This is a genomic window from Pseudomonas morbosilactucae (assembly GCF_023241715.1).
Classification (GTDB): domain Bacteria; phylum Pseudomonadota; class Gammaproteobacteria; order Pseudomonadales; family Pseudomonadaceae; genus Aquipseudomonas; species Aquipseudomonas morbosilactucae.
Genome location: NZ_JALQCW010000048.1, coordinates 1 through 56,656, shown reverse-complemented (window position 1 = coordinate 56,656; position 56,656 = coordinate 1). Strand labels below are relative to the sequence as shown.

54 protein-coding genes, 2 tRNA genes and 5 pseudogenes (1 of these 61 cut by a window edge) are annotated in these 56,656 nt (G+C 62.3%); 11 read left to right on the top strand and 50 right to left on the bottom strand.

Annotated elements, in window-relative coordinates; translation table 11 throughout:
* A protein-coding gene (locus tag M1B34_RS18765; RefSeq protein ID WP_123330407.1) for a GNAT family N-acetyltransferase crosses the window boundary here: on the bottom strand, positions 1-127 show its 5' end (the start). Its footprint begins 353 nt before the window's first position; 127 of the gene's 480 nt are visible here — the first part of the coding sequence; its start codon is at positions 125-127; its stop codon lies beyond the left edge, outside the window.
* 147 nt (positions 128-274) lie between these two features.
* Here M1B34_RS18765 and M1B34_RS18760 point away from each other — a divergent pair, with 147 nt between their 5' ends.
* From M1B34_RS18760 to M1B34_RS18745, 4 genes and pseudogenes are all read left to right on the top strand, one after another.
* Positions 275-925, top strand: coding sequence for an HD domain-containing protein (locus M1B34_RS18760; RefSeq protein WP_268265923.1), 651 nt, complete (start codon positions 275-277; stop codon positions 923-925).
* Between the two features lie 117 nt (positions 926-1,042).
* Positions 1,043-2,260 (top strand): MFS transporter, encoded by a 1,218-nt coding sequence (locus M1B34_RS18755; RefSeq protein WP_425273524.1) that lies wholly within the window; start codon positions 1,043-1,045, stop codon positions 2,258-2,260.
* An 86-nt stretch (positions 2,261-2,346) separates the two neighbouring features.
* Positions 2,347-2,673 carry a hypothetical protein gene (locus tag M1B34_RS18750; RefSeq protein ID WP_123330403.1) on the top strand — a complete coding sequence of 109 codons (327 nt, stop codon included), beginning with the start codon at positions 2,347-2,349 and terminating at the stop codon, positions 2,671-2,673.
* 38 nt (positions 2,674-2,711) lie between these two features.
* Positions 2,712-3,091: pseudogene (locus M1B34_RS18745) on the top strand (Rho termination factor N-terminal domain-containing protein).
* A 49-nt stretch (positions 3,092-3,140) separates the two neighbouring features.
* Here M1B34_RS18745 and M1B34_RS18740 read toward each other — a convergent pair.
* The 26 genes and pseudogenes from M1B34_RS18740 to M1B34_RS18615 form a co-directional block, all read right to left on the bottom strand.
* A complete protein-coding gene (locus tag M1B34_RS18740; RefSeq protein WP_268265922.1) occupies positions 3,141-4,067 on the bottom strand; it encodes a PfkB family carbohydrate kinase in 927 nt (308 codons plus the stop codon).
* Complete coding sequence (locus tag M1B34_RS18735; protein WP_123330397.1) at positions 4,060-5,526, bottom strand: purine-cytosine permease family protein; 1,467 nt, start codon at positions 5,524-5,526, stop codon at positions 4,060-4,062. Before M1B34_RS18735 ends, M1B34_RS18740 begins: the two co-directional genes overlap by 8 nt.
* A 148-nt stretch (positions 5,527-5,674) precedes the next feature.
* Complete coding sequence (locus M1B34_RS18730; protein ID WP_268265921.1) at positions 5,675-6,673, bottom strand: ADP-ribosylglycohydrolase family protein; 999 nt, start codon at positions 6,671-6,673, stop codon at positions 5,675-5,677.
* Positions 6,670-7,384, bottom strand: a pseudogene (locus M1B34_RS18725) (GntR family transcriptional regulator). The gene M1B34_RS18730 and the pseudogene M1B34_RS18725 overlap by 4 nt, the downstream one beginning before the upstream one ends.
* A 148-nt stretch (positions 7,385-7,532) precedes the next feature.
* Entirely contained in the window at positions 7,533-8,501 is a 969-nt protein-coding gene (araH, locus tag M1B34_RS18720; protein ID WP_123330393.1) for an L-arabinose ABC transporter permease AraH, read from the bottom strand.
* A 25-nt stretch (positions 8,502-8,526) separates the two neighbouring features.
* Entirely contained in the window at positions 8,527-10,059 is a 1,533-nt protein-coding gene (araG, locus tag M1B34_RS18715; RefSeq protein ID WP_268265920.1) for an L-arabinose ABC transporter ATP-binding protein AraG, read from the bottom strand.
* A gap of 75 nt (positions 10,060-10,134) precedes the next feature.
* Positions 10,135-11,139, bottom strand: coding sequence for a substrate-binding domain-containing protein (locus tag M1B34_RS18710; protein WP_123330388.1), 1,005 nt, complete (start codon positions 11,137-11,139; stop codon positions 10,135-10,137).
* A 154-nt stretch (positions 11,140-11,293) separates the two neighbouring features.
* A complete protein-coding gene (locus M1B34_RS18705) occupies positions 11,294-12,112 on the bottom strand; it encodes an SDR family oxidoreductase (protein WP_123330386.1) in 819 nt (272 codons plus the stop codon).
* Between the two features lie 267 nt (positions 12,113-12,379).
* The gene (locus M1B34_RS18700; RefSeq protein WP_268265919.1) at positions 12,380-13,255 is read right to left on the bottom strand and encodes an SMP-30/gluconolactonase/LRE family protein; all 876 of its coding nucleotides are present in this window, start codon (positions 13,253-13,255) and stop codon (positions 12,380-12,382) included.
* Between the two features lie 37 nt (positions 13,256-13,292).
* Positions 13,293-14,020, bottom strand: a pseudogene (locus M1B34_RS18695) (FadR/GntR family transcriptional regulator).
* A gap of 127 nt (positions 14,021-14,147) precedes the next feature.
* On the bottom strand, positions 14,148-14,711 hold the full coding sequence (locus M1B34_RS18690; RefSeq protein WP_268263749.1) for a DUF1285 domain-containing protein: 564 nt from the start codon (positions 14,709-14,711) through the stop codon (positions 14,148-14,150).
* 19 nt (positions 14,712-14,730) lie between these two features.
* Complete coding sequence (locus M1B34_RS18685) at positions 14,731-15,333, bottom strand: DUF4823 domain-containing protein (protein ID WP_123330378.1); 603 nt, start codon at positions 15,331-15,333, stop codon at positions 14,731-14,733.
* 172 nt (positions 15,334-15,505) lie between these two features.
* Entirely contained in the window at positions 15,506-16,474 is a 969-nt protein-coding gene (locus tag M1B34_RS18680; RefSeq protein ID WP_268265918.1) for a GTP 3',8-cyclase MoaA, read from the bottom strand.
* 138 nt (positions 16,475-16,612) lie between these two features.
* Complete coding sequence (locus M1B34_RS18675; protein ID WP_123330374.1) at positions 16,613-17,251, bottom strand: TetR/AcrR family transcriptional regulator; 639 nt, start codon at positions 17,249-17,251, stop codon at positions 16,613-16,615.
* Between the two features lie 786 nt (positions 17,252-18,037).
* The gene (locus M1B34_RS18670) at positions 18,038-18,829 is read right to left on the bottom strand and encodes a TatD family hydrolase (protein ID WP_123330372.1); all 792 of its coding nucleotides are present in this window, start codon (positions 18,827-18,829) and stop codon (positions 18,038-18,040) included.
* Between the two features lie 85 nt (positions 18,830-18,914).
* Entirely contained in the window at positions 18,915-19,901 is a 987-nt protein-coding gene (locus tag M1B34_RS18665; RefSeq protein WP_123330370.1) for a DNA polymerase III subunit delta', read from the bottom strand.
* The gene (gene tmk, locus M1B34_RS18660) at positions 19,894-20,526 is read right to left on the bottom strand and encodes a dTMP kinase (RefSeq protein ID WP_268263747.1); all 633 of its coding nucleotides are present in this window, start codon (positions 20,524-20,526) and stop codon (positions 19,894-19,896) included. The genes M1B34_RS18665 and tmk overlap by 8 nt, the downstream gene beginning before the upstream one ends.
* A gap of 19 nt (positions 20,527-20,545) precedes the next feature.
* On the bottom strand, positions 20,546-21,697 hold the full coding sequence (gene mltG, locus M1B34_RS18655) for an endolytic transglycosylase MltG (RefSeq protein ID WP_268265917.1): 1,152 nt from the start codon (positions 21,695-21,697) through the stop codon (positions 20,546-20,548).
* Positions 21,698-21,700: 3 nt separating this feature from the next.
* Positions 21,701-22,516, bottom strand: coding sequence for an aminodeoxychorismate lyase (pabC, locus tag M1B34_RS18650; protein WP_268265916.1), 816 nt, complete (start codon positions 22,514-22,516; stop codon positions 21,701-21,703).
* Positions 22,516-23,760 (bottom strand): beta-ketoacyl-ACP synthase II, encoded by a 1,245-nt coding sequence (gene fabF / locus M1B34_RS18645; protein ID WP_123330362.1) that lies wholly within the window; start codon positions 23,758-23,760, stop codon positions 22,516-22,518. Before fabF ends, pabC begins: the two co-directional genes overlap by 1 nt.
* Before the next feature lie 110 nt (positions 23,761-23,870).
* Entirely contained in the window at positions 23,871-24,107 is a 237-nt protein-coding gene (acpP, locus tag M1B34_RS18640) for an acyl carrier protein (RefSeq protein WP_003175607.1), read from the bottom strand.
* A gap of 196 nt (positions 24,108-24,303) precedes the next feature.
* Positions 24,304-25,044, bottom strand: a complete 741-nt coding sequence (gene fabG / locus M1B34_RS18635; RefSeq protein WP_268263745.1) for a 3-oxoacyl-ACP reductase FabG — start codon at positions 25,042-25,044, stop codon at positions 24,304-24,306.
* Positions 25,045-25,060: 16 nt separating this feature from the next.
* Positions 25,061-25,999: an ACP S-malonyltransferase gene (fabD, locus tag M1B34_RS18630; RefSeq protein WP_123330358.1), complete on the bottom strand. Its 939-nt coding sequence runs from the start codon at positions 25,997-25,999 to the stop codon at positions 25,061-25,063.
* A gap of 126 nt (positions 26,000-26,125) precedes the next feature.
* Positions 26,126-27,136 (bottom strand): phosphate acyltransferase PlsX, encoded by a 1,011-nt coding sequence (gene plsX, locus M1B34_RS18625; RefSeq protein WP_268265915.1) that lies wholly within the window; start codon positions 27,134-27,136, stop codon positions 26,126-26,128.
* A 4-nt stretch (positions 27,137-27,140) separates the two neighbouring features.
* Entirely contained in the window at positions 27,141-27,323 is a 183-nt protein-coding gene (gene rpmF / locus M1B34_RS18620) for a 50S ribosomal protein L32 (RefSeq protein WP_003179396.1), read from the bottom strand.
* Between the two features lie 13 nt (positions 27,324-27,336).
* Positions 27,337-27,867 (bottom strand): YceD family protein, encoded by a 531-nt coding sequence (locus tag M1B34_RS18615; protein WP_123330354.1) that lies wholly within the window; start codon positions 27,865-27,867, stop codon positions 27,337-27,339.
* A gap of 104 nt (positions 27,868-27,971) precedes the next feature.
* Here M1B34_RS18615 and M1B34_RS18610 point away from each other — a divergent pair, with 104 nt between their 5' ends.
* Positions 27,972-28,550 (top strand): Maf family protein, encoded by a 579-nt coding sequence (locus tag M1B34_RS18610; RefSeq protein WP_268265914.1) that lies wholly within the window; start codon positions 27,972-27,974, stop codon positions 28,548-28,550.
* A gap of 69 nt (positions 28,551-28,619) precedes the next feature.
* Here the strand turns inward: M1B34_RS18610 and sppA are convergent, their stop codons facing one another.
* Genes sppA through rluC form a run of 3 tightly spaced genes read right to left on the bottom strand, consistent with a single transcriptional unit; the run spans position 28,620 to position 31,239 of the window.
* Positions 28,620-29,609 carry a signal peptide peptidase SppA gene (gene sppA, locus M1B34_RS18605; RefSeq protein WP_268265913.1) on the bottom strand — a complete coding sequence of 330 codons (990 nt, stop codon included), beginning with the start codon at positions 29,607-29,609 and terminating at the stop codon, positions 28,620-28,622.
* A 21-nt stretch (positions 29,610-29,630) separates the two neighbouring features.
* On the bottom strand, positions 29,631-30,293 hold the full coding sequence (locus tag M1B34_RS18600; RefSeq protein ID WP_123330348.1) for an HAD-IA family hydrolase: 663 nt from the start codon (positions 30,291-30,293) through the stop codon (positions 29,631-29,633).
* Positions 30,283-31,239 carry a 23S rRNA pseudouridine(955/2504/2580) synthase RluC gene (gene rluC, locus M1B34_RS18595; RefSeq protein WP_123330346.1) on the bottom strand — a complete coding sequence of 319 codons (957 nt, stop codon included), beginning with the start codon at positions 31,237-31,239 and terminating at the stop codon, positions 30,283-30,285. Before rluC ends, M1B34_RS18600 begins: the two co-directional genes overlap by 11 nt.
* Before the next feature lie 715 nt (positions 31,240-31,954).
* Here rluC and rne point away from each other — a divergent pair.
* Positions 31,955-35,173, top strand: coding sequence for a ribonuclease E (rne, locus tag M1B34_RS18590; RefSeq protein WP_268265912.1), 3,219 nt, complete (start codon positions 31,955-31,957; stop codon positions 35,171-35,173).
* A gap of 93 nt (positions 35,174-35,266) precedes the next feature.
* Here the strand turns inward: rne and M1B34_RS18585 are convergent, their stop codons facing one another.
* The 13 genes and pseudogenes from M1B34_RS18585 to M1B34_RS18525 all read right to left on the bottom strand — a co-directional run bounded on the left by M1B34_RS18585 (position 35,267) and on the right by M1B34_RS18525 (position 46,720).
* Positions 35,267-35,851 (bottom strand): nucleotidyltransferase family protein, encoded by a 585-nt coding sequence (locus M1B34_RS18585; protein WP_268265911.1) that lies wholly within the window; start codon positions 35,849-35,851, stop codon positions 35,267-35,269.
* Positions 35,851-36,342 (bottom strand): XdhC family protein, encoded by a 492-nt coding sequence (locus tag M1B34_RS18580; protein ID WP_268265928.1) that lies wholly within the window; start codon positions 36,340-36,342, stop codon positions 35,851-35,853. Before M1B34_RS18580 ends, M1B34_RS18585 begins: the two co-directional genes overlap by 1 nt.
* Before the next feature lie 296 nt (positions 36,343-36,638).
* Positions 36,639-36,833: pseudogene (locus tag M1B34_RS18575) on the bottom strand (XdhC family protein); the annotation flags it as partial.
* Positions 36,833-39,151 (bottom strand): xanthine dehydrogenase family protein molybdopterin-binding subunit, encoded by a 2,319-nt coding sequence (locus M1B34_RS18570; RefSeq protein ID WP_268263738.1) that lies wholly within the window; start codon positions 39,149-39,151, stop codon positions 36,833-36,835. The pseudogene M1B34_RS18575 and the gene M1B34_RS18570, both read right to left, overlap by 1 nt.
* Positions 39,148-39,618 carry a (2Fe-2S)-binding protein gene (locus tag M1B34_RS18565; protein ID WP_123330336.1) on the bottom strand — a complete coding sequence of 157 codons (471 nt, stop codon included), beginning with the start codon at positions 39,616-39,618 and terminating at the stop codon, positions 39,148-39,150. The genes M1B34_RS18570 and M1B34_RS18565 overlap by 4 nt, the downstream gene beginning before the upstream one ends.
* A 246-nt stretch (positions 39,619-39,864) precedes the next feature.
* Complete coding sequence (murB, locus tag M1B34_RS18560) at positions 39,865-40,884, bottom strand: UDP-N-acetylmuramate dehydrogenase (protein WP_268263736.1); 1,020 nt, start codon at positions 40,882-40,884, stop codon at positions 39,865-39,867.
* Complete coding sequence (locus M1B34_RS18555) at positions 40,881-41,345, bottom strand: low molecular weight protein-tyrosine-phosphatase (protein ID WP_123330332.1); 465 nt, start codon at positions 41,343-41,345, stop codon at positions 40,881-40,883. Before M1B34_RS18555 ends, murB begins: the two co-directional genes overlap by 4 nt.
* Positions 41,345-42,109: a 3-deoxy-manno-octulosonate cytidylyltransferase gene (gene kdsB, locus M1B34_RS18550; protein WP_123330330.1), complete on the bottom strand. Its 765-nt coding sequence runs from the start codon at positions 42,107-42,109 to the stop codon at positions 41,345-41,347. Before kdsB ends, M1B34_RS18555 begins: the two co-directional genes overlap by 1 nt.
* Positions 42,106-42,291, bottom strand: coding sequence for a Trm112 family protein (locus M1B34_RS18545; RefSeq protein WP_003442540.1), 186 nt, complete (start codon positions 42,289-42,291; stop codon positions 42,106-42,108). The genes kdsB and M1B34_RS18545 overlap by 4 nt, the downstream gene beginning before the upstream one ends.
* Before the next feature lie 24 nt (positions 42,292-42,315).
* Positions 42,316-43,326 carry a tetraacyldisaccharide 4'-kinase gene (gene lpxK, locus M1B34_RS18540; RefSeq protein WP_123330328.1) on the bottom strand — a complete coding sequence of 337 codons (1,011 nt, stop codon included), beginning with the start codon at positions 43,324-43,326 and terminating at the stop codon, positions 42,316-42,318.
* Positions 43,326-43,754, bottom strand: coding sequence for an ExbD/TolR family protein (locus M1B34_RS18535; protein ID WP_268265910.1), 429 nt, complete (start codon positions 43,752-43,754; stop codon positions 43,326-43,328). The genes lpxK and M1B34_RS18535 overlap by 1 nt, the downstream gene beginning before the upstream one ends.
* Complete coding sequence (locus M1B34_RS18530) at positions 43,751-44,386, bottom strand: MotA/TolQ/ExbB proton channel family protein (protein WP_185039164.1); 636 nt, start codon at positions 44,384-44,386, stop codon at positions 43,751-43,753. The genes M1B34_RS18535 and M1B34_RS18530 overlap by 4 nt, the downstream gene beginning before the upstream one ends.
* Before the next feature lie 102 nt (positions 44,387-44,488).
* Positions 44,489-46,720, bottom strand: a complete 2,232-nt coding sequence (locus M1B34_RS18525) for a DNA internalization-related competence protein ComEC/Rec2 (RefSeq protein ID WP_268265909.1) — start codon at positions 46,718-46,720, stop codon at positions 44,489-44,491.
* 141 nt (positions 46,721-46,861) lie between these two features.
* Here M1B34_RS18525 and M1B34_RS18520 point away from each other — a divergent pair, with 141 nt between their 5' ends.
* On the top strand, positions 46,862-47,377 hold the full coding sequence (locus tag M1B34_RS18520; protein ID WP_123330320.1) for a DUF2062 domain-containing protein: 516 nt from the start codon (positions 46,862-46,864) through the stop codon (positions 47,375-47,377).
* A gap of 57 nt (positions 47,378-47,434) precedes the next feature.
* Here the strand turns inward: M1B34_RS18520 and M1B34_RS18515 are convergent, their stop codons facing one another.
* The 4 genes from M1B34_RS18515 to M1B34_RS18500 form a co-directional block, all read right to left on the bottom strand.
* A complete protein-coding gene (locus M1B34_RS18515; RefSeq protein WP_123330318.1) occupies positions 47,435-48,214 on the bottom strand; it encodes an ABC transporter permease in 780 nt (259 codons plus the stop codon).
* A complete protein-coding gene (locus M1B34_RS18510; RefSeq protein ID WP_268263732.1) occupies positions 48,211-49,143 on the bottom strand; it encodes an ABC transporter ATP-binding protein in 933 nt (310 codons plus the stop codon). Before M1B34_RS18510 ends, M1B34_RS18515 begins: the two co-directional genes overlap by 4 nt.
* Before the next feature lie 132 nt (positions 49,144-49,275).
* A complete protein-coding gene (locus tag M1B34_RS18505; protein ID WP_268265908.1) occupies positions 49,276-49,899 on the bottom strand; it encodes a glutathione S-transferase family protein in 624 nt (207 codons plus the stop codon).
* A 42-nt stretch (positions 49,900-49,941) separates the two neighbouring features.
* Positions 49,942-50,601 carry a transglutaminase-like domain-containing protein gene (locus M1B34_RS18500; RefSeq protein ID WP_268265927.1) on the bottom strand — a complete coding sequence of 220 codons (660 nt, stop codon included), beginning with the start codon at positions 50,599-50,601 and terminating at the stop codon, positions 49,942-49,944.
* A gap of 217 nt (positions 50,602-50,818) precedes the next feature.
* Here M1B34_RS18500 and M1B34_RS18495 point away from each other — a divergent pair.
* A pseudogene (locus M1B34_RS18495) lies at positions 50,819-53,265 on the top strand (acyl-CoA dehydrogenase).
* Between the two features lie 86 nt (positions 53,266-53,351).
* Positions 53,352-53,759 (top strand): PA2817 family protein, encoded by a 408-nt coding sequence (locus M1B34_RS18490; RefSeq protein WP_123330309.1) that lies wholly within the window; start codon positions 53,352-53,354, stop codon positions 53,757-53,759.
* An 87-nt stretch (positions 53,760-53,846) separates the two neighbouring features.
* Here M1B34_RS18490 and M1B34_RS18485 read toward each other — a convergent pair whose 3' ends face one another.
* Positions 53,847-54,812 (bottom strand): LysR family transcriptional regulator, encoded by a 966-nt coding sequence (locus tag M1B34_RS18485; RefSeq protein ID WP_268265907.1) that lies wholly within the window; start codon positions 54,810-54,812, stop codon positions 53,847-53,849.
* Between the two features lie 88 nt (positions 54,813-54,900).
* Here M1B34_RS18485 and M1B34_RS18480 point away from each other — a divergent pair, with 88 nt between their 5' ends.
* Complete coding sequence (locus M1B34_RS18480) at positions 54,901-55,527, top strand: alanyl-tRNA editing protein (RefSeq protein WP_268265906.1); 627 nt, start codon at positions 54,901-54,903, stop codon at positions 55,525-55,527.
* Between the two features lie 62 nt (positions 55,528-55,589).
* A complete protein-coding gene (locus tag M1B34_RS18475) occupies positions 55,590-56,225 on the top strand; it encodes a LysE family translocator (protein WP_268265905.1) in 636 nt (211 codons plus the stop codon).
* Between the two features lie 114 nt (positions 56,226-56,339).
* Here M1B34_RS18475 and M1B34_RS18470 read toward each other — a convergent pair.
* Both M1B34_RS18470 and M1B34_RS18465 read right to left on the bottom strand, forming a co-directional pair.
* Positions 56,340-56,415 (bottom strand) — tRNA-Gly (locus tag M1B34_RS18470).
* Between the two features lie 3 nt (positions 56,416-56,418).
* A tRNA-Glu gene (locus tag M1B34_RS18465) sits at positions 56,419-56,496 on the bottom strand.
* Between the last annotated feature and the right edge of the window lie 160 nt (positions 56,497-56,656).

Sequence of the window (56,656 nt, the reverse complement as noted above, 5' to 3'; positions counted from 1 at the left end):
TGCGCTCGATATCGGCAACCCCGGCGATCACCTCGTGACGGGCGCGCTCGTAATCGGCAAGTTCGGTGATGAACGCAAGAATCTGCGGCGCATCACTGGGCACGGCGGGACGGATCTGGACAGACATCGGTGCATCTCGTGGCGGAATCAGGCGGCCATATTAGATCGACAGGGCGAACACATGCACGGGCATTTACCGGCCTTTTGCAACTTGCGCAAAACCCCGGTGCAGCGGCTAAAGTGTCCGCCCCGTTCGGATTGCCCAGGCCCCCAGATGACCGCCCACGCCTTTGCCCCGCTGCCAGACCTCGCCCGTGTGCTGCTGCCCCACGCCCTGGAACCGGGTTCGGACGGCGCCCATGACCTGTCGCACCTGCAGCGGGTGTGGAACAACGTCCGGCGCATCGCCCACCAGGAAGGCGGCGACCTTGAGGTATTGCTGGCCGCCACCCTGTTGCATGACTGCGTGGCCGTGGAAAAGAACTCGCCGCTGCGCTCACAGGCGTCACGTTTGGCGGCGAACAGGGCCAGCGAGATCCTCGCCGAACGGGCCTGGCCGGCGGAGAAGATCGACGCCGCCGCCCATGCCATCGAAGCCCACAGTTTCTCCGCCGGGATCACGCCGCGCACCCTGGAAGCCAGGATCCTCCAGGACGCCGACCGCCTCGACGCACTCGGCGCCCTGGGTGTGGCCCGCACCTTCTACCTCTCTGGGCGCATGGGCAACGCCCTGTATGACCCTGGCGACCCACGCGCCCAGGCCCGGGATTACGACGACAGCCGCTTCACCCTGGACCACTTCAGCACCAAGCTGCTGCACCTGGCCCAGGGTTTCCAGACCCTCGCCGGCAGCCAGTTGGCGGAGGTGCGTCATCAGCGCCTGCAACGTTTCATGGACGAACTCCTGGAAGAGATCGGCGCCTGAGGCGGCCTTCCACTTACTCCGCCAGCGACTAATCCTGAGACCAGCAGGAACACAACAAACCGCCCGCGTGCCCATGGTAGAAATCCGCCCCTAACTCCATCAGGACAAGGCGGACTCATGCCCATGCAAGGCACTGCACAACCCAAGGTTTCAGGAACGCTGTTCGGGCTGTTCTGTCTGGCCAGCTTCCTGCTCTCACTGTCTTACGGCTCGACCTTTCTGCTGTCGTTGCTGATTGGCTCCCGTGGCGGCAATGAGCACGACGCCGGCAGCGTGATTTCCGCCGCCATGCTCAGCACCTTTGTCGCGGTGCTGTGCTCGGGCCACCTGTGTGACCGGCTGGGCGCGGCACGGGCCATTGCCTTGTTCGGCGGGCTGCTGGTGGTGGCCAGCCTGGGCTTTGCCCTGACCCCGGGATTCGGCCACAGCCTGCTGTTCTTCGGTCTGACCCTGGGGCTGGGCTGGGGCCTGTTCTACACCCTGGGGCCGATCCTGGTGGCGATGATGGTGAAGCCGGCCCAGCGCGCCCGGCACTTCGCCCTGCTGTCCGGCAGCATGATGACCGGCATTGGTTGCGGCCCGCTGCTGGGGCGCCTGGCCAATGCCCTGGGCTATCCACTGACTGCCGCGTTTTTCATTGCTGCGGCGGCCAGCCTGCTGGGCATGGTGATCTTCTGGTTCCTCGGCGAGCGCCTGCGCACCACCACCAATCACCTGGGTACGTCGGCAGCGAAAATCAGCTGGGCCAGCAGCACCCAAGTGCTGTCCTCCAAAGCACTGTTTCCCATCCTGATGGTGGGCCTGGGCGGCTGCGTGTTCGGTGGGCTGTCGAGTTTCCAGACCAGCTACGCAGCCTCTCGCGGCCTGGACTACTCGCTGTTCTTTCTCGGCTTTATCAGTGCGGCGATCACCAGCCGCCTGCTGATTGCCGGGATGGTGGTCAAGCGCGACCCCTACCGCGCCGCGTGCCTGTTGTCCGGTTTGATGGTGGTGTCGATCCTGCTGTTCCAGTTCGCCGTGGACAGCCGCTTCAGCTACCTGCTGGCCGCCATGGTGCTGGGCGTCGGCTACGGCCTGACCTACTCGGTGATCAACGGCCAGGCGGCCAATGAAGCCCCGACCGGCAGCACGCCCCAGGCCCTGCTGTTGTTCAGCCTGGCCTACTTTATCGGGGTGTTCGGCTTTCCCCTGCTGGCCGGCCAGATCATTGTGCAATACGGCATGCAGGCCCTGATGCTGACCGTTCTGGTCATCGCCCTGCTGAACTGGGCGATCAGCCTCGGGCGCTTGTTCTGGCGCGGTTGGCAACAGGCAAAAATCCCCCAGCGCGCTTGAGACCGTTCGTCGATCCTGGGGCACCAACCTCCCTTCAGGGCTGACCAATATCAGGTAGCGACCCTGCAACGAAAGGAGGCGATACCATGATCAAGGTTCAACTGACTGCCCTGGCCCTGGCCGGGCTGCTGTCCTCGGGGGCCTTCGCCGGCGCCACCGGGCCCACCGACCCGGTGGAAGGCCCCACCTCCCCCGCCCCCCAGGGCATGCCGAAGATCAACATCAACCCGCCGCCCATGGAAGAAGGCTCCCTGCCACCCGCCACCGGCACCGACCCGCGGGTGCAGGGCAATGACAGCGGGCGCCAGGGCGGGGTCGGCACCCTGGATTCCAGCGAGCCGGACAAGACGCCATCCGGTAGCGGATCGAAAACCACCACCGGCGGTTCCGGCTCCGAAGGCCGCAGCCAGTAGCCGCAGCCGGCACCGTCGAACAACCGAGGAGTGATCCCATGACTCGAGGCAGCAAACGCAAATACACCGCCGCGCAACGGCGCCGCGCCGCACAAATCGAAGCCAGCTACGAAGAGCGCGGCCTGCCTGAAGCGCAAGCCCAGGCCCGCGCCTGGGCCACGGTGAACAAACAGTCGGGCGGCGGCGAGCGCGCCGGCGGCTCGGGCCAACACAAAGCTGAAAGCGCCAAGGCCAGTGATCGTCGGGAATCGGCGCGTCGGGCTGTGGCCACACGCCAGGGGCATGCCCGCAATAGCGTGGCCTCGCTGGCCAGCATGAAAAAAAGCAGCCTGCTGAAAGAGGCCCGGGACAAGGACATCCCGGGCGCTCGACCATGCGTAAAGAGGAACTGATCGAAGCGCTGCGCAAGGCCGGTTGATTCAGCCGTGGCGCCTGCTTGAGGGCTGGCTCTTCAATCAGGCGTCCAGTCAGGCACCCACGCCAGCCAGCAACTCATCCACCTGTGCCGTGCCCGGCGCGGTGGCTGGACCGCGTCGGGTCACCGCCAGCGCCGCCGCCGCGTTGGCCCGACGCGCCGCCAGCAACGGCTCCAGGCCCTGGGCCAGCCCGGCAATCAACACCCCGGCATGGGCATCGCCTGCGCCATTGCTGTCCAGCGCCTCGACCTTGAACCCCGGCACATGCTCGGTCCGGCCCTGGCGAGAGATCCAGCACCCCTGAGGACCATCACGCACCACCAGCAGCGCCCCGGCCGGCAGCAGGTCCTGCAGCCGCAGCAAGGCGCCGGCGATGTCCTGGGCGCCGGTAAATTGCTGGGCTTCGATAGCGTTGCTGGTCCAGAGGTCGACCCTCGGCAACAACGCCGCCATCAACGAACCATCCGCCGAATCCACCAGCGGTCCGGGATCGAAAACCACATACACCTCCCGGGGCAAGGCGGCCAGCCAGTCGAGCAAAGCCTGGGCCTTGTCCGCCAGCAGCAGGCTGTAGCCACTGACGTAGACATAGTCGTCAGCCGCCACCTGCACACCCGCCAAGTCCTCGGCGCTCAGCTCGCCCTCGACGCCAATGTGGGAAATAAAGCTGCGCTCGGTCGAGGCTTCGGTCAGGGCCACGCACAAACCGGTATCCCGGTGCACGCTGGGGCCGAGGCTGGCCTGGATGCCTTCGGCGTGCATCGCCGCCCGAGCCAGGTCGCCGAAACGGCCCTGACCGTGGCGCCCCAGGTACAGCACCGGCAAGCCATTGCGCGCCGCCGCGGCCATCACGTTAAAGCCGCCACCGGTTTCAAAACGGGCGGATTGCGCCAGCACGTCCCCCCCGGAACAGGGCAAATGGTCCACGGCCATGACCAGGTCGACGATCACCTGGCCGCTGTGCAGCAATCTAGGCATGGGCATTCTCGATCAACCCGGCACGGCGATCCCGGGCCCCGCCCAGCAGGCCGTAAACCCCACCGGCGACCAGGAAGGTGACGATCCAGCCGAGGCCGTTATGGCCCAGCCAGGAGTCGGCCAAGGGGCCGGCGAACCAGGTGTTTTCGGCCGTGGTGCCGATGGTGGTGAAACTGAAACCCAGGACAATGGCCAGGGCCCAGGCACCGAAGGCGCGCCACTCCACGCCGCCGCGATACCAGTAGGCGCTGCTCGGGCTGACATCCAGCAGGTCCTTGGGGCTGTAGTAATGGCGATGAATCAGGTCGACCACGAAAATCCCCACCCACGCGGTGATCGGCACCGCCAGCAAGGAGATGAAGGTAATGAAGGGCCCGTAGAAGCTCTCGGCAATCAGCATGAAGTAAATCGAGCCGGCAAAGATCGCCACGATGTCCACCACGACTGCGTGCAAGCGCTTGACCTTGAGCCCCAGGGTCAAGGTGGTGAGGCCGGCGGAATACACCGAGAGGTTGTTCGACAGCAGCAGGCCACCGAATGCGGTGATCAGGTACGGCACGGCCATCCAGGTCGGCAGCATGTCGCGAATGGCGATGATCGGGTCCGTGGCCGAGGCCAGGTCGTTATTGCCCACCGACAGCAAGCCACCCAGGGTGATCAACAGCACCAAGGGAATACCGGCGCCGAATGCGGCCGAAGCCACCAGGCGCGCCGCCTTGACGCTGCGGTGCTGGTAGCGGGACATGTCTGCGCCGGCATTGGCCCAACCGATGCCGGTGCCCGCGGCCATGGTGCCGACGCCAATGATCATGGCGCTGAGGGGCGCCGGGGTGGCGTTGAACACTGCGGTCCAATCGATGGTGGCGCAAAGGAAGCCGCCCACCAGCAGGTTCAGGGCCCCGAAGACGTAGGTGGCCCACTTCTGGATCACCAGCAGCGTGGCGTGGCCCAGCCCGGAAACCGCCAGGGTCAGCAGCACGAAAATGCCGATGAACAGCAAGGTCAGCAGCGGTGCGCTTTTGGCTTGCACAGGCGAGTTGAACAGGATGGAACACAAGGACAGCAGCACGAAGGCCGCGGTGGTGGTGTTGACGGTTTCCCAGCCCAGGCGCGACATCAGCGACACCAGGGTCGGGCCGATATTGCCCCGCACGCCGAAGATCGCCCGTGACAGGGTCAGGCTGGGCGCGCGACCGCGGCGCCCGGCAATTGAGATGATCCCCACCACGGCAAAGGAGCCCGCCGCGCCGAGGATCGCCACGATGACCGCCTGCCAGATCGCCATCCCGCGAAAGGCCACCAGGGTCGCCCCCAGCGGTAGGCCGAGGATGCTGATGTTGGCGGCGAACCAGACCCAGAACAGTTGCAGCGGATGGCCGTTGCATTCGCCTTCCGGTACCGGTTCGATCCCCCGGGTCTCCAATTGCCCGGCGCTTTGTCCGATGCTCTGTGAACTCATGAAACCTGCTCCTGTTGCCGTTGTTATGGTTGTAGGCAATTACGGAAGTTGATCAGCATCCTGGCAGTCCTCGCCATTGCAGTGCATTCCATTGCCAATTGTTTGCCGCCCGCCGGGCCCGCGCGGGGCCGGCCGGTCGGCGCTTGCCTCAGCGCAGGGCCAGTAGCCCCTGCACCAGCGGCTGAAGGTCCAGGTCGTTGACCTGCTTGACCTGCTCGACCAGGTCGGTGGGCCAGCACTCCAACCCCAGGCACGCGCCGAGCATCGCCCCGAGTATCGCGGCAATGGTGTCGGTGTCGCCACCCAGGCTGGCGGCCATGCACAGGGCCTCGAAGGCCTGGAGTTCACCCATGGCCACCTGCTGCGCCAAGGCAAAGGACACCACCACCGACTCCTGGGAGGCCACGGAGGTACCGATCACGTCATACAGCAGGTCGGCGAGCAACGCCTTGTCGCTCTCCACACTCAGGGTCCGCGCCCAACTGATGCGCGTGGCGATGCGTCCACCGGCGACCCAATGCCCATGGGCCTCGGCTTGCTGGGCCACTTGCACGCCCACTTGCAGGGCGTCGAGCAGCGGCACGCCGTTGATGCCGGCCGAGACCACCGCCGCCACTGCCGCCGCGCTGGAAATGCCCAAGGTCGTGTTGTGCGTCACCTGGCAGGCCTGAACCACGGCCTGGATAAAGGCAGGCCCTTGGTCCACATCGGCGGCGATGCCCACCGGCGTGATGCGCATCGCGGCGCCGTTGGTGGTGCCATAGCGCCCCGATTCTTCAGGAGAATGGCCGGCGAGAATCATCTCGATGGCGCGTTTGGTCGAAGGGCCCAGCAGGTCTTGCGAGCCTTTGGCCTGCATCACCGCCTCCCATTCGATCAGGCGCTGGGCCAGCAATGCCGGTTCAATCCGGCCCTGGCCGTCGATCAGCAACTGGCCCACCAGGATCGCTTGCTCGGTGTCATCGGTGATCGAGCCCTTGGGCATGTTGGCGGCAATCGGCTGGTCGGGGCCGGCGTCTTCCAGGCCGCTGATGGCGCCAAAGCGCTGCTGGATCTGTGCGCGGCTCAAGGACTGGGTCGGCATGCCCAAGGCATCTCCCAAGGCCAGGCCGTAGAACGCGCCGAGGGCGCGATTGAGCGGGGTCATTTCTGCGCCCCGAATTGCAGGTGCAGACGAAAATGCACGGGGTCGAGAAAACTCTCCACCTGCTCCATGAACCGGTCCTGGCGGTCGTAGGTGGTGCGCAAGGCCTTGAGGAACACCGTGCCCACTGGTCGACCGAGCAGTGCGGCCTGTTCGGCGTTCAACGGCTCGGCACCGATCCACTGGTCGCCACGCTCGCCGATATAGCCATAGGCGGCCAGGGTGATGGTCAGGGAGTTATCGATCAGGCCGACGCGGGGCAGGCTTTCCAGGCCGCCCGTGGCAGGCATCAACGAACGTTCGAGGGACACCACAGAACCGTCGGTGGAGCGTCGACGGCGATCCAGGGCGATGAACTGGTCAGTGCCGAAGCGGCTGAGCAGGTCCGGCCGTTGCACCGCTTCCAGGCGCAGCACTTCAGTGTTGATCAGGGCACCGGTGTCAGCCAGGGCCTGGGCCCAACCGTTGCCTTGGTCGAGGATCACACCGTCGAAGGTGACGATGGAGCCCACACCGCTTTGCGTGGCGATGTACTTGCGGCGCTTGAGCTCGGCCAGGGCCTCACGCAAGGTGCCGCGGCTGACACCGAATTCTTCAGCCAACTGGTGCTCACCCGGTAGCAGGAAACCGTCCTCCATGAGGCCGCTCTCGATGCGTCGAATCAGTTCGTCGACCACCCGTGTTTTTTTTATCGAATCGGACATGTTTAATCATGTACAAATTGAAGCTGAAAAGTATCGGCTTCAGCAACAAATTTATTCAGTCATCCAAGAAAAATAACCGGCAGGACGCCGGAAAACACTGAGCGGTATCAACCCAGCCCTGCTTGGCAGGACCGAGCGATATACTGGAGAAGGCCGGACTAGCGCTGTTTCAGACGGTCGATCACCACCGCCAGAAGGAGGATCGAACCGCGAATCACGTACTGATAGAAGGTATCGATATTCTTCAGGTTCATGGCGTTCTCGATGATCGCCAGAATCAGCACCCCGGCGATCACGTGACGAATCATGCCAATCCCGCCACTCAGGGACACACCGCCCAGTACACAGGCAGAAATCACCGTCAGCTCGAAGCCCTGGCCGATCATCGGCTGGCCCGAGGTCATGCGCGAGGCGAGAATCACCCCGGCCAAGGCGCCAATCAGCCCGTGGACGGCGAAAATGATGATCTTCGTGCGGTCCACGTTGACCCCAGCCAGCAACGCCGCTTCCTGATTGCCGCCGATGGCCATGGTGTTGCGCCCGTAGGTGGTGTAGTTGAGCAGCCAGCCGAAGAACACGAAACACACCAGGGTGATCAGGATCGGTACCGGCACACCGAACAGTTGGCCGTTGCCGAAGACGAAGAAGCTTTCCTGGGACACGCCCACAGCCTTGCCGTCGGCAAAGATGTAGGCCAGGCCGCGGACGATCTGCATAGTCGCCAACGTCGTAATCAATGCGTTGACCCGCAGCTTGGCGATGACGATACCGTTGATCAGGCCCACGATCAGCCCCATCAGCAGCGCCGCGCTGACCCCGAGGAACACGCTGTTGGTGGCCCGCATCACCACCGCCGCGACGACCCCGGCGCAAGCGATGACCGAGCCGACGGAAAGGTCGAAGTGCCCGGACGCCAGGCAATAGAGCATGGTGCAGGCGGCGATCCCGGTGGTGGAAATCGCCAGCCCCAGGCCACGCATGTTCAGGGGCGAGAGGAAGTTGTCGATCAACAGGGTGCAGAGGACAAAAATCCCCAGGGCCGCCAGCAGCATCACCCAGTCATCGAAAAAGCGTCGCAGGTTGAGGCTTTTGCGCGGCGCATCCAGGGTTGTGTTTTGCGTATTCATAGACACCTCTTGGTTCACCAGGGCCTTAGCCGCGCTGGCGGGGCAAAGCCATGTGCAGCAGGTTGGATTCATTGGCTTCGGCACGGGGCAACTCGCCGCGTACCGCGCCCTCACAGAGCACCAGGATGCGGTCGGCAATGCCCATGACTTCCATCAGGTCGCTGGACACCACAATCACCGCAATGCCGCTGGCGGCCAGGTTATGGATGATCTGGTAGATCTCGGCCTTGGCGCCGATGTCGATGCCCCGGGTCGGCTCGTCCAGCAACAGGACCTTCATCGGCATCGACAGCCAGCGACCCAAAATGGCCTTTTGCTGATTGCCGCCGGACAGGTACATGATTTTCTGCCCGGGCGACGGGGTCTTCACTTTCAGGGCCTTGATCTGTTTGTCGGCGTTGCCCCGTTCCCAGTCGCCACGCAGCAGGCAGCCCAGGGCGGAGTGAGCACCGCGGGCGCTGATGTTGATGTTCTCGGCGACGCTGGCCAGCGGCAGGATGCCTTCCTTCTTGCGGTCCTCGGGGCACAGCAGGATGCCGGCACCGATGGCGTCACGGGGAGAGCGCAAGGTCAGCGGCTGCCCCGACAACTCCAGGCGGCCGGCGCTCTGGCGCGACAGGCCACTGAGTAACCGCAGCAACTCGGTACGCCCGGCACCCACCAGGCCGAACAGGCCGAGAATCTCGCCCTGGTGCACGGCAAAACTCACCGGCTCGCGCAGCCCCGGGCCCAACAGGCCGTCGACCTTAAGGCTGACCGGGCCCTGTTCGCGGGGACGATAATCGTAGATGTCCTGGATATCCCGACCGACCATGCAGGTCACCAACTGGTCGTGGCTCAGCTCGCTCATCTGCTCGAAGGTGCGCACGTAGCGGCCGTCCTTGAACACCGTCACCGCGTCGCAGATGCGGAACACCTCCTCCATGCGGTGAGAGACGTACAGCACCACTTTGCCCTCTTCACGCAGGCGCCCGATGATCCCCATCAAGCGCTCAATCTCCCGCGCCGAGAGGCTGCTGGTAGGCTCGTCGAAGGCAATCACATGGGCGCCACGGGACAGCGCCTTGGCGATTTCCACCAGTTGCCGCTGCCCCAGGGACAGGCGACCAACCTTGTCCTGGGGGTCGATTTCATCGGCCAGGCCTTTGAGCAATGCCAGGGCCTTGCGCCGCAGCTCACCGCCCTTGACCAGGCCGAAGCGCGACGGCAGGTGACCAAGAAACAGGTTCTCGGCCACGGTCATTTCCGGCACCAGGTGCAGTTCCTGGTGAATCACCGCCACACCGCTGGCGATGCTCTGTGCGGTGGATTTGAAACTCAGCGTCTGTTCGCCGATCTGCAAATGGCCGCTACTGGGTGCATAGGCCCCGCCGAGAATCTTCAACAGCGTGGACTTGCCCGCGCCGTTCTCCCCCATCAGCGCATGCACCGTGCCCGGATGGGCCACAAAACTGATGTCGGCCAGGGCCTGAACCCCGGGAAAACGCTTGCCGATACCTTTGAAACTCAGGCTGCCGCCCGGCCCAGCCGCAGCCGGGCTGCTTGTTTGCGCGTGCATAATGCCTCCTCGCCCTGTCGCCTCTTCACCCGTTGATCGGGCCCGTTGCCGGGCCCCTGTCGAAGCCCTCGGCGGTCAATTCCACAAGCCGATCTTTTCCAGCTCCTGCTTGAAGTTCTCCCGGGTGATCAGGGTGACGTCATCCATGGCGGTGTACTTGGGCGGTTCTTTGCCGGTGGTGACCCACTCGAACATCATGCTCGCGGTGTTGTAGCCCTCGATGTGCGGGCTGGGCAGCATGGAACCGAAGAAACCGCTGTTGGGTTTTTTCAGCTCGCCGATGGCATCGGTGCCGTTGATGCCAATGCCGATCACATTGGCCGCAGCAAAGCCGGCGCTTTCCGTGGCGCGCACGCCGCCGAGCACGGTGTTGTCGTTCATCCCGCCGATGATCAAGTTCTTCGCCGCGCCGGGGAGTTTCACCAGCGCCGAGTTGGTGGCGTCCATGCTGCCCGGCACGTCCAGGGTCTTGAGCGCCGCGTAGATGATATGGGCCTCGGGCAAACCGGCATCCTTGAGGGATTTGACTGAACCGTCGGTACGTTTCTTACCGGTGTCCAGCTCGTTGAAGGTATTGATCACCGCGTAGGTGTCCTTCCAGTCCCAACCACGTTTCTTGGCTTCGGTGGCCATGGCGTTGCCTTGCTTCTGGCCCACCTCAAAGGCCGCCATGCCCAAGTACGGCACCTCTTCCATGAACTTGCCGTTGGCGTCGACGAAGCGGTCGTCCACCGCCATTACCTTGAGGTCATTGAGCTTGGCCTTGGCCATGATTGCCGGACCCAGGGACACGTCCGGCGGGCAGATGACAAACCCCTTGGCGCCGTTGGCCGCCAGGCTATCGATGGCAGAAAGAGTCTTCTCACCGTCAGGCACGGCGATCTTGATCAGGGTAAAGCCCTTGTCCTTGGCGGCTTTTTCCGCAAAGGCCCACTCGGTCTGGAACCAGGGCTCTTCCGCCTGCTTGACCAGAAAACCGATTTTCACTGCTTCGGCCGCCAGCAGGCTGCTGCTCAGGCTGAACGCGGTGACCGCCAGGGCGGCGTGACACAGGGAACGGATCCCACGACGACGATTCATAGCTCACTCCTTATTTTTATTGAAAGCCAACAACGTCCAGCTGGGTCACCTGACCCGTACGCCCCCGGTGGGAGCCGTCACTGCAGCAAAGCAATAGTCATATCATATGATCATTAAATTTCAGGCAGACCCATGCCCTGAAATCGGCACCGACTCAATCGTGGTACAGCACCGAGCGACCACCATCGATGGTGATGCACGAGGCGTTGATAAACGGTGCTTCATCGCTGGCCAGGAACACCGCCGTCATCGCCACTTCAATGGGCTGGCCGATACGCCGCGGCGGGTGCAGGTCCAGGGCACGCTGACGCTCGGCATGGGGATCGGCAAAACCGTTCCAGTAATCGACGTTCAACTGGGTTTCGATGTAACCCGGGGCAATGGCATTGACGCGCACGCCCTTGGGCGCGTACTCGATGCCCAGGGCCCGCGTCAGGCCGAGCAGGCCGTGCTTGGCCACCGGGTAGGGGAAGCAGCCGGGAATGATGTTCGTCGAATGGGTGGAAGCGATGTTGATGATGCTGCCCACGCCCTGCTCGATCATCTGCGGCAGGACCGCCTTGCAGCCATACCAGGCGCCGTCCAGGTCAATGGCAAAGCAGCGACGCCAGTCTTCCTCGGTCATCTGCAGGGGATCGCGGAACACATTGACCCCGGCGCAGTTGACCAGCACATCGATCCGTCCGTGCAGTTCCATGGCCATGGCGGCCAGAGCATTGAGGTCCTGCTGGGAGGAAACATCGGCCCGCAGCGCCTGGACATCGGCGCCCTGTTCCCGCCAATGGGCGGCCACGGCTTCGACCTTCTCCGCCTGGATGTCACTGATCACCAGTTTGGCCTGCTGCGCGGCGAAGCAGGCGACGATCGCCTCGCCAATGCCTTGGGCGCCACCGGTGAGCAACACCACCTTGTTTTTCAAGCGCTCGCCCCGGGGCGGTTCAGGCACCGGCGGCAAGGAAAGGGCTTCAGCCATGAATCGGGACTCCTGTGGCAAGGCAGACAAGCGCCGAACGTGCTGGGACGGTCGGGCGAGAACAGACGAAAGGGTCAAGGATGAGCAAGCGTGCGCGTGAGGGCCTGGACGGCCATCGGCACAAACTCCACGAGGGAGTGGATGGGAAAATCTCTGCATCGCGTCACCGGTATTATTTTTTTGTGTGAGTGCGTGGAGCTGGGGCCGACTATAAACCCGACCGTGGAAATATCTCAATATATAATTTTACATCCCATATATTGGGAATTAACCCGCAAAGCGCGTGCACGGTAAACCCGGGGTTTCAACCCGGATCGACAGCACCGCGCCGTCCAATGGATGCCGGTTCGGGCTGGCGGCGCTGGTGACGTAGAGGGTGCGCAGGTCAGGGCCGCCGAACACGCAACTGGTGGGCCGGCTAACCGGCAGCTCTATGACCTGGCGCACCGTGCCTTCAGGACTCAGGCGCAACAGGCAACTGCCGTCCCAGCGCGCATTCCAGATATCGCCGTCGGCATCCATCGCCGAACCGTCGGGCACGCCCCGGGCATGGGGCGCCAAATGCACCTGGGCCGGGCCAAGACTGCCGTCTGCCCGAACCTCATGCCGGTACAGGGTGGCGTCCAGGCTGTCGGCGAAGTACAGGACGCTGCCGTCGTCGTTCCACAGCAAGGTATTGGCGATGCCCAGGCCTTCCAGCAGCGGCGTGACCCGGGCATCGGCATCCACCCGAAACAAGCCGCCGGAACGCCGCAACACCGGCAGATCCTCACCGTTGGGGCCAATATTGTTCTGCATGCTGCCAAGCCAGAGCCGGCCCTGGGCATCACAACGGGCCTCATTGGCCCGGTTGCCGGCCTGCCGGTCGGCGACGCAAAACAGTTGCAATCGAGGGGCGTGCTCCGGCGAGTCGAGGTCCAGCCGATACACCCCACTGCCCAGGGTCACCAGGGCATCGCCGCGTTCTGTAGGAATAAACGCCGACCCGGGTTCGGGCAGGTGCCAACTGCGCAACTGGCCGCCCTGCAGGCGCAAGGCCCGCTGGCCGACAATATCGACCCAATACAACGCCTGCTCCCGAGCCACCCAGAAAGGCCCCTCCCCCAGTTGCGCCCGATGGGCGCTCACCGCTGTCCAGTCCATGCAACCTCCCGCTCTTATTGTTATGGGTCAGGTGATATCAGTGCCCGGAACCACTCGCCGCCTTGCCGGCCATCAGGTCCGGGTAGTAGCGCTTGATCGCCAGGGCCGCGTTGTCGATCAGGGTCATGCAGGCCCAGACGCTGCGTCCGGGGTCCCGGGCGGCAATGGCGTCGGCCATGTCTTTGTGGATCGGCAAGGTGCGTCGCAGCTCATCCGGGTCGGCTGCCGAGACCTCGAAACACACCGCCAGCAAGGCGCCGAGGGCCGGCACCATCTGCTCGATGAATTGGTTGTGGCTGGCAGCCAGGATGCATTCGTGGAAGTACTGGTCGGCTAGGTTGTAGTCGATGCCACTGTCCACGCCCGCGCTAGGGCGTTGTAGGCCAGCAGAATGGCCTCGACCTGTTCACTGGTGGCACGCTCACAGGCCCAGCGCACCGCCATCGGTTCGATGGTACGGCGCAGGTCCAGCAGGTCGTCGACAAAATGTTCCGGCAAGCCGTTGCGCGACAGCCAGCCCACCACTTGCGGGTCGAACAGGTTCCAGCGGCGCACCGGCAGGATCCGAGTGCCGACCTTGGGCCCCACCTCCAGCATGCCTTTGGCCACCAGGGTCTTGATGGCCTCGCGAATCACGGTGCGGCTGACCCCGAGCTGGGCCCCCAAATCGGCTTCGACCTTGATGGCCTGCCCGGCCTTGACCTGCCCGGCAGCGATCCAGGAGCCGAGCCAGTCAACCGTGGATGCGTGGAAACTGCTGGACATGGAGCCCCTCGACATGACGACAAGACGTGAGCGAACAGAATCAGCTCACGCTATTCATCATACGATTGGCTGTCAACGGGTTTTGTGCGGGCACTGACCAGGGGAACTCAAGCGCGCCCGGGTGGGATCAGGGTTCAAGACCGATAGGGAAAAACTCGCCGCCGCTCCAGACGCCGAGCCAGCGCTGACCGTCGATCTCCCGACTGACCGCCAGCTCCACCAGTTGGTAGAACACGTTGCGGTGGATCAGGGCTTCGAGGTTGCTGCGGATATGCACATAAGGCGCGGGTTCCTGACTGTGCTCGTCGATCACCACCCGCAGCGGGTGCTCGGCACCGGCCTCGGCCTGCTCATCGACATTGGTGGTAAAGCGCAGCACCTGCGCCTCGCCCTCCCCTTGCACATCCAGAGTCACGGCCACGAACGGCGCGTCATCGACTTTGATGCCGACCTTTTCAACCGGGGTAATCAGGAAATAATCATCGCCGTCGCGGCGGATGATGGTGGAGAACAGCTTGACCATCGGCTTACGGCCGATGGGCGTGCCCAGGTAGTACCAGGTACCGTCCCGGGCAATGCGCATGTCGATGTCACCACAGAACGTAGGGTTCCACAGGTGGACCGGCGGCAGGCCCTTTTCGGCCTTGGGAATCTGCGCCAACAGGTCGTTGACTGTGGCCGGACCACTCATGCTGTTCTCCTCGTTAAACTCAGTCGCTCAATCCCAGCAGGCTGCGAGCGTATTGCGCCAGCGGTGGGCCGAGCAGGTCTTGTGGCTTGTTGTCGTGGAACGTCAGTAAACCGCCACGGCTGCGAATTCGCGCAGTATCAATCAAATACTGGGTGCTGGTCTCGATCAGCATGATCTGAATCACCCCGTTGTCCACCCCCAGGCGGTCAACGGCTTCCTGGTCGAACCACTCATCGGAGTTGCCGATGCGGTCGTCCGCCTTGGCGTAACGGGTGTAGAGCAAATAATGGGCGCCGACTTCACGGGCCTCGGCCATGGCCTGGTCCAGGCCTTCCGGTGCACGGGCGCGGCGGACCATGGGGAAGTATTCGACAAAACCGTTAAAGGCCTCTTCAGCCACCACGTTCGGCCGTGGGTAGGCGCTGCCAGGCGGGGTGAAAGAACCCTGGGCGATGAAAATGAACGAGTCCGGCTGGATACGGAAGGAGTTCGAACGACGAGTATCACTGTGATCGAGCATGCCGGCGTCGCTCAGGTGATAACGAACCCCCTCGCCCATATCGCTGACATTCATGCAGCCGCCGAGTGCCAAAAAGGCCAGCAGCAAAACCAGGCTACGCATCCTATCCTCCCAAAAACCGGTGACGGAAAACCGGCGAATGGGCACGAGATGCAGCTTCCGCGCCAGCTCGCCATTTGCGGTGGGTTGCCGCGTCTATGGGCAGTCGGATTGGTGCAGTTTTTCGTCGTAAAAGAAAGGCTCAGGGAATCGGCGCAGCGGGGATAACGCCCGGTCAGCCGCCGATGATTTTCATCACCGTGGCGCCGCCGGAGAACGCCACGTCCTGCTTGTCACCCAAGGCTTTCACCAACAGGCGCTGCAGGGCCGGCAAGGCTTGGTGACGGGGCTTGTCCAGCAGGTCGCCGACGTAGTGACGGTTACTGGAGGACAGGCAGCCATGGAGCCAACCGGTGGAGGACAGGCGCAGGCGCGAGCACGTCCGGCAGAACGGCACGCTTTCGTTGGCGATCACACCGAAAAAGCCCTGTCCGGGAATCTGGTAGCGCACCGCCGTGGCGTCGACCGGCGCATCGGCCTGAAGGTATTCGTAACGCTCGCCAATCAACCCGAGCAATTGCTGCAGGCTGACGAACTGTTGCAGGAAGGCATTGCCATCACTGGCCAGGTGGCCCATGCGCATCAGTTCGATAAAGCGCAGCTCATAGCCCCGCTCCAGGCAGTAATCCAGCAGCGGCAGGACCTGGTCGAAGTTCTGCCCGCGCAGGGGCACCATATTGACCTTGATCTTCAGCCCCGCCTCGCTGGCCCGCTGCATGCCGTCGAGTACGGTGGCCAAGTCGCCACCACGGGCAATGCTGCGGAACGCTGAAGCGTCCAGGGTATCCAGGGAAACGTTGATCCGGCGGATGCCGGCGTCGACCAACAGCGGCAATTTGCGCGTGAGCAACTGGCCGTTGGTGGTCAGGCTGATGTCGTCCAGGCCCATCTGCCCGACAGCGCCCATAAAGGTTTCCAACTTGGGACTGACCAAGGGTTCGCCGCCGGTGATACGCAGGCGCTCAATGCCGGCCGCTTCGATCAGATAAGCCACGCCGCGGGCCATGGCGTCGGCCGAAAGCTCATCCTGCGCCGCCACCAGCCGCTTGCCGTCAGGCACGCAGTAAGTGCACGCATAGTTGCAGGCAGAGGTCAGGCTGATGCGCAAATTGCGAAAACGCCTGCCTTGACGATCAACGATCATGGATGACTCCGGCGGAGGAAGAGAGGACCGCAAAAACTTGACTCACAAATCAGGTTTTTGCAAGTCCCACGCCTGAGTATATTCCTGGGGCACTGCGCCATGTAGGTAAATCACGGCGCAATAAAGCAACTGAATGGATCAGCTGCTGGGTATTTCCGGGTCGCGCTTGCGCTTGTTGCCCATGCGCACGCCGATGTCCATCAGGAACTGGAAGAAGCCTTCCTGATCTTCCAGCACATTGCTCCAGAATGGCGAGTGGTACAGCGCCACCGCGCCGTGCACCAGCGCCCAGGACGCGCAGTAGTGGAAGTAAGGCGGTACGTCTTCAAGCTTGCCTTCGCTGATGCGGCCCTTGATCAACAAGGTCAGGCGCTCGAAGTTGGACGCACGGATCTTGTGCAGTTCCTCGACCATTTCCGGCACCTGGTTGCCCTTGACCACCTTCTCTTCCAGGCGGTCGAACAGCCGATAACGCTGTGGGTCGCGCATGCGGAATTCGAAGTAGGCCCGGGACAGCGCCTCCTTGTCCTTGTCGACGTCGGCAGAGTGCAGCAACTCATTGAGGTCGCGCTCATAGTCGAGCATCAGGCGCAGGTAGATCTCCGCCTTGGACTTGAAGTGCTTGTAGATGGTGCCTTTGCCGATACCCACGGCATCAGCGATCATCTCGACGGTGACGCTGTCTTCACCTTGGTCGAGGAACAGCTTGAGCGCGGTATCGAGAATTTCTTGCTCGCGGCGACGAAACTCACGGACCTTACGGGGTTCTTTTTGCATAAGAAAAGGTCTGTCGGGGTCAAAATCGAAGCCGCGTATTATGCCTAACTTGCGCCAAAATGCACGGATCATCCGACCATCACTGTGTTTCTGGATGAATTTGCCTGGTCACGCCCCACCGCTATTTGCCTGGAAAGAGTCCTTTCAAGCGGGGCGATTACGCGGCCGAAGGCTTTGCAGCCGGTACTGAGCGGGACTTTCAGGGGCTATCAAGGGTGAATCCAGACCCTGTGCAGATGAAGCCACACATCATGAACCCGCGACACCATTGCTTGCTCAACAGCGACGCAGAAACCGATTCCAGTCAAAAATCAATCGTATTTAAGGCGCCCTATTCCGCTCATCAACCACGGGAAACGCCCAACCCTGGGAGAGTGGGGAGCGACTTATGAGGAAGGAAAGCCTTTGGGCCATGAAGAAGCAGCGACCAAACTGCAACAGGTTGTGAGCGAAAGACTGGAGAAAACCCCAATAGCTCTTGGCGTTCGCCCTCAAAAACCTGTGAATCGCTGCCATTGTTCAGGTTATGGCGGCTATTGAACGGAAATGAGAACTCAACCGAAGCGCCCGTATTCCAAAATTGTTTAAAAACCGACCAACACCCACTGGACTCAACGCGATAGTGATCAATACTTCACCTGTCAGCGCGACATCTCCCCCAAGTGAAGCGCTGATAAAGGTAGCGATGGACCGCGGGCCTTTGTTTTACTCCTAATGGTCTTAACCCGGATTCACCCCCCAGAACCCGGGTTTTTTTTGCCCGCGATTTGGGCTTCGCTACCGGGCTTATCCGGCACTCTTGACGTGGGCCAACGGGAACAGGCGCTTGAAGTTTTCCGTGGTCTGCTGGGCAAAGGCTTCATAGGGTTGCCCGCGCAACATCGCCAGGTATTCCGCCACTTCCCGCACGTACTGCGGCAAGTTGGGTTTGCCGCGATACGGAATGGGTGCCAGGTACGGCGAGTCGGTTTCCACCAGCAGGCGATCCGCCGGTACCTGGCGAGCCACGTCACGCAAAGCATCGGCGTTGCGGAAGGTGACGATCCCGGACAAGGAAATATAGAAGCCCAAATCTAGCGCAGCCTTGGCCATCTCCCAGTCTTCGGTGAAGCAATGCAACACCCCGGCCTGGGGCAACGCGGCTTCACGCAACAAGGCCAAGGTATCCGCCCGAGCACCGCGTGTGTGGACAATCACCGGTTTGCCGGTTTGCTGCGCCGCCTGCAGGTGCAAGCGGAAGGAGGCCTGCTGCACCTCGGCGGCTTCGGGTTCGTAGTGGTAGTCCAACCCGGTCTCGCCAATGGCCACCACTCGCGGGTGGTTCAGCTCCTGCAGCAGCCAGTCCAGGGCCGGCTCGGCGCCGGGTTGCACATCCAGCGGGTGCACGCCCACCGAGCAGTCGACATCCTCGTAACGCTCAGCCAGCGCCTTGACGTCTGCCGCGTTGTCGGCGCTGACGCCAATGCACAGGAAATGCCCGACGCCACGCTGCCGGGCCGCTTCCAGCGCGGCATCCAGGGAGCCGTCGTGGGCGGCAAGGTCGAGGCGATCAAGGTGGCAATGGGAATCTACGAGCATAAGGGGCTAAAACTGCATCCGAATGAGTGAAAAGGCCGCCGCCAACACGACAGCCCACGACAAGCCTGATCTCAGGCGCAACGCATTACTTCTGGGTCGGCAAGGCCGCCCACTGCACCAGCAGCGCTTCCAATAGCAGCACGCGGTTGAGGTTGGCCTTGCTCAGGACTTTCTGTCGCTGCGCCAGGATCCAGTCCTGCAACGTCAGCACTTTGCCCTGGTTCGACTTCTGCGCCAGGTACTGCACCACCTTGCGCATATCAGTCAGGCCCAGGCCGTCTTCGTCCTCGGTCAGCTGATAACGCAGAATCAGGCTCGACCAGTCGCAAAACCAGTCAAACAGCAGCAACAACGGGATGGCATTCCAGCTCTCGGCCAACTGGGTCGGAGATTGCTGCTGCTTGAGCAGCTTCTTCACCCCATCCACCACCAGCGCCCGCTGCTCACGCGCGCCTTGGGCTTGCAGGCTGACGGCGGCCAGGGGCGAACCGGCGGCAAGGGTCAGCAACTCGCCGCGCTCCTCGGCCGAGCACTCGGGCAGCGCCCCTGCCAGCCATTGCAGGCTCAGAGCCTCGCTGGGCAACGGACAAGCCTGCTGCACGCAACGACTCTTGATGGTGGGCAACAAACGGCTGGGCTGATGGCTGACCAACAGCAGCACCGTATCGCCGGAGGGCTCTTCCAGACTTTTGAGCAAGGCGTTGGCAGCGTTGATGTTCATCGACTCCACCGGCTCGATGAGCACCACCTTGCGTCCGCCCAGCTGTGCGGTCTGCACCACGAAGCTCACCAGATCACGGACCTGATCGACCTTGATCGCCTTGTCCGCCTCTTCCGGCTCCAGGATGTAGTTGTCCGGGTGACTGCCGGCCTGCAACAGATGACAGGATTTGCACTGCCCGCAGGCTTCCAGCCCTTCAGGCCGCTGGCACAACAGACGAGCCATCAAGCGTTCGGCCAATGCGCGCTTGCCGATGCCCACCGGCCCGTGGAGCAGGTAGGCATGGGCATGCTGGGCACGTCCCGCCAATTGCTGCCAGAGGCTGTCTTGCCAGGGGAAGGCCTCAGCCACGGGCGCGCTCCAGCAACTGCGGCAACAGGCCATCCAGGGCCTGCTGGACCTGGGCCAGGGGCTGGGCCGCATCCACCAACTGATAACGCGCCGGATCGGCTTCGGCGCGCTTCAGGTAGGCGTTGCGCACCGCTTCGAAAAACACCCGGCCTTCCTGCTCGAAACGGTCCAGGCGACCGCGCGCGCTGGCCCGGGCCAGGCCGATTTCCACAGGCAGGTCAAAGACCAGGGTCAGGTCAGGGCGCAGCTCCCCCTGGACAAAACGTTCCAGGGTGGCAATGCGCTCCACCGACAACCCACGACCACCGCCCTGGTAGGCGTAGGTGGAATCGGTAAAACGGTCACACAGAACCACCGCGCCACGGGCCAACGCCGGACGGATCACCGCAGCCAGGTGCTGAGCCCGAGCGGCAAACACCAGCAACAGCTCAGTATCGGCATTCATCACTTCATCGCCGGGGGTCAGCAATACCTCGCGGATACGCTCGGCCAGCGGCGTGCCGCCCGGCTCACGGGTCAGCAGCACCTCGATACCGGCGGCGCGCAGACGCTCGGCCAGGTATTCGCGGTTGGTGCTTTTACCAGCGCCTTCCGGGCCTTCCAGGGTAATAAACAAGCCAGTCACAGGCAGTCCTTAATCATGTTCATTGCGGGCTTTGCGGCGCGGGCTCCTGAGCAGTCTCGCCCGGCGCTGGTGCGGATTCTGGGGTTACGGGCGGTGTCGATGCCTCCGCCGCCGGGCTGCTCGCGTCCGGAGCCGCCGCAGGTGCAGGGCTGGAGCGGTAGTCGGCCCGGCGCTTGAGCTGAAACTCGCGCACGGCACTGTTATGGGCGTCCAGGTCATCAGAGAACACATGGCTGCCATCGCCACGGGCGACAAAATACAGACTCTTGCCATCCACCGGGTTGAGCGCCGCGTGAATCGCTTCGCGCCCGACCATGGCGATCGGCGTCGGCGGCAAGCCGGCAATCACATAAGTGTTGTAAGGCGTGGCTTCCTTGAGGTGCGCACGGGTCAGCTTGCCGGTGTAGCGTTCGCCCAGGCCATAAATAACGGTGGGATCGGTTTGCAGCAACATGCCAATCTGCATGCGGCGCACAAACACCCCGGCAATCTGCCCCCGCTCTTGGGGCACACCGGTCTCTTTCTCCACCAGGGACGCCATGATCAGCGCCTGGTAAGGCTCGGTGTAGGGCACATCGGCGGCGCGTTTGCTCCACTCCTTGGCCAGCACCTCGTCCAGGCGGTCGTAGGCTTTCTCGAGCAGCTCGGCGTCGCTCATGCCCCGCACGAAACGGTAAGTGTCGGGAAAGAAACGGCCTTCGGGAAAGACCCCAGCATGGCCGAGCTTTTCCATGACCTGGCTGTCGCTCAGGCCGGTCAGGGTCTGTTCAAGCTTGTCGTGCTTGGCCAAGGCGGCGCGCACTTGGCGAAAGTTCCAGCCTTCCACCAGGGTCAGGCTGTACTGCACCACTTCGCCACGCTGCCAGAGGCCGATCAGGCCTTCGGCAGTCATGCCCGGGGTCATGCGGTATTCACCACTGTGCAGGGGCTGGCCATCAAGGTTGAAACGCCAGTACAGGCGCAGCCAAAAGCCGTCGCGGATCACACCGTCGGCCTGCAGGCGATTGAACGTGCCGGTGGGCGTGGAGCCAGTAGGCACATCAAGCAGTTGCTCCTGACTCAAGTTGAGCGGTTGCTCCAAGGCCGAGTGCAGTTTCCAGGCGCCGGCGCCCAGCAGCAGCCCTGCCAGAACCAGTCCGGTCTCCAGCAGAAGCAGAAATTTACGTCTCACGAATCAAGCATCCAATAGCGCGCGGGAAATGGCCTGCAGTTTACGGGTGAGCGGTCCGGCCGACCAGCTCATACCTGCACAGGCCAATACCGGCCAGATGCCATAAACGCTGTTGCACACAAACACCTCATCGGCCTGTTGCAGCTGATCGACGTGGATATCCGCCACTTGCGTGGCAATCCCCTGCGACGCGGCCTGAAACAATATTTCAGCGCGCATCACCCCCGCCACACCACATCGACTCAGGTCCGGGGTCACCAGACAGCCGTCACGCACCAGGAACAGATTGCTGAATACGCCTTCGATCACCCGCCCGGAGGCATCCAGCATCAAGCCTTCGGCATGCTCGGCATCCCGCCACTCGGCGCGGGCCAGGACCTGCTCCAGGCGATTGAGGTGTTTGAGACCCGCGAGCAAAGGCTGCTCGGAGAGACGGGTAGCACAGGGAAACAGCCGCACGCCCTGCTCGCTGTGGATCGGGGCATAGGCCGCCGGGGGATTGCCTTGCAGAATCCGCCGCGCCTGGGCCTGGGGGTCGGGTGCATAGCCGCGCAGGCCGTCGCCACGGGTGAGGATGAGCTTGAGCACGCCCTCCCCCAAGGCCTCGGCATACGCCAGCACCTCACTGCGGATCAGCACGTGGTCCGCCGTGATTGCCAGGCGTAAACAACCCTCGGCCAGACGCGCCAGATGACGCTCCAGCAAGCGGGGCTGCCCCGCCTTGACGGCGATGGTTTCAAACAACCCATCGCCATAAGCCAGGCCGCGGTCCTTGAGCGATAAAGCGTCAGCCGGCTGACCGTCGACCCAGCTGTGCATCACTCAGCGAACCGGCGGAACACCAGGGAGCCGTTGGTACCGCCAAAACCAAAGGAGTTGGACAGCACCACATCGATGTCCATGCTGCGCGCGGTGTGCGGCACAAAATCGAGGTCGCAGCCTTCGTCCGGCTCATCGAGGTTAATGGTCGGAGGCGCCACCTGGCTGTTGATCGCCAGCACGCTGAAGATCGCTTCAATCGCCCCGGCAGCACCCAGCAGGTGACCGGTCATGGACTTGGTGGAGCTGACCGCCAGCTTGTAGGCGTGATCGCCAAACACGCTCTTGATCGCTTCGGCTTCCGCCAGGTCGCCAGCCGGCGTCGAGGTGCCGTGGGCGTTGATGTACTGCACCTGGTCGACATTGAGCTTGGCGTCGCGCAGGGCATTGGCGATGCAGCGAGCAGCACCGGCGCCATCGGCGGGCGGCGACGTCATGTGGTAGGCATCGCCACTCATGCCAAAACCGATCAGCTCGGCATAGATGGTCGCGCCACGGGCCTTGGCGTGCTCCAGCTCTTCGAGAACCAGGGCACCGGCACCGTCAGACAGGACGAAGCCGTCACGGCCCTTGTCCCAAGGTCGGCTGGCGCGGGTCGGCTCGTCGTTGCGAGTCGACAGTGCACGGGACGCACCGAAGCCGCCCATGCCCAGACCGCAGGCCGCCATTTCGGCGCCGCCGGCGATCATCACATCCGCCTCGCCAAAGGCGATATTGCGCGCCGCCATGCCGATGCAGTGGGTACCGGTGGTGCACGCCGTGGAAATGGCGTAGTTCGGTCCCTGGGCACCCAGATGGATGGACAGGAAGCCGGAAATCATATTAATGATCGAGCCAGGCACGAAGAACGGAGAGATCCGTCGTGGGCCGGAATCATGCAGGGTGCGGCTGGTTTCTTCGATATTGGTCAGACCGCCAATACCCGAACCCATGGCCACGCCAATGCGCTCACGGTTGGCATCGGTGACTTCCAGGCCGGCATTACGCACTGCCTGAAAACCGGCCGCCAAGCCGTATTGAATGAACAGGTCGAGTTTGCGGGCCTCTTTGGCCGACAGGTACTCCTCGACATTGAAGCCCTTTACCGAGCCGCCAAAACGGGTGGAATAGGCAGAAAGGTCGGTGTGCTCAATCAGACCAATGCCACTATGGCCAGCCAGAATGCCCTGCCAGCTACTCGGGACATCCGTACCCAGTGGCGACAACATACCCATACCGGTGACTACGACGCGTCTACGCGACACAGCACTCTCCTTTTTCTAATGACGACACTTTGCATCAGGCCTAAAGAAAAAACCGCACGCCGTAACGGCAGTGCGGTTTTTCCATAACAGCAAACGGCGACTACAAACGCTTAAGCCTGGTGGCTGGTAACGTAGTCGATAGCTGCTTGAACGGTAGTGATTTTTTCAGCTTCTTCGTCAGGGATTTCGGTCTCGAATTCCTCTTCCAGAGCCATCACCAGCTCAACGGTGTCAAGGGAGTCAGCACCCAGGTCTTCAACGAAGGAAGCAGTGTTAACAACTTCTTCTTCTTTAACGCCCAGTTGCTCAGCAACGATTTTCTTGACGCGCTCTTCGATGGTGCTCATACCTTGTTTTCACTCCTAATGGACAAATTCAGGCAGCTGGCCAGTGGGTAAGTGTATAGAAAGGCTTTTCAGCTTTTCAACTGAAAGCTTCACTCCTCAAACCCTTTGGCCATCTGCCTATAAATAGATTGCAGCTTTATAACGGATTTTAGACAGCTCGTATGACATTTTTTTGAAGCAATCCGTCACATTTAACTCACATATACATCCCGCCGTTCACCGGGATTGTAGCCCCAGTAACGTAGGCCGCACCGTCCGAAGCCAGAAAAGCGACCACTTGCGCGATCTCTTGAGCCTGACCCAGACGACCCAGCGGAATTTGTGTCAGCAGGGCATCACGCTGCGCCTCAGGCAGTTCACGGGTCATATCGGTATCGATAAAACCAGGAGTGACCGAGTTGACAGTGATCGACCGCGAGCCGACTTCACGCGCCAGGGCACGGCTGAAACCTTCCAGACCAGCCTTGGCGGCGGCGTAGTTTACTTGGCCTGCGTTGCCCATGGCACCCACTACCGAGCCAATACTGATAATTCGACCCCAACGCGCCTTGGTCATGCCGCGCAAAACGCCCTTGGACAGGCGATACAGACTGTTCAAGTTGGTATCGACCACGTCGTACCACTCGTCGTCTTTCATGCGCATCATCAGGTTGTCGCGGGTGATGCCGGCGTTGTTCACCAGGATCGCCGGCGCGCCGAACTGCTCCTGGATGCTGGCCAGCACGGCAGCAACGGACTCATCACTGGTGACGTTGAGCTCAAGACCAGTGCCTTGGATGCCGTTTTCCTTCAGGGTTGCGGCAATACGCTCAGCGCCCGACGCGGACGTCGCGGTGCCCACGACAATGGCGCCCAAACGCCCCAGCTCCAGGGCGATAGCCTGGCCAATACCACGGCTGGCGCCGGTCACCAGTGCAACTTTACCTTGCAGACTCATGCAGGCTTCTCCTAATTCAGGCCAGCGCCGCACGGGCGGCAGCGAAGGCATCTGGGGTATTCAGGTTAGAGGTCGATACGCCTTCGGCGCAGCGCTTGTTGAGGCCAGCCAGGACCTTGCCAGGACCGCATTCCACCAGCTGTACAGCACCGTTGGCCGCCAGGGTCTGAACCGATTCCACCCAACGTACCGGCTTGTAGAGTTGCTCCAGCAGGTCGCGCTTGAGGGTCTCGAGGTCAGGCGCCACGGCAGCACTGACGTTCTGCACCAGCGGGATCTGCGGCGCTTGCCAGTTGATCGCGGCGATCGATTCAGCGAAGCGCTCGGCAGCCGGGCGCATCAGCTCGCAGTGGGAGGGCACGCTGACCGGCAGCGGCATGGCGCGCTTGGCGCCACGGGCCTTGCAGCCTTCGATGGCGCGCTCGACGGCCGCCTTGGCACCGGCGATCACCACCTGGCCTGGGGAGTTGAAATTGACCGCGCTGACCACATCGCCTTGCGCCGCTTCAGCGCAGGCCGCCAATACATCAGCGTCTTCCAGGCCGAGAATCGCCGCCATGCCGCCCTGCCCCGCAGGCACGGCTTCTTGCATCAACTGGCCACGACGCTCGACCAGCTTCACGGCTTCAGCCAGTGTCAGGCTGCCAGCAGCGACCAGGGCGCTGTACTCGCCCAGGCTGTGACCGGCCACAAAGGCCGGACGCGCGCCGCCTTCCGCCAACCACAGACGCCACAGGGCGATGGAGGCGGTGAGGATGGCCGGCTGGGTCTTGTCGGTTTGATTGAGCAGCTCTTCAGGACCTTGCTGGGTCAGCGCCCAGAGGTCGTAGCCCAGAGCATCGGAGGCTTCTTTGAAGGTGTCGAGGATCAACGGGTACTGCGCGCCCAACTCGGCCAACATGCCGAGGGACTGCGAGCCCTGTCCTGGAAAGACGAATGCGAGGGATGCAGACATGTAACAAGCCCCTAATGATCTTGTCGTCGGAGAATTGACGTCCCACAGAAGTGGACGCAAGAAACTGACAGTTGGATGGCCAATTGAACTGAGCGGTCACATTTAAGCACTCCCAAGGGAAAACGCCTAAAGCAACAAGTCTTCGAGACGACCGTGCAGGCGCTCGGGGAGGTTTTCCTGGATCTCGATCAACGCACGCTGAATCGCGCTCTGAAAGCCCTCCACCCCCGCCGAACCGTGACTTTTCACCACAATGCCCTGCAACCCGAGAAAGCTCGCGCCGTTGTGCCGCGCCGGCGCTAGGTCTGCCTGCAAGCGCCGCATCAACGGCAACGCCAGGGCACCCACCATGCGCGACAAGGCATTCTGCTTGAACAGCGCCTCGATCCGCGCAGCAATCATGGTGGCCAGCCCCTCGCTGGATTTGAGCAGGATATTGCCGACAAAGCCGTCACACACCACCACATCCGCCTCGCCGCGATACAGACCATCCCCTTCGACAAAACCGATGTAGTTCAGGCCCCGGGCGCTTTGCAGCAAAGTGGCCGCCAGCTTGACCTGCTGATTGCCCTTGATGTCTTCGGTGCCGATATTCAGCAGCGCCACCCGCGGCCGCACCACCCCCAGGGTTTCGGCGGCCACCGAGCCCATCACCGCAAACTGGAACAGGTGTTCGGCACTGCAATCGACGTTCGCCCCCAGATCCAGCAGTTGGCAATAGCCGCGCTGGGTGGGAATGGCCGCCACCATGGCCGGGCGATCGATCCCCGGAAGGGTCTTGAGCACGTAGCGCGACAGCGCCATCAACGCACCGGTGTTGCCGGCACTGACACAGGCCTGGACCTTGCCCTCGCGCAACAGCTCGAGGCCCACGCGCATCGACGAGTCAGGCTTGCCACGCAGGGCCTGGGAAGGCTTCTCGTCCATGGTGATCACTTGTGTCGCAGGAGTAATAGTCAGGCGCGAACGATCCACAGCCGAATGGCCGGAAAGCAGATCTTCTAAAAGGGAGGGTTGACCGACGAGGGTCAGGTGCAGCGAGGGCGTTGCAGACAGGCAAGCGAGGCTGGCCTGAACAATGCTGCGGGGACCGAAGTCCCCGCCCATTGCGTCAATCGCGATGACTTGAGCGGACAAGTGATTACTCGTCAGCGCCCTTGTCGATCACTTTACGGCCACGGTATACGCCTTCTGGCGATACGTGGTGACGCAGGTGAACTTCACCGGTGGTCTTTTCTACGGACAGGGTGCTAGCCTCGAGAGCGTCGTGGGAACGACGCATGTCACGGGCGGAGCGGGATTTTTTGTTCTGCTGAACAGCCATAATTGATTAACTCCTAAACGTTTGGGTCACGCTTTAACTGCGCCAATACACTGAACGGGTTGGACCGCGTTACCTCGTCCTCGCTCGGTTCGGGCTCGTCATCGAGGCCCGCCGGCTGCTGGCATTCTTCCGGATGATGAGCAGGCACAATGGGCAAGGCGAGCAAAAGCTCCTCCTCGATCAGTGCATGCAGATCCAAAGGATCTTCGCCCAGTTCCAGCACGTCATAACCTTTCGGCAACGACTGGGTATTCGCACCCTCCTTCACCACAGCATAACTGCACTCGCTGTGGATCGGCAGGGTGACCAGCTCAAGACAACGCTGGCAAACCATTTTGACTTCGGTGTCGATAAAACTGTGGATTACCACAGCTTTACGTTCATCTCGCTCAAAAACGAATTTAGCCTGCACCGTACCGACATCGTCGGAAAGCGGGTCGCAGAGTCTCTCCAAATCGGCCAGCAGCAGCTCACCTTTGAGGGTGGTGCCACGGTCAGCCAATTTGCGCGGGTCAACGTGAGGTGGAATCGGGTCATTCAACATAGGCGCAGCATTATAGGGATGCACCCAGCCATGTCAAAGGAAATTCAGCCCTGTCCGTCACTTGCAAGCCCCGCTAGAATTTGCGACCGCCCCAGGAGACGCTCATGCTGCCTTTATTACTCGCCTCAAGCTCGGTCTATCGCCGCGAATTGCTGACCCGCCTGCAACTCCCATTCAGCTGCAGCTCGCCAGACATCGACGAAAGCCACCAGCCCGGCGAGCCGGCAATTGAACTGGTCAAACGCCTGGCCCGGGAAAAAGCCCAGGCCCTGGCCACCGCCTACCCGAACCACCTGATTATTGGTTCCGACCAGGTCGCGGTGCTCGATGGGCGCATCATCGGCAAGCCCCACACCTTCGAAAACGCCCGGGAACAACTACTGGCCGCCAGCGGTGCCAGCGTGAGCTTTCTCACCGGCCTGGCCCTACTCAACAGCCAGACCGGGGAATGCCAGGTCGACTGCATCCCCTTCACCGTGCACATGCGCCACCTGGACGCCCCACGCATCGAACGCTACCTGCGCACAGAACAGCCTTACGACTGCGCCGGCAGCTTCAAAGCCGAAGGCCTGGGCGTGAGCCTGTTTCAAAGCACAGAAGGCCCGGACGCCACCAGCCTGATCGGCCTGCCGCTGATCCGCCTGGTGGACATGCTACAGGCCGAAGGGGTGCAGATCCCCTGATTCATAGGGCATGAACATCGCCCATGAAAAAGCCGGCACTCAGGCCGGCTTTTTTTGGGGAGTACGCAGTTAACGCAGGGTAGGCCCCTGAAACCCCATCCACATCGCCAACTGCTCAGCCACACTGGCGCCAAGCTTCTTCGAGAAGCGATCGAAAGGCGACTCCTGGACCGTGAAGTCCACCAGCTCTTTTTCCCCGACCACATCCCGCGCGATCGAACTGGCACTGCCCAGGCCATCGATCAAGCCCAGTTGCAGCGCCTGCTCACCCGACCAGACCAAACCGGAAAACAGCTCCGGATGATCCTTGTCTTTGAGCCGATCACCACGCCCCTGCTTGACGCTGGCGATGAACTGCCGATGAGTGGTATCCAGCACGCCTTGCCAGAACTGGGTTTCTTCCGCCTTTTGCGGCTGGAACGGATCAAGGAAAGACTTGTGCTCACCCGAGGTGTAAGTACGCCGCTCCACGCCCAGCTTCTCCATGGTACCGACAAAGCCGTAGCCGGCCGCTGTCACACCAATGGAACCCACCAGACTCGCCTTATCGGCGTAGATCTCGTCAGCCGCACTGGCAATGTAATAAGCACCGGAGGCGCCGAGATCGGAAATTACTGCATAGACCTTGGTGTCTTTGTGCAGCGCGCGCAGGCGCCGAATTTCGTCATAAACGTAACCGGACTGCACCGGACTGCCGCCTGGACTGTTGATCCGCAACACCACTGCCTTGACCTTAGGGTCCTCAAACGCAGTACGCAGGCTGCCGACAATATTGTCCGCGCTGGCTGACTCCTTATCGGCGATCACCCCTGTAACCTCGATCAGAGCCGTGTAGCTGGCGCCGCGCCCCGCACTTTTTTCCATGTCCATCAGCGGGGTGAACAACAACAGGGCGCCAAACAGATAAACAAAGGTCAGCAACTTGAAAAAGATCCCCCAACGCCGCGAGCGACGCTGCTCTTGAACCCCCGCCAGCAAGGTTTTTTCCAACAGCTTCCAGCTCTTGTCATCGCCACCTTCGGCGCTGGCCTTGCTTGGTGCTTTCCACTCATCAGTCATGCCATCTTCCCCGGCTAAAACTTACTGGGCACCCTGGCTGAGCCAGGCATGCAACTCAGGAAACCTATCGATCGACAGGCGTGGCTCAAACGCCTGCAACGCTTCAATGGATTGCGCGCCGTAGCTGACCGCCACCGAACCCATCCCGGCGTTACGCGCCATCTGCAGATCGAAGGACGAATCCCCCACCATCAGCGCCCGCTCAGGCCGCACACCGCAATGCGCAAGAATCTGCTCAAGCATCAACGGGTGAGGCTTGCTCGCGGTTTCATCCGCCGCTCGGGTGATATCGAAATATGCTTCCCAGCCGTGAGACTTCAACACTCGATCCAGCCCGCGCCGAGCCTTGCCGGTCGCCACAGCCAGTCGATACCCCTCCTGCCGAAACGCCTCCAGGGACTGCACAACGCCCTCGAACAACGGCGAAGGCTCAGTCTCCAGGGCGATATAGCAATCGGCGTAATGCTGGCGGAAGGCGATCAACTGGGCATCGTCGATGTCCGGATACAGGGTCTGGATCGCCTCCGGCAAACCCAACCCGATAATGCCCTTCACGGCAACATCATCGCGTCGCGGGAATCCCGACTGATCACTGGCCACGTGCATCGCCTGGACGATCCGACCAATGGAATCAGCCAGAGTGCCGTCCCAGTCAAAGATCAGCAGTTGGTAATCAGGGTGCACTCAAGCGCTCCACGGTCTTGGCCCACATCTCATCCACAGGCGCTTGCAGCTTCAGCTCGCCACCATCCGGCAGCGGCACAGTCAGCATGTAGGCATGGAGAAACAGGCGCTTGCCGCCCAGGTCGCGAATTTCCTTGGTGAAATCGTCATCACCATACTTGCTGTCACCGGCAATGCAGTGACCGGCATGCAGGGTGTGCACGCGAATCTGGTGAGTCCGCCCCGTCACCGGCTTGGCCTCGACCATGGTGGCGAAATCGCCGAAGCGGCGCAGTACCTTGAACAGGGTCAAGGCCTCCTTACCCTCTTCATTGACCTCGACCATGCGCTCGCCGGAGCGCAGGTTGCTCTTGAGCAACGGCGCCCTCACCTGCTTGATGGCGGTCGCCCAGTTGCCACGCACCAGCGCCATATAGCGCTTGTCCACGCCGTCACCACGCAGGGCTGCGTGCAAATGGCGCAACATGCTGCGCTTCTTGGCAATCATCAGCAGGCCGGACGTATCGCGATCGAGGCGATGCACCAACTCCAATTCCTTGGCATCCGGGCGCAACTGACGAAAGGCTTCGATCACACCGAAGTTCAAGCCGCTGCCGCCATGCACGGCAATGCCGGCCGGCTTGTTGATCACAATCAGGGCTTTATCTTCGAAGACGATCGAGGCTTCCAGGCGCTGCAGCAGCCCTTGGGCCAAAGGCACAGGCTCGTCGCGCTCAGGCACGCGCACCGGCGGCACGCGCACAATGTCGCCCGCCTGCAGCTTGTACTCAGGCTTGATCCGACCTTTGTTCACCCGCACTTCGCCTTTGCGCAAAATGCGATAAATCAAAGTCTTGGGCACGCCCTTGAGCCGAGCGAGAAGGAAATTATCAATACGTTGGCCGGCATATTCCGGCGAGACCTCAAGCAGTTGGACGCCTGGGGTCGAGGGGGCAGTAGTCGTCATGGCGCGAATGATAACAATTTTTTATGGATTTGAAGCACTTAATGATTGCTGCTATAGTCGCGAACGCCGCCAAAAGCGGCTGGCCAGCGGATCAGCGGCAAATTGCCGGCCCTGACCAACGCAATTCATAAGGACGCGAGGCCGTCCTACGCAACTTTTGCTACCTAACGGAAGAGTTCGGCGTTGTAACAAGCGCAGGTGACATAAGGCCTGAAACCCGTAATAAGCAGAGTTATCACTCGCCTCTTACGCAGCGATTAACGGCCAGTTCACAAAGTGCAGTCAGCGACAAACGACCCCGAGCGAAGGTTACGGAAACAACGCCTTTAGCCATGATGCGTGACCTCCCCTTTCGGAGCTCACGGTAAATGCCAACCCGCTGCGGATTCTGCGCGCGGCAGCACCCGAATTATCAGGGATACGTGTAGGGTGGAGATGCACAACCGTCGGACTGTGTAGCATTAGGCTTTATCAAGACGCTTCATCTCGTCCACAGTCGCCGGTCGATTCCTCCTCCTGACAGACTTTTGCTTAAGCGGTGACCTTTATGTCACCACAGCAAGCAGGACGCGTGAGTCGCGACTTCGTACCCATTTTTGGTCGAACCTCGCTAGACACTCGAGTGGTCAACCACTCCTGACGCACCTGACACCGACCGTGAGAAGTCGTGTGTGCCGAACGCCGTTTCCGGCAGCCCGGAAACCGACGGTACTACATGAAAAGAATGCTGATTAACGCAACTCAACCCGAAGAGTTGCGTGTTGCACTGGTAGACGGCCAGCGCCTCTACGACCTGGACATTGAGTCCGGTGCACGCGAGCAGAAGAAGGCCAACATCTATAAAGGCCGAATCACTCGTATCGAACCAAGCCTTGAGGCTGCCTTTGTCGATTTCGGCTCTGAGCGCCACGGCTTCCTGCCCCTCAAAGAAATCTCCCGCGAATACTTCAAGAAAGCCCCCGAAGGCCGCGTGAACATCAAGGACGTCCTGAGCGAAGGCCAGGAAGTCATCGTCCAGGTCGAGAAAGAAGAACGCGGCAACAAGGGCGCAGCCCTGACCACGTTCATCAGCCTGGCCGGTCGTTACCTGGTGCTGATGCCGAACAACCCGCGTGCCGGCGGCATCTCCCGTCGCATCGAAGGTGAAGAGCGCAACGAACTGCGTGAAGCACTGAACGGCCTGGTTGCACCTGCCGACATGGGCCTGATCGTGCGCACTGCCGGCCTGGGCCGCAGCAGCGAAGAAATGCAGTGGGACCTCGATTACCTGCTGCAACTCTGGACCGCCATCAAAGAAGCTTCGCTGGATCGCTCCGCGCCATTCCTGATCTACCAGGAAAGCAACGTGATCATCCGCGCGATCCGCGATTACCTGCGCCAGGACATCGGCGAAGTGTTGATCGACAGCGTTGAAGCCCAGGACGAAGCCCTGACCTTCATCCGCCAGGTGATGCCGCAGTACGCCAGCAAGATCAAGCTGTACGAAGACAGCGTTCCGCTGTTCAACCGTTTCCAGATCGAAAGCCAGATCGAGACCGCCTTCCAGCGCGTGGTCGAACTGCCTTCCGGCGGCTCCATCGTCATCGATCCGACCGAAGCCCTGGTGTCCATCGACATCAACTCGGCGCGCGCCACCAAAGGCAGCGACATCGAAGAAACCGCCCTGCAGACCAACCTTGAAGCCGCCGAAGAAATCGCCCGTCAGTTGCGCCTGCGCGACATCGGCGGCCTGATCGTCATCGACTTCATCGACATGACCCCTGCCAAGAACCAGCGCGCCGTGGAAGAGAAAGTCCGCGAATGCCTGGAAGCCGACCGTGCTCGCGTGCAAGTCGGTCGCATCTCGCGCTTCGGCCTGCTGGAAATGTCCCGTCAGCGCCTGCGTCCATCCCTGGGCGAAAGCAGCGGCATCGTCTGCCCGCGTTGCAACGGCACCGGCATCATCCGTGACGTTGAATCGCTGTCCCTGGCGATCCTGCGCCTGATCGAAGAAGAAGCCCTGAAAGACCGCACTGCCGAAGTTCGTGCCCAAGTGCCGATCCCGGTTGCCGCCTTCCTGCTCAACGAAAAACGCAACTCGATCACCAAGATCGAACTGCGCACCCGTGCACGCATCGTCATTCTGCCGAACGATCACCTCGAAACCCCGCATTTCGAAGTTCAGCGCCTGCGCGATGACAGCCCGGAAGCCAACACCAACCAGTCCAGCTACGAAATCGCTGCAGCAGCCGCTGAAGTCGAAGACGTGCAACCGGCTGCCGCCACCCGCACCCTGGTTCGCCAGGAAGCCGCGGTGAAGACCGCACCTGCCCGCGCCAACGCTCCGGTCCCTACCGAAGTCGTCGCACCAGTCGCCGCTCCTGCGCCCGTCGTTGCAGAACCAAGCCTGTTCAAAGGCCTGGTGAAATCCCTGGTGAGCCTGTTCGCCACCAAGGAAGAGCCAGCGGCTCCGGTCGTGGTCGAGAAGCCTGTTACCGAACGCCCAGCGCGCAGCAACGAAGAGCGTCGCAACGGTCGCCAGCAGAGCCGCAACCGTAACGGTCGCCGCGATGAAGAGCGCAAGCCTCGTGAAGAACGTGCTCCGCGTGAAGAGCGTGCACCACGCGAAGAACGCGCCCCACGGGAAGAGCGTCAGCCTCGTGAAGTGCGTGAAGCCCGTGAAGAAGTCCAAGGTGTTGCTCGTGAAGAGCGCGCACCCCGCGCACCTCGTGAAGAACGCCAGCCTCGCGCCCCGCGGGAAGATCGCAAGCCACGTGGCGAGCGTGAAGAGCGGGTTCGTGAACTGCGCGAACCCCTGGATGCCGCCCCGGCCGTTGCAGCAGCTGCAGTGGGTGTCACCGCCGAGGAGCGTCCAGCACGCCAGCCGCGCGAAGAGCGTCAACCGCGTCCGCCACGTGAAGAGCGTCAACCACGTGCCGAACAGGCTGCGGCCACCAGCGAAGAAGAACTGCTGAGCAACGAAGAGCAACTGCAGGAAGATGGCCAGGACAACGCCGAAGGCGATCGTCCACGTCGTCGCTCCCGTGGCCAGCGTCGTCGCAGCAACCGTCGCGAGCGTCAACGTGACGCCAACGGCAACGTGATCGAAGGCTCGGAAGAGAATGGCGAAGAGCCAAGCAACGCCGACCTGGCTGCCGGCCTGGCCGTCACCGAAGCCGTTGCCAGCAGCGTGATCAGCGCTCCAGCCGAAGCTGAAGCCCAGCAACAGGCTGAGCGCGCTACCGCCGCAGTGGCCGAACAAGCCCCTGAAGCACCGGTGGTTGAAGCGACGACCCCAGTTGAAGCCCCGGTTGTTCCAGCCGTCGAGGTTGCAGCGGTTCAAGAGCAACAGCCTCAGGTTGAAGTGGCTGCAGAACCTGCCGTGGTCGCCGAGCCTGAGCCGGTCATCGTTGCCGAGCCAGTGGTTGAAGCACCGGTTGTGGAGAAAGCTCCCGAGCCCGCCGAGGAAGCACCTAGCGCCTTCGAACGCGTAGCCGAAGCCATTGTCGTTGAAGCCCCTGTTGCCGAAGCAGCGCCTGCTGCTGAAGCCGTGGCTATCGTCGAACCAGTGGTGATCGCCGAGCCTGCTCCGGTTGCAGCACCTGCCGTGGTCGAAGAAGCACCCGCTCCGGTTGTGGAGGCCGCACCGGCCATTGCCCTGACCAGCAACGGCCGCGCGCCGAACGACCCACGCGAAGTGCGTCGCCGCAAGCGTGAAGAAGAGCGCCTGCAGAAGGAAGCCGAATTGGCCGCCGCTGCTGCTCCGGTTGAAGCACCCGTAGTCGCCGAGCCCGCTCCGGCAGTTGAAGTCGCTGAGGCCGCTCCGGCTCCAGAAGCTCAACCCGTTGCCGAGCAGACCGCTCTGCCCCTCGAAGAAGCCCCGCGCATCGTTGAGGAACAGGTTGAACAGCCGGCCAAAGCCCAGGAAGAACACGAGCCTAAACCCCTCGTCTGATTCCAACGGCTACTAAAAAGCCCCGCCTGAGCGATCAGGCGGGGCTTTTTTATGCCCAACATTCGAACAACATGGTCGACACAGGCTAGCCTGCTAGCTGTGTTTGAAATCCAGTCGTTCCGGCACGTCCACATCCCACAACACACCGGGATCATCCACCCACACCTCCCGCACCGGTGCCTCGGCAAACAAAGGCTTTGCCCCGCGATCACCGCTCAGCGCCATCAAGGCAGGCCCGAAGGAACTGCCAAACCCCACGGGATGACCGAACTGCCCTCTATGCACCGGAACGCTGATGCCATCCGCTGCCAACTCATTAACGACCTGCTCAATACTCGACGGCAAGATAAACGGCATATCCCCCAGCAGCACCAGCCAGCCATGGGCGTCAGCACAGGCAGTGACTGCAGCGGCAATGCTGTCGCCCATGCCCGCCGACTGCAGCAGCAACACCTCACAGCCATAAACCCCAGCCAGCCGAATGAGCTCGGTCCGGTCCGGCGTCGTCACAACCCAACGCGGCTGAATACTGGCCGGCAAGCTCACTAGCACCTGCTCAATCACCTTACGCGTCACGCCATCACGCCCCACGCAAGGCGCCAATAGCTTGTCCTGATCGGCCACTGCGCGAAAACGACTGCCCTGCCCTGCCGCCAGGACAATCGCCGTGACCGGCATTACGCCTCCTCCGACAATGGCTTCTTCTGCACCGCCGCCACGCCGTTCTTGATGGCGACGATTTCCGCCATCAACGACAAGGCAATCTCCGCCGGGGTATGGCTGCCAATATGCAAGCCAATAGGCCCGTGCAAACGCCCGATGGCCTCGGCGGGCAGGCCCAGGGCCGCGAGGTTCTCACGACGCTTCTGGCTATTCACCCGCGAGCCTAGGGCGCCGACGTAAAAGGCCCTGGAGGTCAGCGCCGTGAGCAACGCCATGTCATCCAGACGCGGATCGTGGGTCAGAGCGATGATTGCCGTGCGCTCATCGGTTTGAATAGCCAGCACCGCTTCATCGGGCATGCCGGCACAAAACGACCCTGCTGCTCTTCCCAGCCATAGACGAACTCCTCGCGGGGGTCGCAGATCAGCACCTCGAAATCCAGCATCCGCGCCATTTGCGCCACATAACGCGACAACTGGCCGGCACCGATCAGCAGCAGGCGCCAGCGCGGGCCATAAATGGCCCGCAAGTGCTCGCCATCAAAACTCAGCGCATCCCCCTTGCCGGCGCCGCTCAAGGTGACCGCGCCGGTGGCCAGAACCAGCTCCCGGGCAACGAGCTCATGGGCTTCACAGCGAGCCAGCAACTCCGCGACCCAGGCCGGGTCACCCACCCGCTCCTCGGTGAGGCGCAGTGTCCCGCCACAAGGCAGGCCAAACCGCGCCGCCTCATCACGGGTCACGCCATAGGTCAGCAATTGCACGGGCGGCCCCGTCTCAGCCAGTCGACCGTCGTGCAAGCGGGTGATCAAATCGTCCTCGATGCAACCGCCGGACACCGAACCCATCACCACCCCATCGCCGCGCAAGGCCAGCATGGCCCCCGGTGGACGCGGTGCACTGCCCCAGGTCTGGACCACGCTGTAAAGCAGCACCGGCCATCCTGCGCGGCGCCACTCCAGCACGCTGCGCAGGACATTCAAGTCGACGCTGTCCATCAGGCCTTCGCACCCTGCTGCCAGCCCTGCAACTGGTAGCGCACCGGAAGATTGCGGATGCGCTTGCCGGTGGCGGCGAAGATCGCGTTGCACAGGGCCGGCGCAATCGGTGGCACGCCCGGTTCGCCGACGCCGCCCAGGGGCACCTCGCCCGGCGGCGTCACCAGGTGCACGGCAACCTGCTTGGGCGCCAGGGACATGCGCGCCACTTCATACATATGGAAGTTGTCCTGCTGGACCTTGCCGTCCTTGAAGCTGATTTCCCCCAGCACCGCATTCCCCAACCCCATGACGCACGCCCCTTCAAACTGCGAACGGATGCGCTCGGGATTGATCTGCGGCCCGCAGTCCACGGCGATATCGGCCTTGTGCACAATCAGCGTGCCGTCGTCCTTGACCTCCACCTCGATCACCGCCGCCACGTAGGTCACAAAGCTGTAGTGCACTGCCAACCCCAGGCCCCGACCTTTGGCGAGCGTGCGTCCCCAGCCTGCCGCCTTGGCCGCGGTTTCCAGCACCGTTCGCAGGCGCGCCGTGTCAATGGGGTAACGCTCCGGGGATTCGCCGTAGTTCCATTCCTCACTGAGGGTCCGCGGGTCGATCTGCCGATCCGGCCCCAACAGCTTGAGCTGATACTTCAGCGGGTCCTGGCCGGCTTTGTGGGCCAGTTCATCGACAAAACTCTGGATCGCAAAACCGTGGGGTATGTTCGACACCGAGCGGTACCAGCCGACCCGGGTGTGCACCGTGGCTTCAGGGTTTTCCAGTCGCACATTGGGAATCGCATAGGGCATGTTGGTGAACCCCATGCCCAACTCGAATGCCGCTTCGTGGTTCATGCCCGGGGCGAACAGCGCAGTGATGCTCGGCGCCACGGTTCGGTGCAGCCAGCCTGAAGGCATGCCGTCCTGATTGAGGCCGGCCTTGAGGTACTCCGCCGACACGGTGTGAAAATACGAGTTGTGGATATCGTCTTCCCGGGTCCATTGCACCCGCACCGCCTTGCCTGGGAACTCCTTGGCCAGGATCGCCGCTTCCAAAACGAAGTCCGGCTTGGATTTGCGCCCAAAGCCGCCGCCCAGCAGGGTGACATTGACCGTGACCTTGTCGAAGCCGATCCCCAGACGCTCGGCGATCCGCTCACGGGTCACCTGGGGCGCCTGGCTCGGTGCCCAGGCCTCGCACTGGCCCTCATGAAAACGCGCCACGGCCACCATCGGCTCCATGGGCGACTGCGCCAGGTGTGGCAGGTAATAGGAGGCTTCCAGGCTGCTGTCGGCCGTGCTCAAGGCCTCGTCGATACTGCCGGTATTGCGCACCACCTTGCCTGGCTTGCGGGCCGCGGCCTCCAGCTCCTCGCGGTAGGCGATGGAGTTGTAGGAAGCGTTAGCGCCATCTTCCCACTCGATCTTCAGCGCCTCGCGCCCCTTGATCGCCGCCCAAGTGTTGCTGGCAACCACCGCCACGCCCCCCAGGGGCTGGAACTCCGAGGGCACCGGACGGCTTTCGATCGCCAGCACCTTGATCACCCCAGGGACTTTCAATGCCGCGCTGCCATCGAAGGACTTGACCGTACCGCCGTAGACTCGTGGCCGGGCCACGGCGGCGAACAACATGCCGTCAAAATGCACATCGGCGCCGTACACTGCGGCGCCCTTGACGATGTCTTCACCGTCGATGGCGCGCACTGCCTCCTTACCGATGTAGCGGAACTCGGCTGGCGCCTTCAGGCGCAGGCTGTCACGGGCTGGCACGGCCAGGGCGCCGGCAGCCAGGGCCAGGGCGCCGTAACCCAATTCGCGACCGCTGGGCTGGTGCAACACTTTGTGCAACTGCGCCCGGCACTCAGCCACCGGCACCTTCCACTGGTCGGCAGCGGCCTGCTCCAGCATGCTCCGCGCCGCAGCGCCACAGCGGCGCATCGGCTCGAACCAATGGCGCATGCTGCGCGAACCGTCGGTGTCCTGGTTACCGAAGCGCACTTCATCGCCCGGCGCCTGCTTGACCTTCACCAGCGCCCAGTCGGCTTCCAGCTCATCGGCCACCACCATGCTCAGGCTGGTGCGCACGCCCTGGCCCATTTCCGACCGATTGCAAATCACCGTCACGCTGCCATCGACGGCAATGCTGACGTAGACCTTGGGGTCATCGATCCAACCGTGGGGCATGCCTTCGGCACCAAACTTTTTCTCTTCGGCAAAAGCTTCCTGCCATCCCCAGCTGGCCGCCAGCACCAAGGCCCCGGTGGCCCCGACGCCCTTGAGAAAGCCACGGCGACTGAGGTTGCTCAGGGCAAAATCGTTGGCTGTGCGGTTCATGCCTTGGCCTCCTGCAGATGGGTGGCGGCCTGGCGAATCGCCGTCTTGATACGGTTGTAAGTGCCACAGCGGCAGATGTTGCCGACCATCGCCTCTTCAATCTGTTCGTCGCTGGGGTTGGGATGAACCTTGAGCAAGGCCGTGGCGGACATGATCTGCCCGCCCTGGCAATAACCGCACTGGGCCACCGCCGTATCCAGCCAAGCCTGCTGGACCACCTGGCCCACCGAATCGGTGTGCAGGTTGTCGATGGTGCTGACGTTCTGCCCGATCACCGAGCCGATCGGGGTGATGCAGCTGCGCGCCGGGGCGCCGTCGATATGGATGGTGCAGGCACCGCACAGGCCCATGCCGCAGCCGAACTTGGTGCCGTTGTAGCCCGCCACGTCGCGAATGGCCCACAGCAGGGGCATGTCCTCGGTGACATCCAGTTGATGATCTTGGCCATTGAGTTTCAGGGTAATCATGGGCACGCCCGCATAGGTCTTGGGTTATGGGGTCGAGCAATCTGCGGCGCAATGCGACGGTTTGGAGCAGATCGACTCAGGCTAATGGGCTCTCTTGTGAAGCTGGGCTTCACCGGGCCTTTGTGGGGGTAAATACTTGCATTGTTAGCTAGCTAAGTTAAGCGCCGATGAACAAAAAAGCCTTGCAAGGCATGACCCCTGCAAGGCTTTGGCGTGAGGCTTTGAGCTTAGCTCAAGAAGTGCCGATCAATAACGATTGGGTTCCATCTCCAGTTGCACATTGAAGCGCTCGGCGATGTCCTGCTGAATCCGTTGCGCCAGGTGCAGCAACTGCAGGCCTGTGGCCGCGCCATAATTCACCAACACTAGGGATTGCAGGCGATGCACACCGGCGTCGGCCTCGCGAAAGCCCTTCCACCCTGCCTGCTCGATCAACCACCCCGCCGCCAGTTTCACTTGGCCATCGGCCTGTGGATAAGCCACCAGGCCTGGATGGGTCTGTTTGATCTGCGCCGCCAGCGACGCGGGCACCAGCGGGTTCTTGAAGAAGCTGCCGGCGTTGCCCAGCACCGCGGGATCGGGGAGTTTTTCACTGCGAATGGCACAAATCGCCCGGCTGACATCGAGCGGTGTCGGTTGCTCGATGCCTTGCTCGGTCAGGCGCTGACGCACCGGACCGTAGTCCAGGTGCAGATGGGCAGCGCGATTGAGGGCGAAACGCACCCGCAGGATCAGCCAGCGCCCGGCTTGCTGCTTGAACAGGCTGTCGCGGTAAGCGAACTCGCAGTCCGCCAGGCTGAACTCCCGCAACTCGCCGGTCTGGCGATCGAGGGCGGTCAGGCCGGCGAACACGTCCTTGATCTCTACGCCGTAAGCGCCGATGTTCTGCATCGGGGCAGCGCCGACCGTACCGGGGATGAGGCTGAGGTTCTCCAGGCCGGAAAGCCCCTGCTCCAGGGTCCATTGGACAAAAGGGTGCCAGGCTTCACCGGCTTGTGCCTCGACCACCACCTGCTCACCGTTGTCGCTGAGCAAGCGAATGCCTCGGGTGGCCATGCGCAAGACCAGGGCCGGAATATCGGCCGTCAGCAGCAGGTTGCTGCCCCCCCCGATCACCAGCAATGGCAACGAGTGCTGGGCCGAATACGCCAGCGCCTCGCGCACATCGTCATCGCTGTGGGCCTCTGCAAACCACTGGGCCTTCACCTCGACGCCAAAGGTATTGAAGGGTTTCAGCGAAACCTGCGACTGCAACTGCAAGGTCATAGCCGCCCCTTCAATTCGATCACCAGCCGGTCGCACGCCTGCTCAAGCAGGTCCAGCACCTGTTCGAAGCCCTGCTCACCGTCGTAATACGGGTCCGGCACTTCCTCCAGAGGTGCATCAAAGCGCCGCAGGAACAAGTCCAGCTCGGCCTTGCCCTGAGCCGGTTGCAACGCTTTAAGGTGGCTCAGGTTGCTGTGGTCCATGGCGAAGATCAGGTCGTATCGGGCGAAGTCGTCGCGGCTGACCTGTTGCGCCCGCTGGGCCGACAAGTCGTAGCCGCGCCGCAGCGCCGCACGCTGGCTGCGGGCATCAGGCGCCTTGCCGATGTGCCAGTCGCCGGTCCCCGCGGAGGCAACCTCGACCTGGTCGCCCAGGCCGGCCTCGTGCAGCTTGTGTCGCAGCACGCCCTCGGCCGAAGGAGAACGGCAGATATTGCCCAGGCAAACGAACAATACGCGCATCAGGCCTCCAGCAGACGACGAACGCGCTCGAGGTCTTCAGCGGTGTCGACACCGGCCGGCGGCGCTTCCAGGGCATCGGCGACGTGGATCCGCACACCGTGCCAGAGCGCGCGCAATTGCTCGAGGGATTCGGTGTTTTCCAACCAGCACGGGCCCCAGCTGACAAAGTCATGCAGGAAGCCGGCGCGGTAGGCATAGATGCCGATATGGCGGCGATAAGGCACGCCGGCCGGCAGTTGCTCACGGCTCTTGGCGAACGCGTCCCGCGCCCAGGGCAAGGTGGCGCGGCTGAAGGTCAGGGCCAGGCCGTTGAGGTCACTGACCACCTTGACCACGTTGGGATTGAACAGGGTGTCCAGATCCTCGATCGGCTCGGCCAGGGTCGCCATCCGTGCCTCGGGGTGGGCCGCCAGGTTGGCAGCCACTTGGTCGATCACCGCCGGCGGGATCAAAGGCTCGTCGCCCTGCACGTTGACCACAATGGCGTCCGCCGCCAAGCCCAGTTGGCTCGCCACTTCCGCCAGGCGATCGGTACCGGAGTTGTGGTCTTCACGGGTCAGCACCACTTCGGCGCCAAAACCCTTGCAGGCCTCGACGATGCGCGCATCATCCGTGGCAACCACCACCCGCTCGGCACTGCTCTTGCTGGCCTGTTCCCAGACCCACTGGATCATCGGCTTGCCGGCGATCTGTTGCAGCGGCTTGCCCGGCAGGCGGGTCGAGGCGAAACGCGACGGGATGACAACGGTAAAGGCGGTGGTCATTTATCCAGGCGCTCATCGGTGCTGAGGGTGCGGGCTTCGGTTTCCAGCATCACGGGAATGCCGTCACGAATCGGATAGGCCAGACCTGCACCCTTGCTGATCAGTTCGGTTTTGTCGGCACTGAGTTTGAGCGGGCCTTTGCAGACCGGGCAGGCGAGGATATCGAGCAACTTGGTGTCCATGAGAACTCCCTGGATAACAGCGTTTTAAGGCAAAAGACGATCAGGCAGCAAGCGCATCAGCTGGGTATCGAACCAGGCCACGAACGCCGGCGAAGGGGCCGCGTCCACCGCCAGGTACCACCAGTCGGCAGCGGCGAAATCACGGCACTTCACCGCATCCTTCTCGGTCATGACCAGAGGCAGGGACGGGCTGAAATTCAAGGCTTGGGCGCTGTATTCGGCGTGATCGGCAAAAGCATGGGGAACAGGCTGCCAGTGTAGCGTTTCAAGGGTGTTGAAGAAACGCTGCGGGTTGCCGATGCCGGCCACGGCATGCAGCGCCTGGCCCGGCGGAAAGTGGGTGATCGCACGGCGCTCGCCACTGCGCAGATTGACCAGCGCAGAAGGCTCCAGACGAAAGGCAAAACCGTCGTCGCGGTCGGCCTCGGCGCCGTTGTAAAGGCAGGCATCCACGCTCTCCAGACGCTCCAACGGCTCACGCAGCGGACCGGCCGGCAGGCAACGGCGGTTGCCCAGGCCACGGGCGGCATCGATCAGCACCAGTTCCAGATCCCGGGCCATGCGGTAATGCTGCATGCCATCGTCGGAAAGAATCAGGTCCAGAGGCTCTGCCGCCAGCAAGGCCTGCACCGCGCGGCTGCGCTCGGGGTCAATCATCAGCGGCACACCGGTGCGCTGCACAATCAGCAACGGTTCATCGCCGGCGATATCGGCACTTTGCTCAGCCTCGACCCGCCAAGGCAATTGCGGCGGCTTGGCGCCATAACCACGGCTTACCACGCCCACCCGCAGGCCGCGGCGCCGGCAGTGTTCGATCATCCACAAAATCAGCGGTGTCTTGCCGGTCCCGCCCACGGTGATGTTGCCCACCACGATCAACGGCACCGGAGGCTGGTAGATCGTGCCCTCGCCGTCCAGGAACCGCTGGCGCTTGCGCACCACCACCCGCCGGTACAACCACTCCAGGGGCCGCAACAGTTGCAGCCCGGGGTGGCCGTTGTACCAGGCGGCGAGCAAACGATCGGAAAGAGCCATCAGGGTGCCGGTGCCGCCTCGACGGTGGTCATGCGCAGATGGCTGAAGCCGAGCTTGCCGGCCGCGTCCATGGCGGTGATCACCGCTTGATGTTGGGTCTTGCCGTCGGCGCTGATGGACAGCGGCATCTGGGTGTCTCCCGCCGATTCCTTCTGCAAGGCCTCGATCAGGCTGGCCAGGTCGCTATTGGGCAAGACCTGGTTGTTCACCGAAAACACCCCGTCGGCGCTGATGGCGATGTCCAGTTGCTTGACCTGCTGGTCTTCGGCCGGCGAGCCGCTGACCGCTTCCGGTAGGTCGACGCGCAACTGGGTTTCACGGGTGAACGTGGTGGTGACGACGAAAAACAGCAGCAGGATAAACACCACGTCGATCAACGACGCAAGGTTGATATCGACGGTTTCCCGAGGTTTGCGGCGGAATTTCACGCTTTGCCCTCAACCAGATCGACGTCACGGTCGCCCTGCACCACTTCCACCAACTTGATGGCTTCCTGCTCCATGCCGACCACCAGCTCATCGACGCGCCGTTGCAGGAAGCGGTGGAAGAACACCGCCGGGATGCCCACCATCAGGCCCGCTGCCGTGGTAATCAGTGCCTTGGAAATACCCCCGGCGAGCACGGCCGCATTGGTGGTCATGCCCGAGCCCATGAACGAGCTGAAGATATCGATCATGCCCAGCACCGTACCCAGCAGCCCCAGCAGAGGCGCCATGGCAGCGATGGTGCCGAGGGCATTGAGGTAGCGTTCCAACTCGTGGATAACCCGGGCCGCGGCTTCTTCAATGCACTCCTTCATGATCTCGCGACCGTGCTTGGAGTTGGCCAGGCCGGCGGCGAGGATCTCGCCCAGGGGGGAATCGGCCCGCAGCTCCTTGAGCTTGTCCTTGTTCAGTTGCTTGTCTTTGATCCAGCGCCAGACCAGGCCCAACAGATGGGGCGGCGTGACACGGCTGGCGCGCAAGGTCCACAGGCGTTCGGCAATGATGCCAAGTGCTGCGATGGAACTCAGAATGATCGGCAACATCATCCAGCCGCCGGATTTGACCAATTCCCACACAGTGACAGTCCCCTCGAAAAAGTGCGCCACTCTAACATAGGGTCCAGGCGCACCGAAGACCGTGATGTCGCATGTTCCCCGCCTTTAATAACTCACGGTTATTTAAGGCATTCGCGGCACGTCGCGCCAGAAACGCCGCTCGGCCCTTAACCGGGTCGCCGTCGTGAATGCCCCCAGCTGCAGGCGCACCGCACCTTGTTCGGCACTGTCATAAATAGCCAGGCCCAGTTGCCGATAGCGCGCCATCACCACGGGATGAGGGTGACCAAAAGCGTTGCCCTGCCCTCGGGAAATCAACACCGCTGTAGGCGAAAGCGCCTTGAGCAGCGCCATGGACGATGAGGTGCCACTGCCGTGATGGGGCGCCTGCAACCACTGAGTCGGCACCGCCAGCGAGCTGGCGAGCAGGGCCCGCTCGGCGCGCACATCAATATCACCGGTCAACAACAAGCGTTCGCCGCGCGCTTCGACCAGCAGCACGCAGGAACGCTGGTTGCCGTCTTCGGCCGCCGCCCATTGCCACTGGGTGAAACGCACGTCGTCCCATTGCCAACTCAAGCCACTTTGGCACGGCCCGGACTGCAGGCTCGACGGCAATGCATCGGCTTCTCCGCTACGCACTTCGACCACCGGCAAGCCCCGCCACACGGCCAGGGCTCCGCCCGCGTGGTCGGCATCGGCGTGGCTGATCAACATCAGGTCCAACCGCTTGATTCCCAGCTTTTGCAAAGCTGGCAGCACCACCCGCTGCCCCAGGTCGAAATCACCGAAACGCGGGCCGGTGTCATACAGCATTGCGTGTTCCCGGGTGCGCAGGACAAAGGCCAGGCCCTGCCCCACATCCAGTTGCCAGACCTCGACCTGCCCCAGGGGCACGGCCTTGTGCGGTGGATACACCGCCAGCAGCAACAAGGGCCACCCCAGCAGGCGCAGCGGTACGCCCTTGGGCAGCAGCAAAAACAACGCCCCCAGGCTGCTGATGCACCAGGCCCAAAGGGGAATGACCGGGGCGACCCAGGCCGGCCAATGCGCCGCCAGCCAGCCGAGAAAGCGAAACAACCCTTCAAGCAATCCGCCCGCCAACCACAGCAGCCCCTCGCCCACATAAGGCACAGGCAACAACAAGGTGCCCAACAACGCGGGCGGCAACACCACCAAGCTGATCCAGGGCACGGCCAGTAGATTGGCCAGGGGGCCACTGAGGCTGATGGGCAAGCCCAGGGCCAGCATGGCCGGGCACAGCCCGATGGCTATCAACCATTGAGCGCGAGTCCAGCTCTGCCACCAACGCCAAGGGCCCAAACGACCACCAAAAGTGAAGATCAGCACCGCCACCGCCGCGAACGACAGCCAGAAGCCGGGCTGCAAGCTGGCCAGCGGCTCGAACAGCAGCACGGCGTTCAAGGCCAGCAGCAGCGGCCACCAGGCCCCCAGATGACGAAACCTCAGGCGCCATAACAGCACCAGGGCGATCATCACGCAGGCCCGCTGCACCGGCACGTCAAAACCCGCCAACAGGCCATAAACCAGGGCTGCCACCCACGCCAGGCCGCAGGCCCAGGGCAGCCAAGGCAAACGCCCCGGCCATAGCCCGTAGCGCGCCAGGCCCGCCACCAGCACATAGACCACCCCCGCCAGCAAGCTGATGTGCTGCCCGGAAATCACCATCAGGTGCACGGTGCCGGTGTCCTGCAGCACTTGCCAGTCGTGGCTCGACACCCCGGAACCGTCCCCCATGACCAAGGCCGCCAGCCCGCCTTCTCGCCCTTGGGCATCGACACTCAACAGACGCTGGCGCAAGCCATCGCGCCAGGACGAGCCTGCCGGACCGAGCAAGCGGCCATCCTTGACCGTTGCGGTCGCGCCAATACGCTGCGCCAACAGCCAGGCTTCGAAGTCAAACGCCTGCAGGTTGAGCAGCCCGGCTGGGCGCCTGAGGGTGACAGCCAGACGCCAGCGCTCGCCGCTATTGACCTTGGGGCCGTCGTGCCAGGACAGGCGCACCAGGCGCGGCAAGCGGCCGCGCCGTGATTGGCCATCGCGCAGTTGGAAACGCACCACCCGCCCCGCCTGCTGCGGCAAGCCCACCACCCGCCCCTCGACCCAGCGCGTCTGCCCATCCAGCTCCCGGGGCAAGCGATCACTCAACGCCGACTGCGCCGAAACACAGGCCCAAGTGAAACCGAAGAGAAAAAATGCCACCGGATATGTACGAAACGGCAACAGCATCAACGCCAGAATCGGCATCAACAGTAATAGCCAGCCCGGCGGCAGCACTGGCAGAGAACGCAGTGCCAGCAGCCCCGCGGCCAGCGCCAGCATCCCTGTGCGCATCAGCTCGTCCTTGAGAGTTACTGCCCTTCTCTTGGCTTAGCCCAGTCCTCGGAGTGCCAGCTTTATCATTTGTCACAAAGTCTGAATTTGTGATCCGTAGAATCCGGTCATACTTGCCGCCTGCACCGACCGAGAAGCCTTATGCCCCGGCGCTTATTCAAACGTTACATGCCAGATCCGACCAGCATCCGGGAACACAAGTCCTTACGCTTTCTCGGCAAATTGCTGCACGATCCCAACCTCTGGCACCTCAACCGCCATTCCGTCGCCCGTGCGATGGCCGTTGGCCTGTTCGCTGCCTTTATCCCGATTCCGATGCAAATGCTTCTGGCCGCGGCGCTCGCCGTTTCGGTGCGCGGCAATATGCCAATTGCCGTGAGCCTAGTCTGGCTGACGAACCCCATTACCATGCCGCCAGTGTTTTTCTGTACCTACCAGCTCGGGGCCTGGCTGATGAACGTGCCGCCCCGCAGCCTGCCGGACGAACTGACCTGGGAATGGATCAGCGGCCAACTGTCGACCCTCTGGCAACCCTTCCTACTGGGCTCGGTGGTGGCCGGGTTGCTGCTCGGCGCACTGGCCTATTGCCTGACCATGCTTTATTGGCGCTGGTGGGTCGCACGGCAATGGCGGCGGCGCAAACAGAGCCGCCTGTAACCCCACAACGCAAACGGCCTCCACAAGGGAGGCGTTTTTATGCCGCAGAAGAAAAGCTTACTGGCGCATGCCACGCCCACTCACCAACAGGCGGGCACAACCGATGTAGAGCACCACGGTCGCTACCAGCATAAAGGTGATGGCCACGCTGATCTTGATGTCCGAGACGCCCAGGATGCCGAAACGGAAAGCGTTGACCATGTGCAGCACCGGGTTGGCCAGGGACACCGTCTGCCAGAACGGCGGCAGCAAAGTGATGGAGTAGAACACCCCGCCCAGGTAGGTCAGCGGCGTCAGCACAAAGGTCGGGATGATCGAGATGTCATCGAAGTTGCGCGCAAACACCGCATTGATGAACCCCAGCAACGAGAAAATCGTCGCCGTCAGTACCACCACCAGCACCGTGACGCCCAAGTGATGCACTTGCAGCTTGGTGAAGAACAACGACAACAGGGTCACGATCACGCCCACCATCAAGCCGCGCAGCACGCCACCCAAGGTGTAACCAATGAGAATGGTGTGGGGCGACACCGGCGACACCATCAGTTCTTCGATCGAGCGCTGGAACTTGCTGCCGAAGAAGCTCGAGACCACGTTGCCATAGGAGTTGGTGATCACCGACATCATGATCAGCCCGGGCACGATGTACTCCATGTAGGTGAAGCCACCCATGTCACCGATCTGCCGGCCAATCAGGTTACCGAAGATGACGAAGTAAAGAACCATGGTGATGGCCGGCGGCAGCAGGGTTTGCGGCCAGATCCGGGTAAAACGCTTCACTTCGCGATAAACGATGGTTTGCAGCGCGACGAGGTTGGGTTGCAGTTCGGAACTCATACCGCCACCTTCGCCAGATTTTTCTCCACCAGGGACACAAACAACTCCTCAAGGCGATTGGTTTTGTTGCGCAGGCTCAGCACTTCGATGTTCTGCGCCGCCAACTGGGTGAACAACGCGGTAATACCCATGGCTTTGTCGACCTGCACTTCCAGGGTGTGACTGTCCAGCATGCGACTGGGGTAGCCCAGCAGTTGCGGCGCCACCGACAGGTTGTTTTTCAGGTCAAGCAGGAAGGTTTCCACATGCAACTGGCCCAGCAGATTACGCATGCTGGTGTTCTCGACAATGGTGCCATGGTCGATGATGCCGATGTTGCGGCACAGCTGCTCAGCCTCCTCCAGATAGTGGGTGGTGAGGATGATGGTGATGCCTTTCTGGTTCAGTTCGGTGAGGAAGGTCCACATCGACCGGCGCAGTTCGATGTCCACGCCGGCGGTGGGCTCATCGAGAATCAGCAGGCGCGGCTCGTGCACCAGGGCCCGGGCGATCATCAGCCGCCGCTTCATGCCGCCGGACAGCGAACGCGACGGCACATCGCGCTTGTCCCACAGCCCCAACTGGGTCAGGTACTGCTCGGCCCGTTCCTTGGCGATTTTCGCCGGAATGCCGTAATAGCCGGCCTGGGTCACGACAATGTCGAAGGTCTTTTCAAACTGGTTGAAGTTGAACTCTTGCGGCACCACGCCGATGCAGCGCTTGAGCGCCGCCGGCTCGCGGTCCAGGTCGTGGCCGAAGACATTTACGGTGCCGCTGGTCTTGTTCACCAGGGTCGAGAGAATGCCGATGGTCGTGGATTTGCCGGCGCCGTTAGGGCCGAGCAAGGCGAAAAAGTCACCTTCGGCGACGTCCAGATCAATACCACTCAGGGCCTGGAAACCGTTGCCGTAGGTTTTGGTTAGCTGCCGGATGGACAGAGCGGAACTCATAAAGGATTACGCACCAAGGAAGGGAAAGCATTAGAGATAAGGGCGGCTCGTCAGCATTGCAACGGCGCCGGAAGCCACCAATGGTGCTTGCCGACGCCCCACAAGTACAGTCACGCGTGTTGATATTGGCTATTAAGTCAACGCGGTCATAACGGCTTTGCGGTAAGCCGGACGCTCCTGCAAACGCCCGTACCAAGCCTCTAGGGCGGGCATCGACGGACGTTCGATGGGCATCTCGAACCAGGCATAAATAAAGCTGCCCAGGGGAATATCGCCCACGCCAATTTCAGCTCCGGACAGATAAGGTTGTTCGCTCAAGGTGCGCTCGACCATCGACAACAGTTCACAGCAGGTGGCTTTCGCGGCGTTGATTTTGTCCCAGTCCTGCTCCTTGGCCGGGGTACGCAGCACACCCCAGAACACCTGGCGGAAGGGTTCGGCAAAAGTCGAGGTGGTCCAGTCCATCCACTTTTCAGCGCTGGCCCGGACCTGCACATCGGCGGGATACCAATGGCTGTTGGCAACATGCCGAGCCGCGAGGTAACGCACGATGGTGTTGGATTCCCACAACACAAAACCATCGTCTTCCAGCAAAGGGATGCGGCCATTGGGGTTCAGCGCCCGGTACTCCGGGGTGTTCACCACACCAAAGGCACCTCCCGCGTCCACGGCCTCGTAGGCCAGGCCCAGCTCCTCGGCGCACCAGAGTGCCTTGCGCACGTTCGACGAGTTTTTCCGACCCCAGATCTTCAGCATGACCGCTCCTCGCTAATGAATGCCGGGGCAGTCTACGCCGGTTCACAGGCGACTCAAATCGCTCTGCATATCGCCCAGGCTCTGGGGCAGGTGGTCAGCGAACAGATGGGGATAGCATTTTTCCAGGTGTTCGAAGAAAAACGGCAGCGGTACGTCGGCAAACTGGCCGTGATCCACCAGGTACTCCATCAACTGCGCGCCCTGGCGATTGAACGGGTGAAACACGCTGTCATTGAGCCCATCGAATTCCAACGGTGCCACATCGAACAGTTCGCACAGGCCCTGATTGAATGCCGGGGTGGCCTTGACCCAACGCCCCTGCAGGTACAACTCGGTGTAGCCGTGCATGGCAAACACATCGCTGCGCAGCAACTCCAGCAGACGCGGGGTGGACAGGTGATTGCGCACGTCCGCCAGGCCGATCCGCGCGGCAATCCCGCAGTGCCGGGCGCAGGCGGCCAACAGCGTGGCCTTGGGCACGCAGTAACTTTCACCGGTGGCCAGGGCATGACTGGCGCGCAAGGTCCGCGGGTCCAGGCTGAAGGTGTAGGGGTTGTAGCGCACCGCTTCGCGCACGGCGTAATAGAGGCTGACAGCTTGCTGCTGTGGATCGGCACTGGCACCGCGGTGAGTTTCGGCGAACTCCACCACTGCAGGGTGGTCACTATCGATGAAGCGACTGGGACTCAGGTACGGGCGCATGAGGATGACCTCCAAGTGAAGCTCCGAGTCTATCGGGGCGTCCGCCACAGCGATAACGACGTTTCGGCCAAATCTCAGTGCCGGCACCCACCTGCCCAAGCGCGCCCCAGCGGCTGTTTTTTCATCGCTGCCAACGCACCGTTCCGGCCATCCGCTTCAGCGGATGCCGACTAAGCTCTGAGGGTTATTTTGCCCCTGGCTTCATGGAGGATTGCATATGCTGTTGTTGTGGATACTGGTTCTGGTACTCGGGATCGCATACCTGGCGCACCGCCGCGTCGCGCCCCTGGCCGCCCTCGGCGCCGTGGCGGTCTACCTGCTGGCGATGGGTGCCTTCAGCCGCTCACCGGGCTGGCTCCTGCTGATTTTCTGGGTGCTGCTGGCCGCCGTCGCCGCGCCCCTGTTGCTGCCGGACCTGCGCCGTAAATACTTCAGCGCCCCCATGTTCGGCTGGTTCCAGAAAGTCCTGCCGCCCATGTCCCAGACCGAACGCGATGCCATTGATGCCGGCACCGTGTGGTGGGATGGCGAGCTATTTAGCGGCGCCCGGACTGGAACAAACTGCTGGCCTACCCCAAGGCCCAGTTGACCGAGGAAGAGCAGGCCTTTATCGACGGCCCGACCGAAGAGCTCTGCGCCATGGTCAGCGACTGGCAGATCGGCCAGTCCATGGACCTGCCGCCCGAAGCCTGGGCCCATATCAAGGAGCACGGTTTCTTTGCCCTGATCATTCCCAAGGAGTTTGGCGGCAAGGGCTTTTCCGCCTACGCCCACTCGCAAGTGGCGATGAAACTGGCCACCCGCAGCGGTGACTTGGCGTCCACGGTGATGGTCCCCAACTCCCTGGGCCCGGCCGAACTGCTCCTGCACTACGGCACCGACGAACAACGCAACCATTACCTGCCGCGCCTGGCCCGGGGCGACGACATCCCCTGCTTCGCCCTCACTGGCCCCCTGGCCGGCTCTGATGCCGGCGCCATGCCCGACACCGGGATTGTCTGCAAAGGCCAATGGCAAGGCGAGGAAACCCTCGGCCTGCGCCTGAACTGGGAAAAGCGCTACATCACCCTGGGCCCGGTCGCCACCCTCCTCGGCCTGGCGTTCAAGGCCCATGACCCGGACCACCTGCTGGGCGACAAGGAAGACCTGGGCATCAGCCTGGCACTGATCCCCACCGACACCCCCGGCGTGGACATCGGCCGCCGCCATCTGCCCCTGGGCGCCGCCTTTATGAACGGCCCCAACTCCGGCAAGGACGTGTTCATCCCCCTGGATTTCCTGATCGGCGGCCAGGACATGCTCGGCAAAGGCTGGATGATGCTGATGAACTGCCTGTCCGTGGGCCGCTCCATCTCCCTGCCGGCCGTGGGCAGCGGCGCCGCCAAGTTCACCAGCCTGGTGACCGGCCAGTACGCCCAGGTTCGTGAGCAGTTCAACGTTCCGCTCTCGGCCTTCGAGGGCATCCAGGAAGCCCTGGCCCGCATCGGGGGCAACGCCTGGCTGATGGACAGCGCCCGCATGCTCACCGCCAATGCCGTCGACCTGGGGGAAAAACCCTCGGTGCTCTCGGCGATCCTCAAATACCACCTGACGGAGCGCGGCCGTGAATGCATCGGCCACGCCATGGACGTGCACGGCGGCAAGGGCATCATCATGGGCCCCAACAATTACCTGGGCCGTAGCTGGCAGGGGGCGCCGATCTTCATCACCGTGGAAGGCGCCAACATCCTTTCGCGCAACCTGATGATCTTTGGCCAGGGGGCGATCCGCTGCCACCCCTTCGTGCTCAAGGAAATGGCCCTGGCCGGTCGCGAAGACCATGACCAGGCCGTGAAAGAATTCGACGGCTTGCTGCTGCAGCACATCGGCTTTGCCGTGAGCAACGCCGCCAGCACCCTGGTGCTCAACCTGGGCTTTGGCCACCTGGAGCAGGCCCCGGGCGACAAGCTCAGCCAGGGCTACTTCCGTGCCCTCAATCGCCAGGCTGCCGCCTTCGCCTTGCTGGCGGACTTGTCCATGATGCTTCTGGGCGGCGAGCTGAAACGTCGTGAACGCCTCTCGGCGCGCCTGGGTGATGTGCTCAGCCATCTGTACCTGGCTTCTGCCGCGCTCAAGCGCTACCACGACCTGGACTCGCCGCAGTATCTGCAGCCGCTGTTCGCCTGGGCCATGGAAGAAAGCCTCGGCCACTCGGAACGCGCCCTGGACGAACTGCTGAGCAATTTCCCCAGCCGTACGCTCGGCTGCCTGCTGCGGGTACTGGTCTTCCCCTTCGGTCGCCGGCACAAAGGCCCGTCGGACCGACTGGACGCCGAAGTGGCCGCGATCATTGGTCGCGCCAAGGGCGATCCGGCCCTGGAAGCGGTGCTTGCCGGTTGCTATCGCCCGCAATCGAACGACGATCCGGTGGGTGCCCTGCAACATGCCTGCGACTTGCTGAGCGCTGCCCATCCCCTGCAGAAGACCCTGCACGAAGCGCTGAAAAGCGGCCAGGTCAAACCCGCTGCCGGCGAACACGCCATCGACGCGGCACTGGAAGCCGGGGTCCTGCAACCGGCCGAGGCACAGAGCCTGCGCGAGGCGGAAGCGGCGCGACGCAAGGTCATCGATGTGGACGACTTCGCCAAAGACGAGCTGACCTTGAGCGAAGGCAAAGTCCGCTGAACCCTGGCCCCACAGCGGGGCGATTATGAAACCGGGCGCGGGAGCTATATACTCCCGCGCCCGTTTTGCTCTTGAGGACCCCTGTCATGTCCAACGTCGTCGCCGATCATCTGGTCCTGCTGGACCACCTGCGCAGCATCCTGGTCGCGGTAGGTGAAGCCGAACAGGTTCCCGAAGAAAGCCATGCCCTGTTCCTGGAGCGCTTCGACGAACTGCGCGCTTCGCTGCCCATCGACCCGATTGAAAGCCAGTATCTGGGCCAGGACCTGCTGTGCCAGGTCATGCAACGCTACCCGCAAGTGGCGCACCTGGTGCCACGGGACCTGCTGTGGTTCTTCGCCGGTGACTGCCTGCACTACATGCCCGACGAAGAAATCGACCTGTACCAGGCCCTCGAAGAACGCCGTTTTGAAGCCGAACAGAACGACGAGCCCTTCGACTGGAACCAGGAAAAACAGCTGCTGGCGCTTTCCGCCGACGACAGCAAGCACTGATTGCTGCGCCAGGCACACAAAAGGCCCGCACGGTTCGACCGGCGGGCCTTTTTTATGGTGTCAGGTGCAAGCGATTCCCAGGACGCCCTATTGCCCGCTGCCCAGTGCCGCCACTCCGAGGCTCGGCCGCCCCAAGGTCGGCTCCCGAGCCAGGCACTCCACCAGATAGTCGATAAACACCCGTAGCTTGGGCGGCAGATAGCGGGTGGGCGAATGCAGCAACCAGGCACCCCCGTGGTAGGAGGCGAGAAAGGTCCACTCCGGCAACACCTGCACGATCAACCCCTGCTCCAGAGCATGCCGGGCGGTGAAATACGGCAAGCTGCCAATCCCCAAATGCTGCAACACCGCATCCAGGCGCACGCCGGTGTGGTTGGCCGCGTAACGCCCGCGCACCCCGACCGTGACCGACTTGCTGCCCCGACGGAATTTCCAGCGGGCATCGCTGGGGGTTTCACCCAGGTAGATACAACTGTGTTCGAGCAAGTCATGGGGATGGGCAGGCGTTCCGCGCTCCTCCAAGTAGCGCGGCGTGGCACACAGCAAGTGGTCGATGCGCAATAGCTGGCGCCCGATCAGCCCCACCGGCGGGCGATCAGTAATGCGAATGGCCAGGTCCACGTGATCGTCGATCAGGTCGACATCGCGGTCTTCGTGCAGCAGTTCCACATCAACCTTGGGGTAGCGCCGCAAAAACTCCGGCATATGGGGATGGACGACAAAACGCCCCACGGCCTTGGGCACGCTGACTCGCACAATACCTTCGGGCTCCTGGGTGAACTGCCCGCTGATCTCCATCACCGAACGGGCGGCGCTGACCATTTCGCTGCAACGCTTGAACACCTCCTCGCCGCCGTCGCTCAAGCGCAACTTGCGCGTGGTGCGTTGCAGCAGCCTCATGGCCAGGGCCTTCTCCAACCGGGAAATGCTGCGGCTGACCGCTGACGGCGAAGTGCCCATTTGCCGGGCCGCCTCGGAGAAGCTGCCGGTCTCCACGACCTTGACGAAAATCGCCATTTCACCGAGCAGCGGCAGGGGAAGATTTATGCTCATGGCGCAACAGTCCTTTGAGATGTGAACGGATTATCACGCAATCCGCCTGGCCACATAATAAAAACCTCCTCCACTCAGGACCCGGAACATGACGCAGCGCCTGTTTTTCCAGCACGACCTTCTACAACACCCGGTACAGGTGCTGCACTGCACGCCCCACGAGCATGAGTTCGTCGTGGAGTTGCAGGCGACGATCTTTCATCCCCAAGGCGGCGGCCAACCCTGGGACACCGGCTGGATCGGCGACAGCCAGGTGCTGCGGGTACTCCAAGACGGCGAGCGCGTCCTGCATTACGTCAGCCAGGCCGTGGAACCGGGGCTGCTGACCGCGCACGTCGATGCAGCCCGACGCCTCTTCAACAGCCGCATGCATTCGGCCGGGCACTTGATCGGCCATTGCGTACAAGCGCTGGGCTGGACACCGATCAAGGCGCATCACTGGCCTGGTGAGGGCAAGGTGTCATTCAAGCCGGGCGACGATCCGCAGCCAGTGGACATAGAACAGGTGCAACAACGCCTCGACCAGTGGATCGCCGAAGACCTGGAACGGCAAATCAGCCTGGACATCGGCCTGCGTCAAATTGGTTTTGGCAGCCTGCCCGCCTATGGCTGTGGCGGCACCCACGTGCGCAGCCTGCTGGAGCTGGGCCAGGTGAGAATCACCTCGATCACCCAGAAAAAAGGCGTGTTGGCCGTGCTCTACGACCTGGACTGAAACCCGCTCCCCTGCCCCCTTTTACCTCGTCAATCGTCCCCTGCGCCTCGCGGAGCTTCTTTATGCCTTCCCCCTATCTGGGCGAATTTATCGCTCTGGCTACCATCCACTTTCTGGCGGTGGTTGCCCCAGGACCCGACTTCGCGGTGACCATCCGCCAAAGCGTACGCTTTGGTCGACTGATCGGCATCTGCACCGCCGTCGGAATCGGCGCCGGGATCTCGGTGCACGTGCTCTATACGCTGCTGGGCGTCGGTGCCCTGATGCACAGCACGCCCTGGCTACTGAGTGCGGCCAAGGTACTGGGCGGCGCCTACATCCTTTACCTGGGGGTCAGCCTGCTGCGCAGCCAACCCAAAGCCTCGCTGCCGGGAGAAGTCCTCGAACAACTGGAGTTGCAACAGACCGCCGGCAAAGCCTTTATGACCGGCTTTTTGACCAACGCCACCAACCCCAAGGCCACGCTGTTTTTCCTGGCCATCTTCACCACCGTGATCAGCGCCTCGACACCGCTGAAGGTCCAGGCACTCTACGGGGCCTGGATGTGCCTGGTGAACGCCCTGTGGTTTATCGCCGTGGCGCTGTTTTTCTCCAAACCCGGCGTGCGCTCGCTGTTTATGCGCCTGGGGCATTGGTTTGAACGAAGCATGGGGCTGATCCTGGTGCTGTTCGCTGGCCGCCTGATTCTCTCGATATAACCCGCACCACACACGCAAAAGCCCGTACAGCAAAGCTGACGGGCTTTTTTTGCAAGGCGGTATAAATCGCAGACAAACAAAAACGCCGCTCAATGAGCGGCGTTTTTGTGAAAATGGAGCGGGAAACGAGACTCGAACTCGCGACCCCGACCTTGGCAAGGTCGTGCTCTACCAACTGAGCTATTCCCGCAAATGGCGTCCCCTAGGGGCACTCGAACCCCTGTTACCCGCCGTGAAAGGGCGGTGTCCTAGGCCACTAGACGAAGGGGACACACGTACAACATTCACTCCCTACCGCGTTTCGCTGTGTGCTTTACGCTGTAAGTGGCGCGCATTCTATGGATGGTTTGAGGGGTCGTCAACCCCCTGATATAAATTTATTTAAATCAATGACTTCGCCGTGCTTTGCACCCGGTTCCGAGATTTATGGA

Coding starts and splice junctions, on each gene's coding strand:
- M1B34_RS18760 (WP_268265923.1), top strand. CDS start 275: ATGACCGCCCACGCCTTTGCCCCGCTGCCAGACCTCGCCCGTGTGCTG.
- M1B34_RS18755 (WP_425273524.1), top strand. CDS start 1,043: ATGCCCATGCAAGGCACTGCACAACCCAAGGTTTCAGGAACGCTGTTC.
- M1B34_RS18750 (WP_123330403.1), top strand. CDS start 2,347: ATGATCAAGGTTCAACTGACTGCCCTGGCCCTGGCCGGGCTGCTGTCC.
- M1B34_RS18740 (WP_268265922.1), bottom strand. CDS start 4,067: ATGCCTAGATTGCTGCACAGCGGCCAGGTGATCGTCGACCTGGTCATG.
- M1B34_RS18735 (WP_123330397.1), bottom strand. CDS start 5,526: ATGAGTTCACAGAGCATCGGACAAAGCGCCGGGCAATTGGAGACCCGG.
- M1B34_RS18730 (WP_268265921.1), bottom strand. CDS start 6,673: ATGACCCCGCTCAATCGCGCCCTCGGCGCGTTCTACGGCCTGGCCTTG.
- araH (WP_123330393.1), bottom strand. CDS start 8,501: ATGAATACGCAAAACACAACCCTGGATGCGCCGCGCAAAAGCCTCAAC.
- araG (WP_268265920.1), bottom strand. CDS start 10,059: ATGCACGCGCAAACAAGCAGCCCGGCTGCGGCTGGGCCGGGCGGCAGC.
- M1B34_RS18710 (WP_123330388.1), bottom strand. CDS start 11,139: ATGAATCGTCGTCGTGGGATCCGTTCCCTGTGTCACGCCGCCCTGGCG.
- M1B34_RS18705 (WP_123330386.1), bottom strand. CDS start 12,112: ATGGCTGAAGCCCTTTCCTTGCCGCCGGTGCCTGAACCGCCCCGGGGC.
- M1B34_RS18700 (WP_268265919.1), bottom strand. CDS start 13,255: ATGGACTGGACAGCGGTGAGCGCCCATCGGGCGCAACTGGGGGAGGGG.
- M1B34_RS18690 (WP_268263749.1), bottom strand. CDS start 14,711: ATGAGTGGTCCGGCCACAGTCAACGACCTGTTGGCGCAGATTCCCAAG.
- M1B34_RS18685 (WP_123330378.1), bottom strand. CDS start 15,333: ATGCGTAGCCTGGTTTTGCTGCTGGCCTTTTTGGCACTCGGCGGCTGC.
- M1B34_RS18680 (WP_268265918.1), bottom strand. CDS start 16,474: ATGATCGTTGATCGTCAAGGCAGGCGTTTTCGCAATTTGCGCATCAGC.
- M1B34_RS18675 (WP_123330374.1), bottom strand. CDS start 17,251: ATGCAAAAAGAACCCCGTAAGGTCCGTGAGTTTCGTCGCCGCGAGCAA.
- M1B34_RS18670 (WP_123330372.1), bottom strand. CDS start 18,829: ATGCTCGTAGATTCCCATTGCCACCTTGATCGCCTCGACCTTGCCGCC.
- pabC (WP_268265916.1), bottom strand. CDS start 22,516: ATGCACAGCTGGGTCGACGGTCAGCCGGCTGACGCTTTATCGCTCAAG.
- acpP (WP_003175607.1), bottom strand. CDS start 24,107: ATGAGCACCATCGAAGAGCGCGTCAAGAAAATCGTTGCTGAGCAACTG.
- fabG (WP_268263745.1), bottom strand. CDS start 25,044: ATGAGTCTGCAAGGTAAAGTTGCACTGGTGACCGGCGCCAGCCGTGGT.
- fabD (WP_123330358.1), bottom strand. CDS start 25,999: ATGTCTGCATCCCTCGCATTCGTCTTTCCAGGACAGGGCTCGCAGTCC.
- rpmF (WP_003179396.1), bottom strand. CDS start 27,323: ATGGCTGTTCAGCAGAACAAAAAATCCCGCTCCGCCCGTGACATGCGT.
- M1B34_RS18615 (WP_123330354.1), bottom strand. CDS start 27,867: ATGTTGAATGACCCGATTCCACCTCACGTTGACCCGCGCAAATTGGCT.
- M1B34_RS18610 (WP_268265914.1), top strand. CDS start 27,972: ATGCTGCCTTTATTACTCGCCTCAAGCTCGGTCTATCGCCGCGAATTG.
- sppA (WP_268265913.1), bottom strand. CDS start 29,609: ATGACTGATGAGTGGAAAGCACCAAGCAAGGCCAGCGCCGAAGGTGGC.
- rluC (WP_123330346.1), bottom strand. CDS start 31,239: ATGACGACTACTGCCCCCTCGACCCCAGGCGTCCAACTGCTTGAGGTC.
- rne (WP_268265912.1), top strand. CDS start 31,955: ATGAAAAGAATGCTGATTAACGCAACTCAACCCGAAGAGTTGCGTGTT.
- M1B34_RS18585 (WP_268265911.1), bottom strand. CDS start 35,851: ATGCCGGTCACGGCGATTGTCCTGGCGGCAGGGCAGGGCAGTCGTTTT.
- M1B34_RS18570 (WP_268263738.1), bottom strand. CDS start 39,151: ATGAACCGCACAGCCAACGATTTTGCCCTGAGCAACCTCAGTCGCCGT.
- M1B34_RS18565 (WP_123330336.1), bottom strand. CDS start 39,618: ATGATTACCCTGAAACTCAATGGCCAAGATCATCAACTGGATGTCACC.
- murB (WP_268263736.1), bottom strand. CDS start 40,884: ATGACCTTGCAGTTGCAGTCGCAGGTTTCGCTGAAACCCTTCAATACC.
- M1B34_RS18555 (WP_123330332.1), bottom strand. CDS start 41,345: ATGCGCGTATTGTTCGTTTGCCTGGGCAATATCTGCCGTTCTCCTTCG.
- kdsB (WP_123330330.1), bottom strand. CDS start 42,109: ATGACCACCGCCTTTACCGTTGTCATCCCGTCGCGTTTCGCCTCGACC.
- M1B34_RS18545 (WP_003442540.1), bottom strand. CDS start 42,291: ATGGACACCAAGTTGCTCGATATCCTCGCCTGCCCGGTCTGCAAAGGC.
- lpxK (WP_123330328.1), bottom strand. CDS start 43,326: ATGGCTCTTTCCGATCGTTTGCTCGCCGCCTGGTACAACGGCCACCCC.
- M1B34_RS18525 (WP_268265909.1), bottom strand. CDS start 46,720: ATGCGCACAGGGATGCTGGCGCTGGCCGCGGGGCTGCTGGCACTGCGT.
- M1B34_RS18520 (WP_123330320.1), top strand. CDS start 46,862: ATGCCCCGGCGCTTATTCAAACGTTACATGCCAGATCCGACCAGCATC.
- M1B34_RS18515 (WP_123330318.1), bottom strand. CDS start 48,214: ATGAGTTCCGAACTGCAACCCAACCTCGTCGCGCTGCAAACCATCGTT.
- M1B34_RS18510 (WP_268263732.1), bottom strand. CDS start 49,143: ATGAGTTCCGCTCTGTCCATCCGGCAGCTAACCAAAACCTACGGCAAC.
- M1B34_RS18505 (WP_268265908.1), bottom strand. CDS start 49,899: ATGCTGAAGATCTGGGGTCGGAAAAACTCGTCGAACGTGCGCAAGGCA.
- M1B34_RS18500 (WP_268265927.1), bottom strand. CDS start 50,601: ATGCGCCCGTACCTGAGTCCCAGTCGCTTCATCGATAGTGACCACCCT.
- M1B34_RS18490 (WP_123330309.1), top strand. CDS start 53,352: ATGTCCAACGTCGTCGCCGATCATCTGGTCCTGCTGGACCACCTGCGC.
- M1B34_RS18485 (WP_268265907.1), bottom strand. CDS start 54,812: ATGAGCATAAATCTTCCCCTGCCGCTGCTCGGTGAAATGGCGATTTTC.
- M1B34_RS18480 (WP_268265906.1), top strand. CDS start 54,901: ATGACGCAGCGCCTGTTTTTCCAGCACGACCTTCTACAACACCCGGTA.
- M1B34_RS18475 (WP_268265905.1), top strand. CDS start 55,590: ATGCCTTCCCCCTATCTGGGCGAATTTATCGCTCTGGCTACCATCCAC.